This is a genomic window from Bradyrhizobium sp. AUGA SZCCT0182 (assembly GCF_018130185.1).
Lineage (GTDB): Bacteria > Pseudomonadota > Alphaproteobacteria > Rhizobiales > Xanthobacteraceae > Bradyrhizobium.
Map to the genome: position 1 here is coordinate 57,672 of NZ_JAFCLY010000031.1, position 51,584 is coordinate 109,255.

General features: G+C 58.6%; 43 protein-coding genes and 2 pseudogenes (1 of these 45 only partly in view). 19 read left to right on the forward strand and 26 right to left on the reverse strand.

All coding sequences use genetic code 11. The features are described from left to right. The 4 genes and pseudogenes from JQ611_RS28130 to JQ611_RS28145 all read right to left on the reverse strand — a co-directional run. Positions 1-503: pseudogene (locus tag JQ611_RS28130) on the reverse strand (LysE family translocator); it reaches 147 nt to the left of the window's first position. 293 nt (positions 504-796) lie between these two features. Next, on the reverse strand, positions 797-1,579 hold the full coding sequence (locus JQ611_RS28135; protein WP_249133507.1) for an SDR family NAD(P)-dependent oxidoreductase: 783 nt from the start codon (positions 1,577-1,579) through the stop codon (positions 797-799). Between the two features lie 255 nt (positions 1,580-1,834). Continuing rightward, positions 1,835-2,776 carry an NAD(P)-dependent oxidoreductase gene (locus tag JQ611_RS28140; protein WP_212467244.1) on the reverse strand — a complete coding sequence of 314 codons (942 nt, stop codon included), beginning with the start codon at positions 2,774-2,776 and terminating at the stop codon, positions 1,835-1,837. Positions 2,777-2,947: 171 nt separating this feature from the next. Then, positions 2,948-4,081, reverse strand: coding sequence for an LLM class flavin-dependent oxidoreductase (locus JQ611_RS28145; RefSeq protein ID WP_212467245.1), 1,134 nt, complete (start codon positions 4,079-4,081; stop codon positions 2,948-2,950). Positions 4,082-4,421: 340 nt separating this feature from the next. Here JQ611_RS28145 and JQ611_RS28150 point away from each other — a divergent pair, with 340 nt between their 5' ends. Genes JQ611_RS28150 through JQ611_RS28170 form a run of 5 tightly spaced genes read left to right on the forward strand, consistent with a single transcriptional unit; the run spans position 4,422 to position 11,372 of the window. Beyond that, positions 4,422-5,636: an amino acid ABC transporter substrate-binding protein gene (locus JQ611_RS28150; protein ID WP_212467246.1), complete on the forward strand. Its 1,215-nt coding sequence runs from the start codon at positions 4,422-4,424 to the stop codon at positions 5,634-5,636. A gap of 16 nt (positions 5,637-5,652) precedes the next feature. After that, positions 5,653-6,525, forward strand: a complete 873-nt coding sequence (locus JQ611_RS28155) for a branched-chain amino acid ABC transporter permease (RefSeq protein WP_212467247.1) — start codon at positions 5,653-5,655, stop codon at positions 6,523-6,525. Next, positions 6,522-8,279: an ABC transporter permease subunit gene (locus JQ611_RS28160; protein ID WP_212467248.1), complete on the forward strand. Its 1,758-nt coding sequence runs from the start codon at positions 6,522-6,524 to the stop codon at positions 8,277-8,279. The genes JQ611_RS28155 and JQ611_RS28160 overlap by 4 nt, the downstream gene beginning before the upstream one ends. Further along, on the forward strand, positions 8,272-9,024 hold the full coding sequence (locus tag JQ611_RS28165; protein WP_212467249.1) for an ABC transporter ATP-binding protein: 753 nt from the start codon (positions 8,272-8,274) through the stop codon (positions 9,022-9,024). The genes JQ611_RS28160 and JQ611_RS28165 overlap by 8 nt, the downstream gene beginning before the upstream one ends. A 23-nt stretch (positions 9,025-9,047) precedes the next feature. After that, the gene (locus JQ611_RS28170; protein WP_212467250.1) at positions 9,048-11,372 is read left to right on the forward strand and encodes a xanthine dehydrogenase family protein molybdopterin-binding subunit; all 2,325 of its coding nucleotides are present in this window, start codon (positions 9,048-9,050) and stop codon (positions 11,370-11,372) included. A gap of 23 nt (positions 11,373-11,395) precedes the next feature. On the opposite strand, the gene JQ611_RS28175 is transcribed toward JQ611_RS28170, so the two are convergent. After that, positions 11,396-12,310, reverse strand: coding sequence for a LysR substrate-binding domain-containing protein (locus JQ611_RS28175; RefSeq protein ID WP_212467251.1), 915 nt, complete (start codon positions 12,308-12,310; stop codon positions 11,396-11,398). A 483-nt stretch (positions 12,311-12,793) separates the two neighbouring features. Here JQ611_RS28175 and JQ611_RS28180 point away from each other — a divergent pair, with 483 nt between their 5' ends. After that, positions 12,794-13,582, forward strand: coding sequence for a cyclase family protein (locus tag JQ611_RS28180; protein ID WP_212467252.1), 789 nt, complete (start codon positions 12,794-12,796; stop codon positions 13,580-13,582). 261 nt (positions 13,583-13,843) lie between these two features. On the opposite strand, the gene JQ611_RS28185 is transcribed toward JQ611_RS28180, so the two are convergent. After that, positions 13,844-14,782: a LysR family transcriptional regulator gene (locus JQ611_RS28185; protein ID WP_212467253.1), complete on the reverse strand. Its 939-nt coding sequence runs from the start codon at positions 14,780-14,782 to the stop codon at positions 13,844-13,846. A gap of 134 nt (positions 14,783-14,916) precedes the next feature. Here JQ611_RS28185 and JQ611_RS28190 point away from each other — a divergent pair, with 134 nt between their 5' ends. The 7 genes from JQ611_RS28190 to JQ611_RS28220 all read left to right on the forward strand — a co-directional run bounded on the left by JQ611_RS28190 (position 14,917) and on the right by JQ611_RS28220 (position 22,363). Further along, the gene (locus tag JQ611_RS28190) at positions 14,917-15,957 is read left to right on the forward strand and encodes an LLM class flavin-dependent oxidoreductase (protein WP_212467254.1); all 1,041 of its coding nucleotides are present in this window, start codon (positions 14,917-14,919) and stop codon (positions 15,955-15,957) included. A gap of 117 nt (positions 15,958-16,074) precedes the next feature. Beyond that, positions 16,075-16,689, forward strand: a complete 615-nt coding sequence (locus tag JQ611_RS28195) for an NADPH-dependent FMN reductase (protein ID WP_249133508.1) — start codon at positions 16,075-16,077, stop codon at positions 16,687-16,689. A 43-nt stretch (positions 16,690-16,732) separates the two neighbouring features. Continuing rightward, positions 16,733-17,512 (forward strand): alpha/beta fold hydrolase, encoded by a 780-nt coding sequence (locus JQ611_RS28200; protein ID WP_212467255.1) that lies wholly within the window; start codon positions 16,733-16,735, stop codon positions 17,510-17,512. 100 nt (positions 17,513-17,612) lie between these two features. Then, positions 17,613-18,575: a tripartite tricarboxylate transporter substrate binding protein gene (locus JQ611_RS28205; RefSeq protein WP_212467256.1), complete on the forward strand. Its 963-nt coding sequence runs from the start codon at positions 17,613-17,615 to the stop codon at positions 18,573-18,575. 74 nt (positions 18,576-18,649) lie between these two features. After that, a complete protein-coding gene (locus JQ611_RS28210) occupies positions 18,650-20,308 on the forward strand; it encodes an FAD-dependent oxidoreductase (RefSeq protein ID WP_212467257.1) in 1,659 nt (552 codons plus the stop codon). 67 nt (positions 20,309-20,375) lie between these two features. After that, a complete protein-coding gene (locus JQ611_RS28215; protein WP_212467258.1) occupies positions 20,376-21,239 on the forward strand; it encodes an intradiol ring-cleavage dioxygenase in 864 nt (287 codons plus the stop codon). Between the two features lie 50 nt (positions 21,240-21,289). Continuing rightward, positions 21,290-22,363 carry a maleylacetate reductase gene (locus JQ611_RS28220; RefSeq protein ID WP_212467259.1) on the forward strand — a complete coding sequence of 358 codons (1,074 nt, stop codon included), beginning with the start codon at positions 21,290-21,292 and terminating at the stop codon, positions 22,361-22,363. 122 nt (positions 22,364-22,485) lie between these two features. Here JQ611_RS28220 and JQ611_RS28225 read toward each other — a convergent pair whose 3' ends face one another. After that, positions 22,486-23,169 carry a GntR family transcriptional regulator gene (locus tag JQ611_RS28225; RefSeq protein WP_212467286.1) on the reverse strand — a complete coding sequence of 228 codons (684 nt, stop codon included), beginning with the start codon at positions 23,167-23,169 and terminating at the stop codon, positions 22,486-22,488. A 135-nt stretch (positions 23,170-23,304) separates the two neighbouring features. Here JQ611_RS28225 and JQ611_RS28230 point away from each other — a divergent pair. From JQ611_RS28230 to JQ611_RS28245, 4 genes and pseudogenes are all read left to right on the forward strand, one after another. Continuing rightward, a pseudogene (locus tag JQ611_RS28230) lies at positions 23,305-23,577 on the forward strand (TRAP transporter large permease subunit); the annotation flags it as partial. 27 nt (positions 23,578-23,604) lie between these two features. Further along, positions 23,605-25,014: a malonyl-CoA decarboxylase gene (locus JQ611_RS28235; protein ID WP_212467287.1), complete on the forward strand. Its 1,410-nt coding sequence runs from the start codon at positions 23,605-23,607 to the stop codon at positions 25,012-25,014. Further along, complete coding sequence (locus JQ611_RS28240; protein WP_212467260.1) at positions 25,011-26,531, forward strand: malonyl-CoA synthase; 1,521 nt, start codon at positions 25,011-25,013, stop codon at positions 26,529-26,531. Before JQ611_RS28235 ends, JQ611_RS28240 begins: the two co-directional genes overlap by 4 nt. A gap of 117 nt (positions 26,532-26,648) precedes the next feature. Beyond that, entirely contained in the window at positions 26,649-26,894 is a 246-nt protein-coding gene (locus JQ611_RS28245; RefSeq protein WP_212467261.1) for a hypothetical protein, read from the forward strand. Positions 26,895-26,939: 45 nt separating this feature from the next. On the opposite strand, the gene JQ611_RS28250 is transcribed toward JQ611_RS28245, so the two are convergent. From JQ611_RS28250 to JQ611_RS28305, 12 genes are all read right to left on the reverse strand, one after another. After that, complete coding sequence (locus JQ611_RS28250) at positions 26,940-27,866, reverse strand: alpha/beta fold hydrolase (RefSeq protein ID WP_212467262.1); 927 nt, start codon at positions 27,864-27,866, stop codon at positions 26,940-26,942. Positions 27,867-29,089: 1,223 nt separating this feature from the next. Beyond that, positions 29,090-30,160 (reverse strand): carbon-nitrogen hydrolase family protein, encoded by a 1,071-nt coding sequence (locus JQ611_RS28255; protein WP_212467263.1) that lies wholly within the window; start codon positions 30,158-30,160, stop codon positions 29,090-29,092. A 91-nt stretch (positions 30,161-30,251) separates the two neighbouring features. Then, a complete protein-coding gene (locus JQ611_RS28260) occupies positions 30,252-31,235 on the reverse strand; it encodes a molybdopterin-dependent oxidoreductase (protein ID WP_212467264.1) in 984 nt (327 codons plus the stop codon). Between the two features lie 88 nt (positions 31,236-31,323). Further along, a complete protein-coding gene (locus JQ611_RS28265; RefSeq protein ID WP_212467265.1) occupies positions 31,324-32,217 on the reverse strand; it encodes a LysR family transcriptional regulator in 894 nt (297 codons plus the stop codon). Between the two features lie 194 nt (positions 32,218-32,411). Beyond that, a complete protein-coding gene (locus JQ611_RS28270; protein ID WP_212467266.1) occupies positions 32,412-33,209 on the reverse strand; it encodes an ABC transporter ATP-binding protein in 798 nt (265 codons plus the stop codon). Positions 33,210-33,213: 4 nt separating this feature from the next. Next, positions 33,214-34,056: an ABC transporter permease gene (locus JQ611_RS28275; RefSeq protein ID WP_212467267.1), complete on the reverse strand. Its 843-nt coding sequence runs from the start codon at positions 34,054-34,056 to the stop codon at positions 33,214-33,216. Between the two features lie 5 nt (positions 34,057-34,061). Continuing rightward, complete coding sequence (locus JQ611_RS28280; protein ID WP_312012195.1) at positions 34,062-35,462, reverse strand: CmpA/NrtA family ABC transporter substrate-binding protein; 1,401 nt, start codon at positions 35,460-35,462, stop codon at positions 34,062-34,064. Positions 35,463-35,996: 534 nt separating this feature from the next. Then, positions 35,997-37,469, reverse strand: coding sequence for a M20 family metallopeptidase (locus tag JQ611_RS28285; RefSeq protein ID WP_212467289.1), 1,473 nt, complete (start codon positions 37,467-37,469; stop codon positions 35,997-35,999). A 137-nt stretch (positions 37,470-37,606) separates the two neighbouring features. After that, entirely contained in the window at positions 37,607-38,734 is a 1,128-nt protein-coding gene (locus tag JQ611_RS28290) for an ABC transporter ATP-binding protein (protein WP_212467268.1), read from the reverse strand. After that, on the reverse strand, positions 38,731-39,873 hold the full coding sequence (locus JQ611_RS28295) for a Xaa-Pro peptidase family protein (protein WP_212467269.1): 1,143 nt from the start codon (positions 39,871-39,873) through the stop codon (positions 38,731-38,733). Before JQ611_RS28295 ends, JQ611_RS28290 begins: the two co-directional genes overlap by 4 nt. 179 nt (positions 39,874-40,052) lie before the next feature. Further along, positions 40,053-41,825, reverse strand: a complete 1,773-nt coding sequence (locus JQ611_RS28300) for an ABC transporter permease subunit (protein WP_212467270.1) — start codon at positions 41,823-41,825, stop codon at positions 40,053-40,055. Between the two features lie 27 nt (positions 41,826-41,852). Further along, positions 41,853-42,968: an ABC transporter substrate-binding protein gene (locus JQ611_RS28305; protein ID WP_212467271.1), complete on the reverse strand. Its 1,116-nt coding sequence runs from the start codon at positions 42,966-42,968 to the stop codon at positions 41,853-41,855. A gap of 133 nt (positions 42,969-43,101) precedes the next feature. Here JQ611_RS28305 and JQ611_RS28310 point away from each other — a divergent pair, with 133 nt between their 5' ends. Next, positions 43,102-43,584 carry an Lrp/AsnC family transcriptional regulator gene (locus JQ611_RS28310; protein WP_212467272.1) on the forward strand — a complete coding sequence of 161 codons (483 nt, stop codon included), beginning with the start codon at positions 43,102-43,104 and terminating at the stop codon, positions 43,582-43,584. Positions 43,585-43,610: 26 nt separating this feature from the next. On the opposite strand, the gene JQ611_RS28315 is transcribed toward JQ611_RS28310, so the two are convergent. Further along, positions 43,611-44,828 (reverse strand): diaminopropionate ammonia-lyase, encoded by a 1,218-nt coding sequence (locus tag JQ611_RS28315; protein WP_212467273.1) that lies wholly within the window; start codon positions 44,826-44,828, stop codon positions 43,611-43,613. A 228-nt stretch (positions 44,829-45,056) separates the two neighbouring features. On the opposite strand from JQ611_RS28315, the gene JQ611_RS28320 reads away from it, so the two are divergent. After that, positions 45,057-46,274, forward strand: coding sequence for an aminotransferase class V-fold PLP-dependent enzyme (locus JQ611_RS28320; protein ID WP_283816785.1), 1,218 nt, complete (start codon positions 45,057-45,059; stop codon positions 46,272-46,274). Between the two features lie 614 nt (positions 46,275-46,888). On the opposite strand, the gene JQ611_RS28325 is transcribed toward JQ611_RS28320, so the two are convergent. The 6 genes from JQ611_RS28325 to JQ611_RS28350 all read right to left on the reverse strand — a co-directional run. After that, complete coding sequence (locus JQ611_RS28325; protein ID WP_212467275.1) at positions 46,889-47,020, reverse strand: LysR family transcriptional regulator; 132 nt, start codon at positions 47,018-47,020, stop codon at positions 46,889-46,891. A gap of 117 nt (positions 47,021-47,137) precedes the next feature. Next, on the reverse strand, positions 47,138-47,794 hold the full coding sequence (locus JQ611_RS28330) for a TetR/AcrR family transcriptional regulator (protein ID WP_212467276.1): 657 nt from the start codon (positions 47,792-47,794) through the stop codon (positions 47,138-47,140). Between the two features lie 258 nt (positions 47,795-48,052). Continuing rightward, positions 48,053-49,063 (reverse strand): nitronate monooxygenase family protein, encoded by a 1,011-nt coding sequence (locus tag JQ611_RS28335; RefSeq protein ID WP_212467277.1) that lies wholly within the window; start codon positions 49,061-49,063, stop codon positions 48,053-48,055. A 378-nt stretch (positions 49,064-49,441) separates the two neighbouring features. Beyond that, complete coding sequence (locus tag JQ611_RS28340; protein WP_212467278.1) at positions 49,442-50,140, reverse strand: SDR family NAD(P)-dependent oxidoreductase; 699 nt, start codon at positions 50,138-50,140, stop codon at positions 49,442-49,444. Further along, positions 50,137-50,721 (reverse strand): 2-hydroxychromene-2-carboxylate isomerase, encoded by a 585-nt coding sequence (locus JQ611_RS28345; protein ID WP_212467279.1) that lies wholly within the window; start codon positions 50,719-50,721, stop codon positions 50,137-50,139. Before JQ611_RS28345 ends, JQ611_RS28340 begins: the two co-directional genes overlap by 4 nt. A 70-nt stretch (positions 50,722-50,791) precedes the next feature. After that, positions 50,792-51,584 (reverse strand): glutathione S-transferase family protein (locus JQ611_RS28350; RefSeq protein ID WP_249133510.1); only part of this gene is annotated, 793 nt, incomplete at its 5' end.

Consider the following 51,584-nt stretch of genomic DNA (forward strand, 5'->3'; position numbering starts at 1 on the left):
GGCGAGGGTGTTAAGCGCAACCGACACGAAGCCAAGCACCACGAATTGCAGCGCCACGTGACCTGCGGCCGGGTCCACGAACTGCGGAATGAAGGCAAGGAAGAATGCCGCCGTCTTCGGGTTCAGCGCCTCGACCAGCACTCCTTCACGAAACGCCCGCCTCGGCCCGATAGACGGTGCTGCGGATCCTCCATTCAAACTTGTCGACGCGTCCCGCCGGGCGGACAGGAGGGTGCGAAGGCCGAGCCAAACTAGATAGGTAGCCCCGATCAGCTTCAGTGCGGTGAACAGTTCCGCGCTTGCGAGTACGATGGCGGAAACACCCAGGCTGCCCGCAAGGACATGAACCAAGCCGCCCAATCCGGTGCCAAAGCTGGAGGCCACACCTTCCGCACGCCCCCAGCCAGGGTCCGCGCTGCAACATAGAATATGCCCGGACCAGGTGTGATGGCGAGCAATAAAGCTGCAGCGAAATAAAGCGCGAGTTGAGCAAGGTCTGGCATGACTAACCACGTATATTATCACGGGCCCTGCGCCAAGACGGATATGCGGCACTGTCGGGCGCCGGCGAGGAACTAAACAAGCAAACCTGATAAAGCGCTTGTCGTCCCCTTCTCGCTAATCGCATTGACCGGGAGGGCGATGCTGTCATATATCGCGCACGCTTCTCGCAATAGCGCCAATTCGGCGTCAGGATCGATGACCCGTCAGCCCATCGTGCTATACCCCTTTATTGGTTGTGAAGCGCGACGACGACGCAGACGGACCAAACAGGCCACCGTTGCGTCGCGTCCGCCTAGGCACAAAAAGCTCCGTCCACCATTAAGGCCGAGCCGCTCACGTAGCTGCTTGCATTCGAAGCCAGAAATACCACCGCCTGCGCCACTTCGTCGGGCTTTCCATGTCGTCCAAGCGGAATCTGATCGTCGAAGAATTGCCCGGCTTCGCGTCCAAGAAGCTGACTCATGCTGCGTTCCGCCGTTCTCATGAACTCGTTGTCGATTGGCCCTGGGTTCACCGTGTTGACCCGAATTCCGCGTGGCGCGACTTCCCTGGCAACGCATCGCATCAACCCCATGAGGCCATGTTTGGCGGCAACATAGGAGCAATTGCCCGGAACGCCTTTCACCCCGACGATGCTTGATGTCAAAATGATGCTCCCTCCATCGTTCATCTGTGGGATCACATATTTGCAGGCGAGAAAGCCACCTCTGATATGCGTTGCGATGATCGAATCGAAGAGATCTTCGGGATATTCCGTTATCGGCATCAAAGGTCCGTCATTGCCAGCATTGCTGAAAAGCACGTCGATCTTACCAAAGCGATCGACCGTTCTGGCGACGTAGTTTCGGACCTGCTCGGCTTTCGTAACGTCGGCGACGGCGAAGTCGACCGAACTTCCGGAGATATCCTCAACCGCCCGCTTTAGCTCCGCTTCCTTGCAGTCTACCAACATGACCTTCGCGCCCTCCGCGAGAAGCGCCCGTACGCTGGCCAAACCTATGCTACCTGCGCCGCCCGTGACGATACAGACCTTGCCTTCTACAGAACCCACGAAGCTCTCCTGCTTTTCATCCATTGACCCTAATGCCCAGACAACTGGCTTCAACTTTCTCGAGTTTGACCGACGTGCGCATGCCGCTTCGTTTAGGAGACCATAACGAGCGGTAACCCTCGCGCACATGCAGCGCCCACATGGTCTGATCGTGGAACACATCGAGTCTCGCGCCCCGGTGCAGGTCAGATAGAAAATGTTGTGCGTCCGTCCTCGCGCACTGTCCGATGATTCAGTCTGCAACTTGATCTGGGGCGCCGAAAATGAACTCGTCGTCGCTCACCGTGCCGCGCCATCGTCCACCTCCAGCAATGGTCCATCTCTGCTCCTATCTTGCTCGTCAGGCTCGCCCTGCAACGTGAACTCACGAAAAAAGCGCGGCAATTCGCCGAGATCGCGCGAACCCCAGCCATGCGCCACCGCAGCGGACAGAGCGCTTAGCACGCCGGCACCCCCAGGCATCGGGACTCCCGCCAGCGCTCCGGCGGCCACCGCGCACATAACATCTTTCCTAAGCGTCTGGACATCGAGCGTGATGTCTGCGCTACCACCCTTAAGCACGTTCAATTTGCTGGCCAACCACGGATTAGCCGTCGGCGCTTCCGACAGGACTTCCAACATCGTATCGATGCTGAGATCGTATCGTCGTCCGAGCGCCAATGCTTCAGCGATGGACTGCAGGTACGCCGCCATCGTGAGATTGACCGCCAATTTTAAGGCATTTCCGCTGCCGCTACCCCCGAGATGCATGATCTTTCTTGTTAAGCGGCCTAGGACCTGCCGCGACTGATCTACATGCGGCGTCGATCCGCCTACGAGCGCCAGAAGGCTTCCCTTGCGTACGGACGGCACGGACCCCAGCACTGGAGCATCTATCAAGCCGGCACGGCGTTCCACAACTGTCGCTGCGAGTTGCACGCTTGTCATCGGTCGGATCGTACTCATTTCGATGAATAGCTTTCCAGCGATATCGGTCTGCAGGAAGCCATCACTACCTAGGAACAAGGAGCGTACGCCGTCATCGTCCGAAACGATGGAAATGACGATGTCGCTGGACTCCGCGACCGTCCGGGCATTCGTCGCGATATCTATGGTACTCGACTTGACGGCTTTACACCGATCCAGATCTCGATCGAACGCAACAATCTGGCAGCCCGTCTCCACCAGGCGCTGCGCGATCGCCTCTCCCATCCGGCCGAGTCCGACTAGGCCAATCTTCATTGACGGGCCTCGCTCTTGAGTGAATTCGCAAGTGCGCACCACTGTGCCAGGTCGTTCACCGCGCAATTTCTCGAGTTCGATGGACGCTGCAGCGTCCCGCAAGAGTCGACAATGCCCCTGTCGCAGACGGGTTTTGACGCCAGCGTGTTATCGATGTGCGCGATCACGGCGTCAGCGAAGCCCCGCTTGTTTGAGTAACGGATAAGTCACATCTTTGAACTCCCGCATCTGTTCGATGTACCGCGGCCACGAAAGCAGCACACCATCGAGGCCAATGCCGGATAACGCGTTCAAACCATCCACGATCTGGTCCTTCGTTCCGATCAGCGGATACCCACTCCATCCAGCAACGAAGTGCTCCTTCATCGCTTGCATCCGTGCGGGTGGAATTGTCTTGGCGGTTACCCCCAAAGTCGCGATAACGTTCTCCGCGGCCGACCAATCACCCTTTTCATGCACATAGTAGTTGTAGAAATCACGTGCCTCTTTCTCCGTCTCGCCCTGAACGATGTAAGCAAGGCTCCAGACGCTGATCTCACGATTGTATTCATCGCGCGCAAGCTTGCGGTATGAGTCGATATGCCTCCGGCATTCATCGAAATCCTTGGATGTGAGCACGGTGTAAACGATATCGCAGTATTTTGCTGCAAAGTGGCGACCGCGCTCCGATCCACCTGCGTTCATAATCGCCGGGTGCGGCCCTTGCAGAGGCTTGGGCTGCAGATAGCCCTTTTTGATCCGGTAGTACTTTCCCTCGTGATCGAAATCATCGTGCTCCGTCCAGAGCCGCTTGACAATATGGAGCCACTCTTCAGCTACGTTGTAGCGCTCGTCATGTTCGAGGATGTCGACGCCGAACATGTCGATTTCCGGCTTGTTCCAGCCAGTGACAATATTGAGCGTGAAGCGGCCGCCAGAGACATGATCGATGACGGTTGATTGTTTGGCGGCAACAATTGGATGATTGAGCGAGCAATGTGACGTCGCCACAATCCCTGCTTTAGTTGTTGATGCCGCGATTCCGGTCGCCCAGGTATAGGTTTCGAACCCGGCGCCTTGCGGATTGTTTGCGCCGTCGAATCCACGCCAGCGCGCGACGGGCACAATGGCTTCGAACTCCATTTCGTCCGCTAGCTTCGCAAGGGTCACAGTGTTTGGCCACGTGATTTCGAGACGCCCATCGAGCGCCGACATCACGCATCCGCTGTCGAGGTTTGACTGGAATGTGCCAAGCTTGAGTTTGCGGCCGTTGAAGACGGGGTTCGAATGCCGGTTGTTGCTAGTTAGCACTCTCACCGAGGCCATCGAACCCTCCCCTGCGCGATCGTGTTTTTGCTTGTGATCGCATTTGGCCGGGCCGTCAGGCTGGTGGAGTGGGAATAATATCGATCATGCGGCCTGGATGGCATCCGGTCGACAGAATCATAAGGGCGCCGCGGCCTACGCCGATACCCTCATTTCCGATGAACGTTTGATCGTTGTGCGATGAGGACCGGCTGTGCCGCCGGCCCGTATGGTCCGATGCATCAGCACCGCGAAACAAAGGAAATTGTGTTTTCGCGGGCACCGTGCGGCCCCCAGAGAGCTACAAATGCTCCGGGCAAGGGAAAACGGCCGCCCGAGCAAAACGGAGGGGGAGGAACAGATGATAAGAGCGTTGACTGGACTGGCGGCGTTCGGATTTGCGTTGGCGCTCGCTACGTCGCCCTCGGTATCCTTGGCCCAGGACCGCACGTCGATCAAAATCGGCTGGGCAATCTCCAAAACAGGCCCCTATACGGCGGGCGCCAGTGTGACCGTTCTTCCAAACTACCAGCTCTGGGTGAAGGACGTAAACGAGTCCGGCGGGATCGCGCTGAATGGGAAAAAGCTGCCAATCGAGATCGTCGAATACGATGATCGTAGCAATTCGGAAGAGGCCGTCAGAGCCGTCGAGCGCCTGGCGACGCAGGACAAGGTCGATCTCATCCTGGCGCCGTGGGGTACGGCTCTCAATCTTGCTGTGGGTCCCACTTTCCATCGGTTGGGCTACCCGCAGGTTGCGGTGACGGTGGTTTCCGATCGAATCGTCGAACTCGCCAAGCGGTGGCCAAACGCTTCGTTCTGGAGCGGTACTTCCGCTCATGTCTCAAATTCAGGCATCGAGGTGCTCACGCAGGCTCGCAAGGACGGCAAGATCGGACCAAGGGTGGCGATGATCAGCGTTTCCGACCAGTTCGGCATCGAACTCGCCAATGCGGGCCGGGAAGCCCTGAAGAAGGCAGGCTTCGAGTTGGTCTATGACCGCGCATACCCGGCCGGAACACAGGACATGCAACCGGTCATGAACGAGGTGATCAGGACGAATCCTGACGTGTTCATCGCATATAGTTATCCCACCGATTCGTTCGGCATTACAGAACAGGCCAAGCTTCTCAGCTTCAATCCCAAGGTGTTCATGGTCGGCGTCGGCGCCGCCTTTCCTGCTTTCAAACAAAAATTCGGAGCAAATGCCGAGGGAATCATGGGCGCCGGTGGATGGAATGCCGATTCGCCTGCCTTGAAGGCATACCTGAAGCGACATCTGGAAGTTCATGGTCGAGAGCCCGACAGGTGGGCAAGCTCCATCGTCTATGCCAGTTTGCAGTCTCTGCAGCAGGCCATCGAACGGGTCGGCAAGATCGATCGTGAGGCGATCACCAAGGAACTTCAATCCGGCACCTTTGAGACGATTATCGGCAAGGTCAAGCTCAAGGACGGCATCTATTCGGACGCTTGGGGCGTCGGTCAGTGGCAGGACGGGGAATTCTACGGGATCGCACCTCTTCGGCTCTCCGGTGTGCGCGGAGTAGTGATTCCGAAGCCGGTCTGGAAGCCGTGACGTAACGCGCCGCAAAATGTTTTTCTTAGACGCGCTGCTGACCGGGCTCGTGCTCGGCGGAATCTACGCACTCATCGCATTGGGGCTGACGCTCCAATACGGTGTGGCGCGTATCATGAATCTCTCGTATGGCGAGTTCCTCATCGCTGCGGCGTTTGGCGCCTACGTCCTGTTCTCGGGATTTTCGGTGAACCCGGTCTTCGGCTTGTTAGCGGCGCTCCCCATCGCCTTCGCCATCAACTGGCTGTTGTTCCAACTGATGCTGGTTCCTCTCCTGCACAGGGCGAAGGATCAGGCTGCCCTTGAAGTGGATAGCATTCTGGTAACATTTGGACTGCTGTTTGTAGTGCAAGGAGTGTTGCTCATTGTTTTCGGCGGTCAGTACTATAGCTACACCTACCTTTCCATTCCGATTACGATCGCCGGCAGCACTGTCGCTCTGAATAAACTCGTCGCCTGCGCTTTTGCAGTGGGTATTGCCTGTATTCTCTCGCTGGTGCTGACGCGGACACGGTCAGGAACGGCCATACGCGCCGTAGCAGTCGACCCGATTGCTGCGCAACTGGTCGGTATCAATGTCGCCTTGGCAGCTGCGTTCGCCTTTGCGCTGGGCGGTGCATTGGTTGCTGCAGCAGGTATGCTGGTCAGCATGTTCATCACATTTAATGCTGTGATGGGCGTGGTCTTCACGCTGAAAGCCCTCATCATTGTCATCATGGGGGGAGTTGGCAATGTGTTTGGGGCATTGGTTGCGGGACTAATTCTGGGACTGGCAGAGGCATTTGTCACGTTATTCGATCCCGGCCTCACGCTCGCAGTCAACTTCCTTCTGTTCTTGATCGTCCTCTTGATCCGGCCGACCGGGCTGTTCGGGAGACGAACACGATGAACATTCTGCACACCAAAGTTCTGATCACTGGTCTGGCCTCTCTGCTGCTCGTCGCCGTCCCGTTTTTTGCCAGTGGATACCATCTCGCGCTTTCGATCAGCCTGCTCAGCTATGGAATACTGGCCATCGCATGGGCGATGTTTTCGGGGCCAACACGCTATGTGTCGCTCGCTACCGCGGCGTTTTTCGGTATCGGGGCGTATACCGGCGCGGTCATCGGAGAGAGCGTCGCTTGGTGGATCGTTCTCCTGACTTCCGGAATTGTCGGCGCAGTTATCGCGTTGATCGTCGGATTGTCGACACTCCGGTTGTCCGGAATATACTTCGTCATATTCACGTTCGGCCTCTCCGAGCTGATCCGCCAACTGGTCACCTGGTATGAGGTCAACATTACGAAGTCGGTTGGCCGATATCTCTTTCTCGATATCACACAAGAGCAGATTTATTGGCAACTTGTTTGCCTGTTCGGGCTGGTGATCGTGGTCGGATTGTGGATTGCACGTTCTCGTTTGGGGTTCGCTGTGCGCCTCATCGGCGAAGACGAAGTTGCAGCTCGTCATTCGGGTGTGAACACTACCCAGGTCAAATTGACCATCTTCGTCATCAGTGCGTGCTTTCTGAGTTTGACCGGTGCCGTCATGTCGGCCCGCTGGACCTACATCGATCCAACGATCGCATTCAATCCAACTATGTCCTTCATGATAATCATCATGGCCTTGTTGGGTGGCACAACTCGGGTTCTCGACCCGCTGCTTGGCGTTGTTCCATTGGTCCTTCTCTTCGACGTACTGACGGCGACCTTTCCCAATTACTTCAGCGTCGTTCTGGGCTTGACGTTCATCATCATTGTGTACTTTCTGCCTCACGGTGTATCCGGCTTCGTGGCGGGACGCCTTTCCGGCATCCTGGTGCGGGATGCTCCGGAGGCCAAACTGACGAGCGTATCACCTCCAACATCGCCGTCCACGTTCACCCCCACGTTCACCCCCTCCACGACGCCAATCGAGAAGCCAATCGACGTCCAGTGCTCTCCACTGCTGAAGATCGACGGCCTCACCCGAACATTCGGTGGATTGGTAGCGGTCGACCAACTGAACATGACCGTTCACAAGGGAAAGATCCTTGGGCTGATCGGACCCAACGGCTCAGGCAAGACAACTGCCTTGAACCTCATGTCGGGAGCTCTCAGACCAAGCGCTGGCACGATCAAGCTCGATGGACGGTCGATCGAAACCCTGCCGGCACACCAGATCGCCCGGTTGGGAATTGCGCGCACTTTTCAACTTGTTCGGGTCTTTCGTTCGATGAATTGCATGGAAAACGTCCACGCCGGCCTGGCTTTTCGCCTGGGGGACAGAAATCGCTCTGCACGACAAGAAGTAGAGGGGCTTCTTGCGCAAGTCGGCCTCGCAGATAAGCGATTGATGCGGGCCGATCAGCTCACCTATATCGATCAAAAGCGGCTCGAACTGGCGCGTGCCCTCGCGCTCAAGCCGTCCCTGCTTCTGCTGGATGAGTGGCTCGCTGGCTTGAACCCGTCGGAGCTCCATGTCGGTATCGATCTTATCGAGACATTGCGGCGCTCCGGCGTGACCATTATCATGGTCGAGCACCTGATGGATGCGGTCCGCTCACTTTGCGACCATTGTATCGTCATGAATGCTGGTCGGAAAATCGCCGACGGGCCGCCTGTTAACGTGCTGGCCGATCCCGAGGTCATCCGAGCTTATTTAGGAGACGATCTCGATGCTTAGGGTCGCCAACGTGACGGTTCGATACGACAAGCACATCGCGCTGTCCGACGTGGCAGTCGAAGTCGCCCGGGGTGAGATTGTCACGATCCTGGGCGCAAATGGAGCCGGCAAGACGACACTGCTGAAGACGATTGCCCGCCTGGTTCGTCCTGATCTGGGCGCCGTCGTTCGTTACAACGACCGCGATCTCCTGGCGATCGCGGCGCATCAGGTTGTGCGGACAGGAGTCGCGATGGTGCCCGAAGGACGCGGACTGTTTGCAGACCTCACCGTTCGGGAGAATTTGCAGCTGGGCGCCTATGCCCGCCGAGCGAAAGATACCGAGGACCAGACTCTTGCGATCGTCTTGGAATTGTTCCCGCGCCTTGGCGAGCGTCTGAGGCAGCTCGTACGAACAATGAGTGGCGGCGAGCAACAGATGGTGGCCATTGGACGGGCTCTGATGTCAGCTCCCGATATCTTGCTCTTGGACGAGCCTTCCCTTGGTCTCTCCCCGCTCATGTGCAGCGAATTGTTCCGAGCGCTCCAACGGATCCGAGGCAACGGCATCGGAATTCTGCTCGTGGAGCAAAACGCTCGGATGAGCCTCAAGATTGCGGACCGCGGCTACCTCATCGAGACCGGCCGCATTATCGGCCACGGAACCGCTGCGGACTTGCGGGATGATCCTGCGGTCTGTGCCGCGTACCTGGGCTTTCAGCCGCTGGACAAGACCCCCCACGGCGCCCCATCCCTTAAAGCATGAGTTCGACGCAGCGAGGAGCAAGCATGCGTGCATTCGGAATTGGTCAGCCGGTTCGCCGTCTGGAAGACAAGCGCTTTCTGACCGGAAGTGGCCGTTACGTTGATGACTTGAGACTACCCCGGGAATGCCAGGCCTATGTTCTGCTTTCGCCGCACGCCAATGCCCGCATTCTGCGCGTTGACACGTCTGTAGCGAAAAGCATGCCCGGCGTCATTCAGATCTTGACAGGCCACGACGCCAAAGATGCACAATTCCCCGGCATGCCGCCTCTCTTTATGCCTGAAGACATGGGCGGTCCAAAAGGATTCCGCACACAACGTCCAATCCTCGCTTACGATCGCGTCCGGTGCCTCGGCGATCGCGTAGCAGTGGTGATCGCCGAAACCTTGTCGCAAGCGCGCGACGCTGCCGAGGAGATAGCAGTCGAATACGAGCCCCTGCCTGCTGTGATCCGGATCGAGGATGCCGTTAGAATAGACGCTCCGACTGTTTGGGATGAGTGCCCAGGGAATGTGTCCTTCACGCTGGAGATTGGCGACGAACAAAAGACCGCCGCGACATTCGAACGCGCGGCACACCGGATCAGACTTCGATTGGAAAACAATCGAATAGCCGCCAACCCAATGGAGACCCGAGCAGCGATCGGCGACTACAACGCCGCCGACGACGATTATACATTGTATACGAGTTCGCAGGCTCCGCACGCGGTTCGTCAGCAAGTTTCAAATATACTAGGCGTTACCGAGTCAAGAATAAGAGTCATTTCTCCTGACGTAGGAGGTGGGTTTGGTCTGAAGTCCGACGCCTATCCTGAGGACATCCTGGTTCTCTGGGGCTCGGCAAAGTGCGGTAGGCCGGTAAGATGGACTTCCAGCAGATCGGATGCGTTGCTCAGCGATCATCATGCTCGCGATCAAGTTGTGACAGCCGAACTGGCGCTTGATGCGCAGGGAAAGATCCTCGCGATCAGAGCGCATGCATTGCATGGAGTGGGTGCCTACATCGTCGCGGCAGGTGTGGCACCACTTGTGTATTCGTTGCGCTACACTCCGGGCGCATACGATGTCCAAACTGTGCACCTGACGACGAGGGCGGTTTTTACCAACACCTCGCCCATAAATGTCTACCGGGGCGCCGGCCGTCCCGAGGGAAATTACGTCATCGAACGCCTGCTGGACCGGGCGGCTCACGAGATCGGATTGTCGCCTCTCGAGATTCGACGCCGTAATCTCATTCCAGCGCTTGCGCTTCCATATGCGACGGCAACCGGGTCGGTCTATGATTCAGGCGAATTCGAGCGCCTGATGGATAGATGCGCCGAACTCTCGGACTGGCATAGCTACGCCCAGAGACTGACGGACTCAAGACGGAGCGGTAAGTTGCGCGGACGTTCCATCGCCTATTATATTGAGCACGCAGGCATCTTCAACGAGCGAATGGACCTTCGCTTCGATCCAGGCGGCAATGTAACCATTCTCGCAGGCACGCATTCCCATGGTCAGGGACATGCGACCGTGTTTACGCAAATGGTCAGCGAATGGCTTGGGATTCCGTTTGAATCAATCCGGTTTGTGCAAGGCGATACCGACAAGGTGCCATTTGGACGCGGAACTTATGCTGCTCGATCCGCGCTCCTTGGAGGAGTCGCGCTCCGCCGTGCTGCGGATCAGATTATCGAGAAGGCCCGTCTCATGGCGGCACAAATTCTCGATGCCTCGGGTCAAGAAGTTGAGTTCAGAAGCGGCCACTTTCTGGCGCTCGGTACAAACAGAACTATATCCTTGATTGACACGGCAAAAGCCTTCTTTAGCAAGGTGGGGCTCCCGCTCGAGTTTAGCCTTGGCCTTGATGGCAGCGGGACCTCATCCGGAGATATTCCGAACTACCCCAACGGATGCCACGTATGTGAAGTCGAAATCGATCCGTCCACGGGCGAAACGAGAATCGTCCGTTATACGGTGGTTGACGATGTTGGAAATCCACTTAATCCAATGATATGCGAAGGCCAAGTGCACGGCGGTATCGCTCAAGGCATCGGTCAGGCGCTGCTCGAGCATATCGTCTACGACCCGAACGACGGCCAGCTCTTGTCAGGAAGTTTCATGGACTATGCCATGCCTCGCGCCAGCGACTTCTGCGATATCAAGAACGAGTTTTGTTGCGTTCCTAGTACGACCAATCCCCTCGGAGTCAAGGGCGTTGGAGAATCGGGAACGATTGGCTCACCACCCGCAGTAATGAACGCGATCATAGACGCTCTGCGTCCCCTTGGAATCGATCATCTCGACATGCCGGCGACGCCGCAACGGGTATGGACCGAGATTCACCGCGCATCGCTCGACCAATGATCCGGAGGAAAGTGTCGACGCAACTATCGAACCACGGACGCACCCGACCACCTGCCGCTACTCGCAGCATCGGTAAGCGTTTTTCCAATGATAGTTGCGAGACGGCGGATGGGAGTGATGTGCTGTCGTTGGCGGTGTAATACCACTGCCCAGTGGACATCCCAGTTTTCGATCGCCACAATCTGCATGCCGCTCATGTCTCTTTCGACCAGGGCAGACTCGAGCGTTACGGTCTGTCCGACAAGTCCGCGACGGACGAGTTCCAGACATAGTTCTAGATTTTCCGGTTCCAGTGGAATTTTTGCGGTGAGATTTCGTGTTCGAATTGCACGATCAACTATCGTGCGCACGATATTAGGACGACCGGGGAGAGCCAGCGGAAATTCGACGACATCCTCGATTTGGACCGGCTCTCGAGAGGGACGCAGCCCGTCGCTTCTCACCAGCACCAACGGTTCGCGGACCCGCGCCTCAGGCACAAATTCAGCGGCTGGGACCTGCTCCACGGCAATGACCGCAACGTCGAGCATCCCCTGTTTCATCATATCCCGAAGAAACGCGTTTAACCCTTCGTGCACTCTGAGTGCGGTGCCTGGTGACTGGGTACGCATCATCTGAAGTGCAGGCAGCGTAACAAGTTTACGCAATGCGGATGGCATTCCCACCACAACACGTCCAGCTGAGTCGTTTGTCAGTTCCTCGCGGATCGCCCACGCTTCGCGCAAGAGCGTGTCAGCTCGCGAGGCAAGAATTGAACCCGCCTCTGTGATCGTAATCCCTGTTCGGGACCGCACGACGAGTTGGCGTCCGATGTCATGCTCGAGCTGAGATAACGACCTGCTGAGAGCCGGCTGAGATAGGCCAAGCTCTTTGGCAGCGCCGTTAATGCTCCCCACCTCCGCGACCCTCAGAAAGTGTTGGAGTAAACGCAAGTCCATTCGCCCTCCGTTCAACGGCCTAATGACTAGGACGACAGACCCTTGTAAGATTGAGACTAGCGCCTGCCCTAGCAGGCGGGCTGACCCTAGCACTTACCCGGTCAGTTGACCAAATTTCGTTCAAGGGTTGGTCAAGTTTCGCTGAAGGCATGTCATGGCCGTCGCCGGCCGGGCGCACAGCCATTACCTTACCTGCGAAAGTAGCCTGGCATTCCGACGCGGGCGGAGGCGAATACTACCGCCACACTACTGCGTCTCCCGTCAATCTCGAGCGTCTGCCGTCGAGACGGGGCCGTCGCGCAAACGATCGAAACGGACCCCTTCCTCTCTGCCGATAAAGCAGAAGCAAATGTTGAACGGGTTTTAGCTAACGCTGCCACATCTTCATTGCTACCGCGAACGAACTTGCACGGCTAACGTCTCTGCCGCTGCAGATCATCTGCTTCGCTCCCGAAGCGGCAGGCGGACGGAGTGGATACAAGAATGAGTAGCATTAAGTCACAACGCATTATTGATCTCTCAGTGCCGCTAAAGAACGACATTCCGTCTGATCCTCCAAACATGCGTCCGCACATTCGGTACTCCAGTCACGCAGCCGGCGCGCTCGAGTTTGAGGAGCTGTTTCCGGGATTGAAAGCCGTCGAATTGCCAGAGGGGCAGGGAGCGGCGATCGAGCACGTCACCCTTACCACGCACAGCGGAACTCATCTCGACGCTCCCTGGCACTTTCATTCCACCATGAATGGCGGCGAGCGGGCGATCACTATCGATGAAGTTCCGCTCGAATGGTGCATCCAACCCGGTATCAAACTTGATTTCCGGCATCTGCCGGACGGCTATGTTTGTTCGGCTCGGGACGTGGAGCTTGCGCTTGACCGTATCGAACACAAGCTCAAGCCCTTCGAAATCGTCTTGATCAATACCAAAGCTGGAGCCGCATTTGGCGAGCCGAACTACCTTGATTGCGGGTGCGGAATGGGTCGCGAAGCAACGTTGTATCTGCTTGAGCAGGGCGTGCGGCTTACGGGTACCGACGGGTGGAGCTGGGACGCGCCATTTTCCGCGACCCGTAGGCGTTTTACAGAGAAGCGCGACCCTTCCATCATCTGGGAGGGCCACAAGGCTGGGCGTGACATCGGTTACTGTCACCTGGAAAAGTTGACCAATCTCGACAAACTACCAGCCAAGGATTTCACCGTCATCTGTTTGCCGGTGAAAATCGCAGAGGCATCCGCTGGATGGACTCGTGCGGTCGCGCTAATCGATCAGTAGCAAACACGGTCTCGATTCCAGGGACGGTCAACTCGACAACGATAGAGACAGTCGCAGCTCAACAACAGTTGTCGGCGCAAACGCTCTGGTAGAATCCGCGAATCCGAGGGAGTCGCCGATCAAAAGCCTCCAATTTGCTTTGATCTTTCAGGGAGAGTATTCCAACTAGGCCAACACAAAAGTCTTGATGCAGATCAACGGCTTGTGACGAAAGTCCAACCGCGAGCGGTCCGACCCAGGAGCGCGGGGTTCGAGCGCTGTTTAACCAACCCTCATTTGTGCAGCCGGAGTCCGGTCAACTTCGGAAGCAACGTCGGTTATTATCTCGCGCAACCATGCCAGTGCGGGATCCATGTGAAACGAGGCCGGCCATTGAAGGGCCTCCCGAAAAGCAGGGATGCGGACCGGCGCGCGCAGCAGCTTCAACGGAAAGTTTCGCGCAAAGATCGCAGCTAACCGATGATGCATCGTTGCGATACGGTCTGTGCCGATCACCATGGCCGCCATCGCGGTAAAGTTCGGGGCAATGACCTCGATACGCCGCCGATAACCCAGCTGGACGAGCGCCCGTTCATCGAAGGCTGCGCCGCCCGTAAGCCCGAGTTGGGCCGTTATATGTCCGGCTTGGAGGTAACGCCGGAGCGAGATCGAACGGCCGATCTGGCGGTTACCTCGCCAGGCGACGCAGCAGAATTCGTCGGCAAATAAATGTTGGTTGGGATGGCCGTCAATGAGATTTGACGCGGGGACCACGACAAAATCGACCTCTCCTCGTTGAAGCTGCTCATCGACCCGGTCACTGAAAGGAAGAATCTCGAGGCAAACGCCCGGCGCATCCCGATAGACGCGCTTCATCACGGCATGCATCAATACGATGCTCGCATAGTCGGAAACGACCAGCCGAAACCGCCGCTCTGAATTAGCCGGGTCGAATTTCGGAGGCGAGATCAAATTGGTCCGAATGCGTAGCAATATGTCGCGCGTCGGTTTTTCGAGCGATTGCGCCAATGGCGTTGGCACGAGCTTCCGCTTTGAAATCGTGAAAATCTCGTCGTTGAAATACTGTCGCAATCGTCCAATGGCGGCGCTCATCGCCGGCTGACTGAGATGTAGGCGCCGACTGGCCTCCATGACACTGCGTTCTTCAAGGATCGCATCAAGAGCGACCAGGAGATTGAGATCCAGGCCTTCGAACCGCATTTCAGCACATCCATAATGTAAATATCACGGATCATTATAATCGATTTTTCAAATTTCCAAAACCCGGGTAATCGAGAATGCGCCGCTCAAGGAGCCGCCAATTAAGAGACCGTCACGCCTGGGAGGAACAGACCTTGATCAAGCCATGGATTTTTGAGTTCATGCAGGCCCCGGAGCCGAGCGATGGGAAAGCCCTGCCCGGCACCGTGACCGCGGTGTTCAACGAAGGTTACGCATTCTGGCTAGAAGCCGAACGGCTCGGGTTCGAAGGAATATTCTTCAGCGAGCACCACTTCGGTCATTCGTTGAGCCCCTCGCCCAATCTCCTGATCGCAGCGATCTCTCGCCACACCAGCCGGTTGCGCCTGGGAACGATGGGAAACGTCGTGCCTCTCTATGAACCGTGGCGCATCATCGAAGAACTGACGATGCTTGACCACCTGACAAACGGACGCCTCGAGATCGGCTTTGCAGCCGGCGTACCCCAGGAACTGCAGCGGATAGGACTGGGAATGGCGGAGGCCCGTGAACGGTTCAACGAGGCTCTGGACATACTTGATGCTGCCCTGATCAACCCCGTCATCAACCATAGTGGAAAGTACTGGAAGCTCGAGAACCTCAGCCTGATGCCGGGCGTTTTCCTGCAGCCTGCACCGCCGAAATGGACAACTGTCGTAAGCACCGGGTCCGCGGAGAAATCAGCCCAAAGACAATCCAAGATTTGCACCGGCTTCGAATCCGTCTCTCGCATAACGGAAATCTTCGACGTGTATCGAAGTGAATGTGCCCGGTTGGGACGGCCGGCAGGCCCCGATCAGCTCGCAGTCCGGCGCAATATTTCCATTTCACGTGATGCCGCTGAGGCACGAGAAGAAGCCAAGGCCGCGAAGGAAGCGACTCTGAAGGTCGTGGCTGGCGATCCCCGCGTCGTCAAGCACGCGGCGTCAACGCTCGATGCGCCGAGAGCTGGAGCCGGATTTTCCTTGCATGACGACGACTATATCGCCGGGACACCGGCGCAAGTCGCCGAGCAAGTGATCGATCAGTGTCGCAAATGCGGTGCAGGCCATTTACTCGCGATGTTGGGCAGGAGCTTTTCGCCGCGTCGCCGCGAATCGCTCGCCCTGTTTGGCGAGGAGGTTATTCCCCAAATGCGCCGCGCGCAGATCGGCTGATCGGCTTGATCGGTCGAGCAGGAATCAAACGGCTGACGGGCAGCAACTACCGCATCTTCGACTGACGTAAGCAAGTTGCGAATAGCCGTCGCCACGGGACAACAACTGGAGCGAATAATGATCCAGGATAGACCTCTCATTCTCGGAATTGGCGGCACCCCGCGGCATGGGTCGTCGTCCGAACGCGCGCTTGCGATCAGTCTCAAGGCGGCCGAGGATAAAGGAGCCAGGACAATTCTTCTCTCCGGCGCAGAACTGGCTCTGCCGATGTATTTGCCCGGGCAGCAGCAATCCGGCCAGGCTTCACGTCTCCTCGCCGCACTTCGTGAATGCCATGGCATTATTATCTCGTCCCCTGCTTACCACGGATCAGTATCCGGCTTGATCAAGAACGCCCTCGACTACGCAGAAGAACTCAGGACGGACTCGCGCACTTACCTTGACGGAATTCCAGTCGGCTGCATCGCATGCGCCGGCGGGTGGCAGGCAGTTGGACAGACATTGGGCGCACTGCGGACGATCGCTCACTCGCTCAGGGGCTGGCCCACGCCCCTTGGTGCGATGTTGAACACATCCGCAGCCCTATTCGACGCTGAAGGCAATTGTATCGATATGGCAACCCAACGTCAGCTCGAGACGGTGGGGCACCAGGTGATCGACTTCGTGCGCATGCAGCGTCTTGGCAAACAGAGAGCACCATCCATCCCGACAGACGAAAGCGTCGAATCATAGTCCCGGCGCGCAAGACCAGCACGGACTCAGCAAGGAGTTTGGCGTGACATTCGAAACGATAAGGCTCGACATCGACGGCGTCGACACGGTGATAAAGGTCATCGGAAAAGGCCCGGCTGTCCTGGCGCTTCACGGCGCCGCAACCATCGAGGGGCATGAATGGGCACGGGCCTTAGCCGACAGGTTTCGGATCTATCTGCCGTTTCATCCCGGCTTCGGCGAAAGTGGGCCTGCACCGCACATCTGCGGGATGCAGGATTTGATTGTTCATAACCTGCGGCTCATCGCAGCATTGGGCCTGGATCGGCCGCACCTCGTGGGACATTCCATGGGCGGGTGGATGGCGGCGGAAATTGCCGCGGTCGCCGGTGAACGTTTTGCCCGTCTGGTGCTCAATGCACCTGCTGGGCTCAACCACCCTGATCATCGCGGCGCCGACCCCACCAAGATCGCTCCGCAAGATTTGCCGCAATACCTGGCTCATCGAACGGAAGTCGCAGCCCAATACTTTCCCGGAGGTTCGCTTGCTCCTCCGACAGAACAGTTCATTGCAGCAAGGGAACGGGAAAGCAACGCGCTGAACAATATTCGGAAGGCCCATGGCGTAGGCCATCCGAATCTCCGCCGATGGCTGAGCCGGATACCCAACGAAACTCTCATGTTGTGGGGCGACAGGGACCGGGTATCACTTGCAAGCCAGGCAGAGCTCTGGGCGAGAGAAATTTCGAAGGCACGCATCCATATTGTGCCTGGTGTCGGGCACTTCGCTATGCAGGAAGAGCCGAGCTGCATCACAACGATTGGCGATTTCCTCGCGGGTTGAGCGCAAGCTGCTCGGGCCGCTCTCATGCATGGGAGCGATCCTATCGACGGACCGAGGATCCACCACTTTCCTTCAAACGACACGATCCGGGGAGACAAACATGAGAGCCATTGCAATCGCGCTCGCTTTCGTCGTGAGCTTGACATCTACATCACTGGCGCAGACTTGGCCTGCCCATACCATTCGACTGGTCGTCAACTTTCCTCCAGGAGGGGCAGCCGACCTACTTGCACGGCTCATAGGTCAGTCCCTCAGTGAAACCTTCGGGCAGCCGGTGGTCGTCGAAAACAAGGCCGGTGCCAACGGAAATCTCGGCGGAGAAGCAGTGGCCCGATCCGCGCCCGATGGCTACACGTTGCTCATGTCGTCAGGCAGCATGGTCGCGATCAATCCTTATCTGTATGCCAAGATGCCCTTCGATCCCGCGAAGGATCTGGTTCCCGTCGCTTCCGTCGCGCGGGTCCCCTTTTATCTCGTCGTTCGGACGGAGAACCCCGCGCTGGATTTCAAGGCGTTTGTCGCCGATCTCAAGGCCAACCCTGGAAAACGCAATTTTGGATCGCCCGGGATCGGAAGCTCCCCGCATCTTGCGGCGGAAATGCTCAAGAAGATGACCGGTACGGAGGCCGTACATGTGCCTTACCGTGGCGCAGCACCAGCGCTCAACGATCTGCTTGCAGGGCAGATCGACTTCCTGTTCGACCCCGGTATCGCCATCGAGCACGTGAAAGCCGGCAAGCTGCGGGCCCTTGCAATTGGAAGCCTGCAGCGCTCACCGCAACTTCCCGAGGTGCCGACGTTGGAGGAGCTCGGTCTCACCGGCTTTGACGCGGACGCTGTTTTCGGCGTCTATGCGCCTGCCGGAACCTCAGCCGACATTATTGCACGCCTGAATTCCGAGATTAACCGGGCGCTCGCGACGGCCGCACTCACCGAGCGCATAATGGCGGTCGGCAACATCCCTGCGACAATGTCGCCCGATCAGTTTCGAGAAAAGTCTCGTGAAGATTCCAAACGGTTCGGCGCAATCATCCGGGAAAAGGGAATCACGGCCGGCAATTAGCGCCGGAAGCTCAAGCCCGCGACCCAAGAAAGCGGCGCTGCTCTGCAGATTCCGCCGCCCAGCGAGAACGGTAAATGACGACACCTCCAAGCGACTGTTCCGTGCTCATCGTCGGGGGTGGCCCGTGTGGCCTCATGCTCGCCAACGAGCTGGGGCGGCGCGGCGTGACCGCCGTTCTCGTAGATCAGAAGCCGACCACCGCTTTCAATCCACAAGCCAACGCAACGCAAGCCCGTACCATGGAGCATTTCCGGCGATTGGGGTTCGCCGGTGAAATCCGTGCCCTGGGCCTGCCGCCCGACTTTCCGACCGACATTGCTTATTTCACCCGTTACGCAAAGCACGAACTCGCGCGCTTCAAGCTGCCTTCGGCGCGCGAAGCGGTCGAGCGTGTGAAGCAGCTCTCGGGATCGTGGAGCGCCGCGGAGCTGCCCCATCGCGTGTCCCAGAAATTCGTTGAACAGGTGCTGAGGCGGCATGCCGATGCTCTGCCTGGAATCTCGGTTCACTATGGCTGGCGGCTCACCGGCTTCAGCGAGACAACTGATGGCATCGAGGCGGATATCGAACGGGTGAACGACGGCAAGGCGCATCGGATACGTTCTGCATTTCTTGTCGGCGCTGATGGTCCGCGCAGCACGGTGCGACAGGCGCTCGGTTTCCAGTACACCGGTGAGGAAGGCGCCGTGCGCGACTTCTTCGGTGGGCGTATGTTTGCGATCTACCTCCGTGCGCCGGAATTCTATCAGGCTGTACCGCATCCGCCCGCCTGGATGAACGTCACCTTCAATCATGAACGTCGGGCCTTCATGGCGGCGGTCGATGGCAAGGGCGAGTTTGCCTTCCATACCCAATTGCGTCCCCACGAAGTCGAAGGCGAGATCACACGGGAACGCGCGCTCGCGATGTTCCAGGAAGCCGTTGGCGCGCCGATCCAGGCCGAAATCCTGTCCCACGGCACCTGGATAGCTGGCTATGCGCTGGTGGCCGACCAATTCCGGCGCGGCCGCGCCTTCATAGCCGGCGATGCCGCCCATCTGTTCACCCCTGCCGGCGGACTTGGCTACAACACCGCCATCGAGGACGCGGTGAATCTTGGCTGGAAACTCGCAGCCACAATCCGCGGGAGCGGCGGTCCTGATCTGCTCTCCAGCTACGAGGCCGAGCGGCAACCGAACGCCAGACGCAACACGGCTTACGCGCGGCAGTTTGCCGACTCGCTGGGAATGTTCGTGCCAGTCCCGGAGATCGAGAACCAGACATCTGACGGTGCGGAAGCACGCCGCCTGGCCGGCAGCTATCTCGAGGCGCACGGCAAGGCCGAATTCAACATCCCCGGAATCACTTTCGGCGCGCGATACTACACCTCGCCCATCACGGTTTCGGACGGAACGGAACCGCCGCCGGATGCGGCCAACCTGTATGTTCCTTCGGCCTGTCCCGGCGGACGCGCACCTCATTTGTGGCTGTCGCCAGAGCAATCCCTCTACGACCGCTTCGGCTTTGAATGGACCCTGCTGCGGCTTTCTAACCGCGCCGACGGGCGACAGATTGCAGCGGCGGCTAGTGCGTTAGGGCTCGACATGCAAGTCGTCGATCTCCGATCGGATGAGGCGCGAGATCTCTACCTGGCCGATCTCGTCTTGATCAGGCCGGACCAGATTGTCGCATGGCGCGGCAGTAGCGATGAATCTGCAACGGACATCCTCCGGCGCGTTCTTGGCCGGGAATGATTGACACTTGAATTGCCAACAGCCGTCGTGAAACGAGCGGCGCACAGCGAAAAGGCGTGAGGAACCAATGAGGAATTTCAACGAATCTACCATCACTGACGCCGTTATCGAGCGTATCAAGGACGCCCCCGATGCGCGGGTCAAAGCGATCAGCGCTTCGCTGATCCGCCATCTCCATGATTTCGTGCGCGATGTGCGCCTGACCGAAGCGGAATGGTCTTATGCGATTGATTTCCTGACACGCACCGGCAAGACCTGTGACGGCAATCGTCAGGAATTCATCCTGCTCTCCGACACGCTCGGCGTGTCGATGCTGGTCGACGCGATCAATCACGCCTCTCCCGGCGCCACGGAAACCACCGTGCTCGGCCCATTCTATGTCGAGAATCCGCCGGAATACCCGTCAGGCGCCGATATCAGGGGGACGCTGGAAGGTGATCCTCTCTATGTTCACGGCCGGGTGACGTCTACCGGAGGTGCTCCACTCGCCAATGCCGTCGTCGACGTGTGGCACTCCGACAAGGAGGGCTATTATGATGTACAGCACCTCGAGCAGACCGAAGGTCTTGCCGGCCGAGCGCGCCTGCACACCGACGCCGACGGCGTTTACCACTTTTGGTCGATCAAGCCGGCAGCCTATCCGATCCCCTACGATGGCCCGGTCGGCGACATGCTTACGGCTCAAGCGCGCCACCCCTGGCGACCGGCGCATGTGCACTTCATGATCGACGCTCCCGATCATGAGAAGCTCACAACTCACGTCTTCGTCAATGGCGACCAGTATCTGGATTCAGATGCTGTCTTCGGGGTCAAGGACTCTTTGATCGGAGATTTCGTCCGCCATGAAGCAGGCAAAGCGCCGGATGGACGCATACTGGATGTCCCCTTCTTCACATTGGGGTATGATTTCGTGCTGCGGAAAAGAGCATGATTGCCGGATTCGACGATATGAACGCACCCTGAGACGGAGACCAGTTCGTCATGCAGTCATTTGTCTATAATGCTCTGCCGGGCCGGGTCATCTTCGGTTCCGGCACGGTCTCGTCTCTGGAATCGGAGATGCAGCGCGCCGGCTGCACGCGTGCGCTGCTGTTGAGCACACCGGAACAGGCTGCGGCGCTGAAAGACATCGCCGCTTCCATCGGAGTGCTGGCGGCAGGCACCTTCACTGATGCCACCATGCACACGCCTACCGAGGTCACCGAACGGGCACTACGAGCGGCAAGGGATTGCGATGCGGACTGCACCATCGCCTTTGGAGGAGGTTCCTCGACCGGACTCGGAAAAGCCATCGCGCTCCGCACGGATCTAACCCAGATCGTCATTCCAACCACCTATGCAGGTTCGGAAATGACTCCGATCATCGGCGAGACCGAAGGCGGCCAAAAGATCACTCAACGCACGCTGAAGGTGCTTCCGGAGATCGTCATTTATGACGTCGATTTCAGTCTCACCTTGCCGCCGCGATTGACCGTCACATCGGGCACCAACGCCATCGCGCACGCGGTTGAAGCTCTGTACGCGCAGGACCGCAATCCGGTCATCTCGATGATGGCCGAGCAAGCGATCGCCGCAATGGGGCGCGCGCTCCCTGCAATCGTCGCCAATCCCCAGGACCGGAAAGCGCGTGCGGAGGCGCTCTACGGCGCATGGCTGTGCGGAATCTGCCTTGGATCAGTCGGTATGGCGTTGCACCACAAGCTTTGTCATGTGGTGGGCGGGTCCTTCAACCTGCCGCACGCGGACACGCACACGGTCATTCTGCCTTACGCCATGGCCTACAACGCAAAGGCAGCGCCGGAGGCTGACCAGGCGGTTGCTCGTGCCCTCGGCGGCCATAGCGGGACACAGGCCCTGGTCGATCTGGCAAAGAAACTCGACAGTCCGAACAGCCTGAAATCGATTGGAATGGAGGAGCGCGATATCGAGCGGGCGGCCGATCTCGCCGTGCAGAGCCCATACTGGAATCCGCGCCCTATCGATCGGAGCGCGATTCGCGATCTCATCGGCGATGCCTGGGCAGGCGATATTGAACGCTATACGTCAGACACATGAACCGGTGGATGGCATCGGTTTTGGCGGCAAGCAGAAGCTCACTCCGTCGCGGCAAGATCGCTTGACATCGGCGCTTCGCGGAATCCCACCTCGGATGCTCAGCCCCAGGCTGAAGCAAACCTCTATTTCGACCCACTCCTGCTTCCAGCAGCAGCCGGGCGAGCGTTCCCAGCAAGACCGAGCACCATGTCGGAAAACCGCTCGCCCTGCACCATGACATGATCGCGAAGCCGAGTTGCCGCGAGTTGCTCGTCGCCGGCACGGATCGCCTCGAGAATACCGGCATGCTCCTGCAGAGATTGCAGCAGGCGGTTGCGCGCGCGAAGCTGGATGCGGCGATAGGCGCTTAACCGCTTGTGCAGCGCTAGCGCCTGATCAGCCAAAAACTCGTTGCGGCTGGCGCGGTAGATCGCCTCGTGAAACTGGCGATTCACAATATAGTACCGCTCGGTATCGCCCTCTCTCGCTGGGGTCTCGCAGCCGCGATGCGCGGCTTCAATGGCCGCCTCGTGATCGGAGGTGAGGCGGCGCGCGGCCAATCGTCCGCATGCGCTTTCGATTTCCGCCATTGTCTCGAACATTTCGAACAGGCGCGTCGGCGTGGGCACGCTCACAATCGCGCCGCGGCGCGGTCGGACGTCGATGAAGCCTTCGGCGCCAAGCTGAAGTAGCGCTTCCCGGATCGGCGTTCGCGACACTCCGAATCGATCTGCCAACGAAGCTTCGTCCAGCCGGTCGCCGGGGACAAATTCCCCTGCAATCACAGCATCTTCGATGGCCTGCTTGAGGCTAAAAGCTTGGCCCATTGCATACACTCGTTGTCGACCTTCCATACCATAAGCTTGACAAGACATACAGCATGCAGTTAGAAGCTAATTGTATACAATACGGCAGCTAAAAAATGCAATACGGCGTCTTCCTCCCGGTTTCTATCGTCCCCGATGGCTGCGCCGATCATCGTTCTGCCTTTGCGGGACGCCGACTTCGACCTGATCTGGTTTGCCGTGGTGATGACCGTCGCGATGGAGAATGGGCCTTATCCATCCCCCGGTGGGTCTCAACATCTTCGTGTTCGGAACATCGCGCCCGACATCCCCTTGCGGGTCGTGATCCGTGGGGCGCTGCCATTCGTCCTGCTGATGGCATTGGCTGTCGTGATGCTCTGTCTCGTTCCCTCAATTTCCACCTGGTTGCCCAATCTGGTGATGGGGCCGCCTGCCCATAATCAAAACGGTGATGACATGCTCAACGATATCAAGTCCGCACGCAGAGCGGCGCCCGAATTCCTGCAAGGGCTGATCGACACGCTGACGCAGCGTGGTCGGGCGGTCCTTGGCATGAAGCCGGATCGTGGTGCAGGTCAGGATCACGACCTCGAGGTTCTGGGCGAGGCGCTTCTCTCCCGACGCGGCGAAGCCTCGGGCGTAGCGATCGCGCAATCGCTGCTTGCGGCTTTCGAGCGGGCTGACGAGCCTCAACGACTGAAGTTTCTCGTCTCGCTTGCCGACCGGTTCGGACCTGACCGTCGTTCCATCGAACTTGCGATTGCCGACTATCAGCGCGAGGAAGGGGGCGACTACACCAAGCTCGAAGCACTGCACGCGGCGGCAGAACCGCGCCGGCAGGAACTCATCCGGCGCTTAAATCTGTCGCCGGGAGGGACGGCTTCTCTGGTGCGCGTCCGGGAAGTCCTGCTCTCGCTCCTGCGTGAGCATCCCGAGCTCCAGCCGGTCAACGACGACTTCGTTCATCTGTTCTCGTCCTGGTTCAACCGGGGTTTTCTCGTGCTGCGCCCCATCGACTGGAACACATCCGCCAACATCCTCGAGAAGATCATCAAGCATGAAGCGGTCCACGCCATCCAGGACTGGGACGATCTGCGTAACCGGCTCGAGCCGGCGGATCGTCGCTGCTATGCCTTCTTTCACCCGCAGCTCATCGACGAGCCGCTGATCTTCGTCGAGGTAGCGCTCACGAAGGAGATCCCCGGCGCGATCGGTCCGCTCCTGGACAAATCGCGGCAGGCAATAGTCGCCCATGAAGCCACGACCGCCGTATTCTATTCGATCTCGAACACCCAAAAGGGCCTGGCAGGCGTCACGTTCGGCAATTTTTTGATCAAGCAGGTGGTGCAGGACCTCGCCCGCGAACTGCCCAACCTCAAGACCTTCGTCACGCTCTCGCCGGTCCCAGGCTTCGCCGGCTGGGTGAAGCGTGAACTGAAGGCTGAAGCCTCGGTCGCGATCGATGAGGAGACGCGACGCGTACTGTCAGCACTCGACGACGGCGGTGACATCGAACAGGCGCGAGAGGCCATCACGTCCCTTGGCGCTTACTACTTCCTCAAGGCGAAGCTTCCATCCGGCAAGCCGCTCGATCCGGTCGCGCGCTTCCATCTCGGCAACGGTGCTCGGCTGGAACGCCTGAATTTCCTGGGCGATGGCTCCGGCAAAGGCATGAAGCAATCCTACGGCTTGATGGTCAACTATCTCTACGCGCTGGATCATATCGAGGTGAACCATGAAGCGTTTGCGGAGCACGGAACCGTCGTCGCCTCGGACAAAGTGAAGAAAGCGCTGCGAGCCGGGCTGTCGTCCCGTGATCTCGTTCCAAGCCCCAAAGCAAACCCTCAACGGAACATCTCGTCATGACCTGGAATTTGTTCGACCGCCTGCTTCCTTCGGAAACTGATCAGACCATCTGCATCGAGAAGGAGAGTGGCGCAACGCTGACCTACGGCGAACTCGCCGCCCTCAGTGGCAGGTTCGCCGGCTTCCTGGCCAACAAGGGCATTGGCCCTAATCATCGCGTTGCCGCAAAGGTCGAGAAATCCGTCGAGGCGGTTGCACTATATCTTGCAACCCTTCGCGCCGGCGCGGTCTATCTGCCGCTCAACACCGCCTATACGCCGGCAGAGACCGAGTATTTCGTCCGCGACGCGCAGCCGACCTTGATCGTTTGCGATCCGAAGGAAGAGGCCGACCTGCGTGCCATTGCAGCAAAGGCCGGCGGACACGTCGAGACGCTGGATCATCAGGGCAAGGGCTCGCTTGTCGATGCAGCGGCGGTCTATTCTGCGGATTTCAACACCGTGCCAAGAGCGAAGGATGATCTCGCAGCCATCCTCTACACGTCAGGTACCACGGGACGTTCCAAGGGAGCGATGCTGACGCACGGAAATCTGGTTTCGAACGCCCTGACGCTGGTCGCGCAGTGGCGCTACTCTCACAGGGACATCCTGATCCACGCCCTCCCGATCTATCACATCCACGGGCTCTTCGTAGCCTGCAATGTGACGTTCGCTGCGCGCGCGCGCATCCTGTTCATGCAGAAATTCGACGCGGACCGCATTCTGCCTGCAATGGCACGATCGACCGTATTGATGGGCGTGCCGACTTTCTATGTCCGGCTGCTTCAGAGCGAAAATTTGAACGACCAAACGACCGGCAATATGAGGCTGTTCGTCGCAGGATCCGCGCCGCTCTTGGCGGAGACCCACCTTGCCTGGAAACAGAGGACTGGTCACGAGATCCTCGAACGGTACGGCATGACCGAGACCGGCATGATCGCCTCCAATCCGTACGAAGGTCCGCGAATCCCCGGCTCCGTGGGCCGCGCCCTGCCCGCCGTTGAAGTTCGCATCACGGATCTCGAGACTGGCGTTGAGCTGCCCAGCGATGAAGTTGGCATGATCGAGGTAAAGGGGCCGAACGTCTTCGCGGGCTACTGGAAAATGCCCGACAAAACCGCGGCAGAATTCCGTACCGACGGTTTCTTCATCACCGGCGACCTCGGCAAGCTCGACACGCGCGGCTATCTGCACATCGTTGGCCGCGGCAAGGATCTTATCATCACAGGCGGCTTCAACGTATACCCAAAGGAAATCGAGACGGAAATCGACGCGATCCCGGGCGTGTCTGAAAGCGCAGTCGTTGGCGTTCCGCACGCAGACTTTGGCGAGGGCGTCACGGCCGCCGTTGTCCGAGCGTCCGGTTCCTCGGTGGATGAACGTGCCATTCTCGATGCACTGTCGGTAAGATTGGCAAAGTTCAAGCAGCCAAAGCGCATCATCTTCGTGGACGCATTGCCACGCAACGCCATGGGCAAGGTCCAAAAGGCGCTGCTGCGGGAGCGCTTCGGCGATCTCTATTCAGCCAAGGTTGACTAGATTAAAGGGCCATTCACTTGAACTGCCCCCGCCTCCGGCGTGATCAACAGACGCATGGTTGCCACTTCGAGCGGGCGACGAAGTCGAGGAAGCTTCGCACTTCGCGTGATATAGCCCATGTTCGACACGCTGGGCTCGACGATCGCAGGGCCGATGCCGTACACGCGCCCCTGCGCGCTCCTCGTCGCGCCGCGCCATGAGTTCGCGAGCTTGCCCTGTTCGATCACTCGCGCGATCGCGTCCTGCCAATTGACCGTATCCAGCAGCGCGCCGGTCGCGGTGAAAAAAGGGATAAGGAATTCGCATCGATCAGGGGTACGCCTGATGATGTCGAGCGACCCGAGACCGATAGCGATGCGCTAGCCGCTCCGAGGTGAAACGTTCCGCCGAAGCCGCGATTGAGACCGGTTATACCGCCAGTTCGATCAGAATTTTCGCGAGTTCGGCTGGCCTCGAGAGGAATGGGGAGTGGCTAGTGTTGATGGGCCGCACGTCGGTCTTGCTCGCTGGCAGGGCCTCATCCACCTCCCGAATGAAACGGCGTTGCAGCGCCGGAAGTACACCTTTGTCCTGCTCTGTCAGGATATAGCTTCTTGGAATACTCCCCCAACGCTGGGCGGTCGTCATGATGGGACCGTTCACGACCGGATAATCCGGCTGCAACAGGTTTATGGCGGCATCCGCTTGCTCGCCGCTGACGTCGCCAAAGAACGCTTCCTTCATCGTTACTCTATATTCAGGGTCTGTTGATCTGGGGTCGATGCGTCCTGCACGCGCCGTTTCTGAAACACCCATCACAAGGTTTCCGATCAAGCTGTCTTTCGACTCGGGACCCGTGAGATACGGCAGCAATGTTTTTCCTGGGGGCAACATCATCGCCGCCAAATATACAAGCTTACGTATTTTTTGCGGCATCGCCTCTCCAACAGCAGTGATTGGCATCCCTCCCATACTATGGCCAACCAGAACGACTGGCGGGCTGCCGCCGCTCATTAGCGAATCTAGGGCGGTTGAAACGGCCGCAACTTGATGGTCGATTGTTACGTTCGAGATAGGCGATAGTTCGTTGGCAAACGCTTCACGATCAAGCGGTCGCTTGAAATAGGATTTGGGAAACCGGGTGTTCAAACCGTAGCCGGGCAAATCGATTGCGATTGCCGTGTGACCAGCGGCGGCCAGGTAAGGGAGGACGGACGTCCAGCACCAAGCACCGTGCCACGCTCCATGGATGAACAAGAAGGCCGGTTTGTTTGTCGCCATTTGTGCGGCGGCTTTGGAAACGCCAAGACCTGCGCCTATCGTGACACCGCCGCATATTACACTCCGACGATCCATAATCCCTCCTTGGTTGGTGGCCCGATGATTGGGCGGTTCATGACGTTCCCGACCTAAGGGTCAGCGCGCTTGCAAAGGCTATTGCTTTCCAGACTCCTGCCCGGGCAGTGAAACGTGCGAGGTAAGAAAAGGCGTCGAAATCCCAAAGCAGTCCACAAGTTCGGCGCCCGGGACGCCCCCGCACCTCCAACGCGGCGCTGCCGATACGCGGCGATGACCGCCTTCCAAACACGGGGATTGGGCAAGTAGGAACGATCCGCACCTCCGCCATAGTGCTATCTCCCTGGTGCGCCGCTAAGCCGTTAGCGCAGATATTCGTGCAATGGGCTGTGGAGCCGGACATGCTTGAGCCCCTCCTCGTCATGTTGAAGGTACCAGCATGTGCGGAACTCTGTTTGACGAGGAGGGCCGAAGTGGCCAAGTGGGAGGCCAGAACGGCCACGGGTACTCCGGCCATCAAAGAACGTCGTCCGGAAAACGGAAGTTGTGGTGACTGACTAACCCAATTTATGCCTTCGGCCGAGACAGGCCTCGGAATCGGGCTCCATCGACGGCCGGACGGTCTGGGAACCCTACGTGATCGTGCGCAAACAGCCGGCTTGGGTGTGCTTGTAACTGTTAACACGACTGCTTTCGGACGCGCCTTGCGCTTTACAATACGCCAATGGCTGCGCAGACGCACACAACGTTTTACCCACGCAAATGATGGCTGACCCGGACCAATCGAGCGTCTCCACAGCAAAAAGCCCCCGCTGCGGAGGCAGCGGGGGCCACGTCGCAGGTGGTCTCGCGACAAGTCTTGGGAGAAACCATCGAAGTTGCGATAGGCCAGCGGCCAATCAGGACTTCGACGCAAGGTGCGGTACCACATCACGAGAAAAATCGCGCGGCGGTTTTGTGCAAATGGTATTGCACGAACCCTTCAGTAGCGGTCGCGCCTCCCTTTTGCTGCTGATCTCATGCAATTTGTCGACCCTCGGCGAGGGTGGCTTTACTGCTTGCGGCGATCCTATACATTCCGATTCTACACGGGAGCACGGCGGCACTCGCCCGTCAGCGACACAAGTCACATCTACTCTGGTTTGAGGTACCCGGTCGCGATTGCATTGCTGACGGCGACCGCCACCGTCGTGCGGCGACCCGGTCTGTCGCAGTCGACTCTTCAGGCGAATTTCCAAGATCTGGGAGAAAGCACTTCATCTGCAGGCCCCCTGCTGGATCAGTCAGTTCGCGACAAGACGCTCAAGCTCGAAGGCGGTTGGTTTCAGCGTCTCGCGATGCGAGGCTTGCGACGACTTGTCGGCCACTTCTTCCGCGTCCACGAAGACCGCCGGATCGCGCTGCGACCTGTCGATGGTCAGTGAGAACACGTCGAACCGGTTGTAGTAGCCCACCACGTCGTGGAATTGCTTCGGTTCGACGCAATGAGCGACATCAATGTCCGCGTAGGCGATGCCTTCGCTCTCCGAAAGGACGTCGCTGATAATCTGGCCGGTCGGATCGAGAATCATGGACACGGCGTGAGGCGTGCCTTCCATCATATCCAGCATCGCGGGATTTGCCTGGCCAAGTGCATCCCTCATCCCGACGTCGACGCAGGCCGAAGAAACAATATTGAAGCACTTGGCTTCGAACGAATGAGCGCCGGCACGGATTTCGATGGCTTTGCGAAGGTCGTACCCACCCTTTTCCTTGGATGGGCGAGTCGGCCAGATCGGCGGATAGGTTGAAATGTGCACTTGTTCGCCTTGCGCCATCAAAGAATATCGGGCGAGCGGGTTTGTGTTCTCCCCGCAAATCAGCATGCCAACGCGACCGACCGGTGTCTCGACCACCCGTAATCCTCGCGCGTCTCCGGGCGCCCAAACCAGCTTCTCATAGAAAGTCGGAACGAGCTTGCGGTGATGGTTCAAGATCGACCCATCCTCGCCGATCAATAAATTGGAATTCCAGATGCAGCCCAGACTGGCGATCGTGCCTTCCGTGAAGCCCACGGAAACCACGACGCCATGACGTTTGGCCGCCATTCTGATCTTGGTCAATTCCGGACTGTCGAGAAGCAGCGCCTGTGCGGACAACGCCCTGAAGAAATCGTGCGACATGATCGGCGCCTGCAGCGCCGTCCATACCGGAAATCCAGGGATGAATGACTCAGGAAAAGCTATCAGAGAGGCCCCGTTGCGCGCCGCCTCAGCGATTAGTTCGCAAGCCTTTTCGGCGCTCTTCGCCGCATCCAGAAAGACCGAAGACGTATGGCATGCGGCGGCTTTGAAACGCGGCAAATTGGACGGCATTTGAGATGATCCTCTTGTTTCTACCACCGTAGGCTAATCCCTGGCCGTACATCGGCGAATGTGGAAAATGTGCACGGCCGGTTGCGCGTCTTCAGAGGACAGAGATAGGCAAACGATAAAAGGCGTTGCGTCGTCCAAAGGGAGGCTGGCTGTCGCCCGATTGGGATGCCGCCCGCGAAAGAAGCCCGGTGCACCCCTCCTGCACGACCCAATCGCAGATGAATTTCTTCCAAGTTCTTCCCGATACATGCTCCAAGCGGCACTTTTGCCAGGTCTGCCCCTCATCAGCGCTTAGTTCGACGGCAGCAATTCCGCCATCACCCCAAGCCCACCCCCACACCTGCATCCGATCGCCCACTTTCAATTGGCTACTCGGTTTGGGCCAGACGATGATCGACTGGGGTGCGATTTCCCAGACCGGCCGGGTAGATCCGTCTGGTGCTGAATCGTTGTACCATTTCGTCGTGAACAACCCGGTTGCCCGCTCGGGACGAAGTTCGATCTTGCGCAGCCACTTGACGCTGTTCGTGCCGTAGAAGCCGGGGACGACAAGCCGCAGCGGATATCCGTGTTCCGGGAGAAGCGAGCAGCCATTCATCTCGTAGGCAAGCAAAACATCTTCTGCGGCCCGAGAGAGAGGCAGATCCTTGAGGTAGTGGCCACAATCGACGCCACCGAATTCCCCGGAATCCGCACCGTGCGACCAAAGGAAATTCGCTGTCCGCTTCACACCTACCAACTCAAGCAGATAGTCAACACGAACGCCCCCCCAGCGCACATTGCAAACCCGTTGCGTGGGCTGATCGGGTGCAAGCGGACTTCCTGCACATTGATGCACAGAAACGATTTCCGTCCTTGGAAAGCTCTTCAGTTGACCGACGGAGAACTCTGCAGGCCTTTCGACCAAACCGCCGATTTCCAGTTTCCAATCGTCCCCGGCCGCTACCTCCAGAACGCCTAGATGGCATAGTACGATGCAGCCTTCGGTCGGGGTAACCCGGTCCGTCAGGTGATGGGGTTCGGACGGCACCCTACCGAAGAAACCGCGAACCTTGTATGTGAAATCGTCCGGCATCGGAGTGCTCTCATGGGAGCTGGCATCCTAGTCGATCTCCGTCAAAAGCTGGGCGAAAAATCCCGCAGATAGGCTTGCGCGAATTCGATCAATCGAAGTCGTTCAAAAACGCCTGGTCCGCCCTGAATGTTTCGTGAAGGAAGCGCAGCAACGCGCGCACTCTTCCCATGTATTCGATATCGGCATGGACGGAGATGAACAACGATCGAGTGACGACGACGTCCTTCATGAGCCGCACCAGGCGGTGATCCTTTTTGGCCGAAAAGAACGGCAAAAGGCCGATCCCCCGCCCCGCGCCAATAGCGTTCTGCTGGGCGGCCATGCTTGTCGAACGGAACACCACGTTCTCCGGTACGAGCACGTCGTGCAACCATTGCACTGGCTGGATTGCCACCAGATCGTCGACATAGTCGATGAAGTCGTGAGACTTCAGCTCCTCCATCGAGGCGGGAGCGCCCCTGTCCACGATGTACTTTGGGGACGCGAAAAGTCCTAGCTTGAATTCACCTGCTTTCTTGACCGACAACTTGGGACCAGCCATCGGCACGAAACTGATGCAGACGTCCGCCTCGCGTTTTGTGAGATTGATCAGGTGCCTCTCGGTGACCAGCTCAACAACGACGCCAGGATGCTTCTCGTTAAATTGGACCAGCTTCTCAGCGAGATAGAAGGCAGCGATACCTTCCATGGTTGTGAGCCGGACCCGGCCGGTGGGTTCGGTCGGCGCAGCACTGAAATCCTCCGTAACGATCAGTGCCGCGCCTTCGATCTTCTCGGCGGTCTGATAGAGCTTGTGGCCGTCCTCGGTCAAAACGAAGCCGTCCGGCTTTCGGTCGAATATCTTAATACCGAGATCGCGTTCAAGCTCGGAGATACGGCGGCTGACTGTTGTGTGATCCACCTTCAGGCGACGAGCGGCCGGCATCAAGCGACCCTGCCTGGCAAGCTCAAGAAAAAATTTTAGGTCATTCCAATCGAACATTCGCTCCCGCGCGTCCTTTGCTGAACACTCCGAAGTTCGCATCTGTAGCGAGGAATTGCCAGTGTCGTCTCGACGTATACAAGGCCCAGACTGGCGTCTGCGGGGACAATAAAGAGCACTCAGACCGCCAGGCCCGCCGTCCTAACCATTGCAGAGCGCCCGGCCAGCAGCCAACCGCCATTCAGGCCGCGATATCAATTATTTTGGGGCTCGGGAAATGGCTGTTTTTTGTACAGAAATTCGAGGACCTCCTTTCGGTACTGGATGCTATCGAAATCTGTCGTCAACTGAAGCCGATCGCGCGGGCGGTCTGTTTCGATTTTCCAAGTTCGACCGATCCGCGCAGCCGGTCCGTTGGACAGAGCCACTATCCTGTCGCTAAGAAAAATGGCTTCGTCGATATCGTGGGTAACCATGACGACGGTGGTTCTCGTCTTTTCGACGATCCGCACCAGTTCGTCCTGGAGGCTCGACTTTGTCAGCGCGTCGAGCGCGCCGAAGGGCTCGTCCAGCAACAGCACCTTGGGTTGAACGGCGAATGCACGAGCAATGCCCACGCGTTGTTTCATCCCACCGGAAAGTTCAAAGGGATACTTGTTAATCGCGTGATCCAAGTGAACGAGCTTTAGCGCCTGCGCCGCCCGATCCATCAGCTCAGACTTGGGCGCACCTCGAAACGCTTGCTTGACGGCGAGATAAACGTTCTCGACACATGTCATCCATGGCAGCAAAGCGTGACTTTGGAAGACCATGGCTCGATCTGGTCCAGGTCCGGTAATAGTCGAACCTGCGCAGCGAATGGCGCCTTCTGTCGGCGTGAGGAGACCGGCCACGATGTTCAACAACGTGCTCTTCCCACAACCGGAATGACCGATCAAGCATACGAACTCGCTGTGTTCGATCGCGAGCGATATCCGATCTAGCGCCAAGTGCTCCTTGCCCGACCGGTCCACGAATGACATCGACACATCATTGATATCTAGATCGGCCATCGTCCTATTCCCGGAAGCTGAGGCGTTCGCCAATTTGCTTTAGAATGACGTCGAGCGCCAAGCCAATGCCGCCGATCAGGACAATAGCTACGATCATGCTGGCAATCTGAAGGTTATTCCATTCGTTCCAGATGAAATAGCCGATGCCGCTTTGCGCCCCGACCATTTCGGCTGCTACTATGACGAACCACGCAATGCCGATTGAGATGCGCATTCCCGATAGGATCATGGGCACGCTGGCGGGAAAGACGACTCGAGTGATGTGCTCAAGCCGCGGAAGTCCGAATACGCGGGATACGTTCAGCCACTCAGCGCGCACGGACGCTGTTCCAGTCGCCGTGCTGATCAACATCGGCCAAACCGCACAAATGAAAATTATGAAGATCGTCGATATCGTACTGTCTCGGAACGTGTAGAGAGCAAGGGGCATCCAGGCGAGAGGTGATACCGGCCGGAGAACTTGGATAAAGGGATCCAAGGCGCGATAGCATGCCGGCCATAATCCCAGCATGAACCCCAACGGAACTGCGACGATCAAAGCTAGTGTGAAGCCTAGAGCCACCCTGCCCATTGAATAGGTTAGGTGCCATGCAATACCTAAATTATTGGGGTTGTCACGATCCAACGCATGCGTGATCAGCTCCCAACCTCGGAGCGCGACCGCCCAGGGCGAAGGAATAGCGCTGGCCTGTTGTCCTGGCGCGCTTTGACCTGCGAGCCGAGCATATTCTGCGTCACCGCCACTCATAGACGCTGAGGGCATGGCCGTAAACCACGCCCAGACACAAACGAACGCGACGAAGATCGCTACCGACCCCACCCAAGGCTGCTGCAGTTGGCGCAACATCGGCGTCAGCCAGATTTCTTGATCGACGCTAAATACTCCTCCGGCTTGCTGGAATCAAAGTCCTTGCCGAGGATTGTTTCAGTTCCGAATTCGACCGTGGGCGGCGTCGCGCCTTGCTCGCGCATGATGCGTCCTGCGTCGGTCGCGAGCATGACCTTCTTGGCCAGCACCTTATAGTCGACGTCTTCCTTCAGCATGTTCCAGCGCCTGAGCTGGGTCATTAGCCAAACCGCTGCCGAATATTGCGGAAATGGCTGAAAGTCGATCCGGCGCGCATCCTTTTTTATCGCGCCCAGGCCATCTGCGTAGGTGCCGCTCAGAACTTGCTCCAGCACGATTTCAGGAGCGTTGAGGTACTGCGGCCCGGACAGCACCTTCGCCATACCGGCTCGGTTTTCCGGCTTCGAGACATGCAGACTAGCCGCGATAATGGCGCGGTAGAACGCCATGAAAGTGTTCGGATTCTGCTGGATCCAACTTTCAGGGGCCGTCACCGAGCAGCACGGATGGCCGTCCCATATCTCCTTCGAGATTAGATGGATAAATCCCGCCCCCTCGTAAACAGCCCGCTGACCGCCGGGCTCGCCACCGAAGAACCCGTCGATGCTCCCGACGCGGAGGCTCGCCACGTACTCGGTGGGGGGAACGATACGGTACTGGACGTCCTGGTCCGGATCGAGACCGGCAGTAGCCAAATAGTTGCGAAGCTGCAGGGTCTGGTGGCTTTGCTCGAATGGGACGGCGAAAACAAATCCCTTCCAGTTCTTGGGATTTCGGTTGTCCTTGTGCTTGTTGGCGAGAACGAGAGAGTTGCCATTCTGATTGAGGATAGTGAGAACCTTGATCGATTGCACGTTACCGCCAAGGCCCGCGCTCATTGTCAGCGCCACCGGCATGACCTGTTGCGATACGTCCAACTCCCCGTTCAACATCTTGTCGCGGATCAAAGCGATGCCGGCAATTTTCTGAAGGCTGACCTCCAGACCTTCTTTGCTATAGCTGCCAAGCTTCTCGCCATAGATCAGCGGAACGGCGCAAGTGATCGGTAAGAATCCGACAGCGAGCTTGGTCTTCTCGAGCGGCTTGCGCTCCTGGGCAATCGCTTTGAGGGCATCAAGCGGGAGAATACTAGAAAGCGCGCCAATGATCGCGCTCGCCCCAACCGCCCGAAGCAGCTCCCGCCGCAGCATGGGCTCAGGAAAAAGGCCGTGCAACAAGCCTTGCTCCACACCGTCCGCTACCGCGGCTTCAATGCTGACATTCGTCGGCCGAGGCTGACCGCAGCTACAATGGTTGCCTGTGAAACGATGATGATGGTCTGCATCATGCATCTGCTTTCCCTCCCTCAGATGTTCGGCACAAATCGTAACATCGGTTCGCAACTCGCCTACGGCAAAATTCTGCACCAATGCCTGCAATATTCCGCAGCCAGTCCCTCGCAGAGCATATTATATGCAATCAGAGATTGGTTTTGTGCTAGGCGCACATCTTCGATAGATCAAAACCCGGTGGTGTGGGCGCCACCAATTCAACTGCCAGAATATCTTCGATGCCGACGTGAACGCCGTTCGGTCCTCGCGGCGCGGTGGATCGGCTCGAAGGCTGGCTTTGTGCGCGCAAGATGAGCGCGAAAGAGAAACCTGTCATCCAGATCCAAGTTCCGAGGGCGTTCGTACATGATCTTTCACTTCAAGCGCGCGACCCGATTGTGGATGAGGAGCATACTGAACGCAGCAACGACCTTTCCGGCATCCGGCTATTACGACCTGCTCGACCAACCGCCTGCGCTGTGGCTGAAATGACAAGGAATTGGCCGTGGCGTCGCTAATGATGGCTCGCATATGGAGCTGCGGCCTTTCGCATATCTAACTCGTGCCTTCTGCGTTCGGGGCGGATAGTTGCACATTCTCCTGGTCGAAGGCCCTGTGACTACCTTGTGCTCACCAGTCAACGTCCCGACAGATGGACCGCAATTCGTAGCCGTGCGTCGGTTCGACCGCCGTTTCGCCCGCGGGTAAAAAGTCGCGAGGCGCTGGCGGCAAGGTCTTCTTCTCGCCGAAGTCCCAATACAATCCAGCCATGATCCCTAAAGCTTCTCGCGCCAGTGCGATGGGCAAATGTTCGTCTGTCGCGTGTTGCCGGCATCCCGGGTGCGCGTGAGGCACCCAAAGCGTTCGTAATTTCAGAATGTTGGCGAAGATATCGTTGGGAAGCGATCCGCCGAGATTGGGCAGGATAGCTGGGATCTTTTGTGTTGTCCTAGCAATCGACGCTTCTGCCCATCGAACCCAGGGATCGTCAGGATCAAGCCGGGTAGCAAGAAACAGGCCGTCGTCGGGGCTCGGCGTCACGGTAACCATATCGAAGCCATGCCGGGACAGATGGTGCCGAAGCGCCGGAAGAATATCGTCAGGATCAACGCCAACAACGAAGCGAAGCTGGCAGCGCGCCCATGCGCTCGGCGGAATAGCATTAACCGGAGCCTCGGGGTTTCCGCATTTCATTGCGAGAACATCAAACGAGCTCCAGCCGTAGACCTGCTCCGCAGGACTCAGCTGTGGCTCGCCCCACTCCGGATCGATCGTGGGTCCATCGGGCCCGCCGTCGACATCACAATCCGAAAGCACACGCCGCACGGACTCCGGTAACTCGGTTGGCACCCATGCTGGAATCAGAATGCGGCCGGTCGACGAGACGATCGTCGCCAATACATGTGCGAGCTGCACCGCAGGATCGGAAAGAAGACCGCCCCAATTGCCTGAATGGTGGGCCCCTTCGCGCGCGGTGATTGAAATGTCAAACGTGATGCATCCGCGAGAACCCAAAAATATAGTAGGCCGATGTTCAGATAGCCGCGGTCCGTCGGATGCGACGAAAAGGTCGGCACGGAAGAGGTCTCCGTGCATAGTACATAATTCCCGCAGTCCCGGAGAGTCGATTTCCTCGCCCATTTCGATAAGAAATTTCGCATTAAATCCGAGTCGCCCCCTTGTCTCGAGAACGGCGCGCAGGCTCGTGATATTGATGGCATGCTGTCCCTTATTGTCCGCCGTACCACGCCCGTACCAACGGCCATCAGCCTCGGCGAGAATCCAAGGCGACATTCCCCCGGTCCAGCAACCGTCCAGTCCCCGAACCACGTCGCCGTGGCCATATCCAAGCACCGTCAATAATTCCCGACTTTCTATGCGCTCGGCGTAGAGGAAGCGAGCATCTGCAGCGGTCAATAGCCGGCACTCGAAGCCGAGTTCTTCAAGCATGCGCTGAAGACAGTCGAGATAGTCAGCGTTTTGCTCCTTGCATTCGGCATTCTGACTCTCAGATTGGATCGCCACCAGCCGCGAGAGCAAGGCCCGAAATACTCCAGAATCCAGGTAGTTTGTCGCACGATCTATCGCGGCCCGTCGGCTCATTTTCAGATTATTCCGTTGGACGACAAATTCGACAACGCCATCGTTCCGTCCGCTGCCCTCCGGAACGATATGGCCAATCGCTATGCTGCTTCCGATTGCGTGGTGCGAAGCGGCCGCCAATTCCGATACGCCCGGAGCTAAGGTGCAGCCGGAAACACCCGGGTATGCTCGGCATCGATCGCGATGCGAACTCGCTGGCCGGATTGGAACAGTGGCCGGCCCGGATCAACTGCGGTCCGCGCGGTGAGCCTGATATCGCCCACCTGCACCAACACGCTTTGGTTCATGCCGGTATAAGCCGACTCCAATACTGTCGCTGTGGCATCGTCGTCGAGATCCAAACGGATGTATTCCGGCCGCACCGCAAGCAGACCGCGATCATCCTCTGAGATCACCTGGTTCTTTTGCAAAATAATCTGCGTTCCAAGAGGGATAATAGTTGCCCCAACATCCCCGCTCGATCTTCGCAACTCAACTGGCAGGAAATTCATCTCGCCGATAAAGCCGGCGACAAAGGCTGTAGCGGGATCTTCGTAAAGTTGCCGGGGTGATCCGAACTGCTGCAATTGGCCACGCTCAAGCACTGCCACACGATCGGCCATGGACAGCGCTTCTTCCTGGTCGTGAGTGACGAAGATGATGGTGCTACCCACCTCTTTATGGATTAGCTTGATCTCCATCTGGAGCTGCTGGCGAAGTTTCCGGTCCAGCGCGCCGAGCGGCTCGTCCATCAACAGCAGCGGCGGACGGAACACCAAGGCGCGAGCCAGCGCGACGCGTTGCTGTTGACCCCCGGAGAGTTGGCTCGGAAGGCGAGTGCCGTAGCCGTCAAGCGCCACCAGCTTCAACGCTTTCGTCACCTCACGCTCAATATCGCGGCCGCCCATACCCCGTCTGCGCAGCGGATATGCAATGTTTTCCGCAACGTTCATATGCGGGAACAGAGAGTAGTTTTGAAACACCATTCCGAAGCCGCGGCGATGTCCGGGAACGTCGTTCATCCGGACGCCATCCAGCTTGATGTCGCCGGAAGTGGGAGCCTCGAATCCGGCTATCATCATGAGGAGCGTGGACTTGCCCGATCCACTGGATCCAAGCAACGCTACAAACTCGCCAGGTTGTACGGACAAGGAGACGCCGTCGACGGCCTTTACCGATCCAAATGCCTTAGTGATCGCGTCCACCGACACTGCGCCGCGTTGATTCTTCGTAGTCAGAGGCATTGCGGCGGATTGGTCGGCGGTTATCCCTGCAGTGATCGTCATTTCGCACCCGTTTCGAAAATCTGACGTGGTGTTGTAGTCAAACGTTCGCCACCGTTTTTGGTCACTAGCACGGACTCACTTATCGCCAGGCCTGCGGCCGAGGTATACATGTGGAAGACCATACCTTCCTCGATCTCCCAAATCGCGCGCGGCGTAAAGCACCGGTACAAATCGCTGGTATGCTGAGATACGAGCGGCGTCACCCCGAGCGTATAGCCGGTGATGTTGTCGTAGCTGGTTCGAAGACCGGCGGCGACTACCCCCTCCCGCACGATGCGATCGACGTCAGCAGCGACTGCCCCTGGACGCAGCGCAGCGATCTGGCTGTCCTGCAGGGAGATCAGCGTCTTGGCCGCTGCCCTCTGCTCATCGGTCGCCGCTCCCACGATGACGGAACGCATGATGCGCACGGTATAAAAGCGCAAGCGAGGCAAGAGCTCGATATGGACGATATCGCCGTCGATCAGCGGCCGTTCCTCCAAAAATCCGTGGAGAGAATCCCAACCTGATCCGACGTTCAGCGGGCCAACAAAGCCATCGTCGAACCCGAGGCGATAATACGCGCTTGCGGCTGCGGCCGCGACGTCACGTTGGCTCTTTCCTCGCCCTACCTCATTCACCGCTGCCTCGAGGGCGCTGTCCAAGAGTGCGCCCGCGCGCTTGAAATGAGAAATCTCTTCGGAGGACTTGCAACGCCTGAGGTCCCATGCCGAGCGTTCAAGGTCGCAAAACGCCGCCTCCGGCAGAAGCTTGCAAAGAGCCTGGTAGCGCTGAACGGTAAACGAATTCGACTGGAAGTCGACGCCGACACGCTTGGCGTCAATCTTTCTGTCGCGCAGGGCGCCGACCAAAACCACCAATGGATCGTCCCAATCTCCGAAGCCGACGATATCCTCCATCCAGCTGCGTTGACGAGCGGGAGGCACGTCAAGCTTGCGGACGAGGAGCAATGGTTCGCCTGATGCCGGCACCACGCATGCGCGCCAGAGATTTTCGGAGACAGCGTAACCCGAAAGCCACGCCATCATCTCCGGCTCGTCGAGAATAGCGCAATCGAGGCCGCGATCGGCCATCAGCCTTTGCACCGCGACCAGTCGGCGCCTGTACTCTGCGAGGGAAAACGTGAGATCGCGGCTCATGGACGGTGCCCCGTCGAAAGCGTTGGCGAATGGACGCGCCCGACACGTCCAACGTCAAATCGCGGGACTCGACAGTTGTCGGATGTATTTATCACGGAACGCCTCATAGGTTCCCTCAACTTAATGGCCTCGCGGTAGAAAACAGAGCACTACAAATCGGACGGACCACGCGCTCAACATTAGGTTTTGGCTTGCGATCGACGTCCTTCGATTGCCGCGCCAACGAAGAGGCGGAGAAGGCCGAGAATGGCGAGCACAGCCAAGAACATTACTGCGACGACGGCAATCTGCGGGCTGATCTCCAGGCGGATATTGTCCCACATCCTCATGGGTAACGGTGTGGCATTCGGCCCGCTCAGAAAGAGGCCAAAAACCACGTCGTCGAATCCCACGATGAAAGCGAAAATCGCAGCGCTGGCGAGCGTGGGGAGCAAAAGCGGAAGAGTAACCGTCCGGAGGATCGTGATTTGGTTCGCACCAAGACTTGTCGCTGCTCGTTCGAGCGTGCGGTCGAACCGCTTCAAGCCCGCTATCGTCACGACGACCGCGTATGGCGCTCCAATGATCGCGTAGCCGAGGGCGAAAGCTAACGGAGAGCCGATCAGCGACGTACCAGCCAGCGCGAAGAAGAGCGACACGGCCATGACTACGTGCGGAACGATTAGGGGAGAGATCAGGAGAAGATAGATTGCGAGCCGTCCTGGAAAGCGATGACGAACCAGTGCAAACGCGGCCGGCACTCCCACGGCGACGCTTAGAAGCGCAGAGAGCCCTGCCCAGCGAAGGCTGAAACTCAGCGCGTCTAGCCATTGAGTGTTGCTAAACAAGCGAGAAAACCACCGGAGCGAATAGCCAGGCGGAGGGAATGTCAGATAGGGCGCATCGCTGAAAGCCAGAGGAATGACCACCGCGAAGGGCAGGGTAAGCAGCAGAAGCGCCAAGCCCGCGAAGAAACGCAACAGAGGCCGACGAACGCTCGTGAGCGCCTCATGAATGCGCAGACCGACATGGTGCGACAGCAACGACGCTCGTTCCACAATCGGGCGGCGCGCAGCGAGCCCACTGGCGGTCGCCCCCAACGGTGAAATGTCATCAAAGCGCGAACTATCGTCGAGCTCTTCTGCGATCCGGCGTCGAAAAACCAGAAAAATCATGATTACGGCGAGTAAAAGCAGGGAAGATTGTGCTGCAGCGTCGCTGAAATTGCCGAGAATCAGTACTCTGAGGCTAATGCCTTGTGCGATGAGGTAATCATCCGGGCCGCCAAGAAGCTCGGGCGTGATGTAGAAGCCCAGACAAGAAAGAAAGACGAGAGTGCAGCCACTGACCAGCCCCGGCATTGACGCTGGAAGCGTCACGCGAAGAAACGCATCGGTGGGCGGGCTCCCCAAGCTCTGCGCGGCTTTGGTCAAGCTTGGATTGACGCGTGCCAATGCCGCATACAGCGGAAACACCATCAGCGGCAGTTGAACCTGAACCATGCCGATGTAGACGCCGGCAGCGTTGAACACCATCTGGAGCGGTTCGGATATTACACCGAGTTGGAGGAGCGTCTTGTTAATTGGACCGCTGGGGCCGAGCAGCACAATCCAACCGTAGGTACGTATCAGGACACTCGTAAGGTACGGCAACGTCACGACGAGGAGCATCAGCGATGCCACCCTCGGGGAGCATCGCGCTATCATGTAGGCCAGCGGATATGCGACAAGCAGACAGATGAGCGTCACGGTCGCAGCGAGCGTGAGCGTCCTCAGAACGATCCAGAAGAATGTGGGCGAGTGCGCGATCTCCAGATAGCTCTTAAGAGACCAACTACCCTCCGACTGGAGGCTTTTGAGGACGAGCTGCGAAAGCGGCAAGACGTAGCCGACCGCGAACAGCGCCACGATCGGAAGGAGCAACCAGACGGGAATGAGCCCTCGCCCGATCAGTCCATTCCTCACCCGTGACATCGGCATGCTCGTACTAGACATTGGCGGTTACCTTGCGCCGGAGATCCATCTTTCCCATTGAGCGACGGCGATTTCATTATTCGCGCGACCGCCGGCGCCCGCCGCAGTCCAGAACTCATAGTCCTGCACGAACTGTTGCTTGCGCGCTTCTGTTGACGTGGGCAGAAGCTTGGCGCGTTCAGGCGGCACGAACTCGTAGGCGCGCGAATTCGGTGGCGCGTACAGAATATGCTGGACGAACTTCGCCTGATTTTCGGCGCGTGCCGAGAAGGCGAGGAACTTGAAGGCATTGTCGACGTTTTTCGCGCCTTTCAAAACGACCCAGCAATCATATTGCAACATGCCTTGATTCCACGTGTAGCCTATCTTCGCGCCCTGCTCGTTGGCGGCGGAAACCCGACCATTCCAGGCGCTGCCAGCTGTAATCAGCTTGTCGATGATGAGCTGAGGCGCTTCGGCACCCGTATTCCACCATTTCACGATATTGGGTTTGATGCGCGCCAGGCTCTTGAACGCGCGATTCCAATCCAAGGGGTAGAGCTTCGACGGCTCAACGCCATCCGCCAACAGCGCTGCCTCGAACGTGCCGCCGTCCGAGGCCCATATTCCGGCCATCAATGAACGTCGTCCCGTAAATTTCTGGACGTCCCATACGTCCGCCCAAGAAGTTGGCGCGCTGGACGTGAATTTGGACGAGTCGTAAGCGATAAGCAGCGAATAGATGATTGCCGGCACCGTGAACTTGCCGACCTTGATTGGATTAAATGAATCAAGGTCGGTCTTGTCGAAATAGCCGTAATCGATGGGAAGTAGCAGATTGTCTCGCTCGAAAGTCGGCGCCTTGCCGCCCGGCAGGATCATGACGTCGTAGCGAGGCGCCCCGGCGAGAACGCTCGCCCGCGCGGCTCCCGTATCAGTGCGCGGTTGCGCGATCACCTTGATGCCGGTCTCGCGCTCGAAGGGCTCAAAGTAGGCGATCCGTTTGGCCTCGCCCCATGATCCGCCACCGTCGTAAACGACGATTTCGCCGGTGCTCTTGGGAATTTGAGCGACCGCGGGAGCGGGAAACAGCGAGCGTGTCGCCGCAAGGCCTCCGACCAACGCGGTGCCCTGAAGAAGTCTGCGTCTTACGATGTCCACCATGGCTGCCTCCCTGCCGATTTTACAAATGCTTGCTCAGGCCCTCTTCGTGCATATAATGTGACATGCCAGCGACGGAATTCGTCGTTTTCGTGCTCTCGGACGCCGGATAACTGCAATCTTAAGGAACTTTTAAGTGGCCAGCACGCGGATAGATCTCGACCGCCTTGATCTCAAGTTGCTTATGCTGCTTCAGGAGAACAATCAGCAGACCTCCGAAGAGCTCGCGGAACGTGTGGGCCTCTCGCCGACGTCGTGCCTGCGCCGACTGCGACGGTTGCGCGAGAATGGCGCTATCCTGTCCGACGTCTCGATCATCTCGCCGTCGGTCGCGGGAACGCGGGTGACGTCGATCGTGCTGGTTGCGCTTGAACAAGAGCAACTCGACCTTCTCGATACGTTCAAGAAACGAATGAGCGCCTATCCAGAGGTCACGCAATGCTATTACGTAACCGGCTCGGCCGACTTCATACTAGTCGTTAATACAGGCTCGATGGAGGAGTATGGAGCATTCACCGAGAGAGCATTCTTCCCCGACAAGAACATCAAGTCGTTCAGCACCTTCGTGGCAATGCAGACGGTTAAGTTCACTACCCGTATCAATCTCGACGTCTCATAGCGGGGATGTGCACGCTTCTGCGCTTGCTAACGGCTTCCGCTCCAAACAGAGAGATCGGTGGGGCCTTCTGTCGCGAAGAGCAGGACTTTCGAGGACCGGTCGAGCGCAAGCCTTGCTCGGTCCTCATTTTCCGCCGCTCGGATGAGGCCCGCCAAGCCCGCCGCGCCTGACTCGCCCACCCGAAGACGTGCGTCGCCTGACGCTCCCCGGTCGAGTAGACGCACGGCCTCGCCGGCTTCCTCGTCACTGACCGTTAAAAAGCCCGTGGCCATGGAATTGATGAGCGGCCAAACCATCAGTGACGGACTTTGGCACTCGAGCATTGACATGTTTGTAGGCGGTCCTGGGGGAAGACGCACCGGCGTGTCGGCACGAGCGCTCTCGTAAAGGCAAGCAGACCGTTCCGGCTCAACGATCCACAGATGGGTATCGGGTCCAAACAGTTCACGCGCCCGACCATGACCGAACACGCTCGCCGCGAGACCTCCGACACCAGCCTGAACCAGGACATGCGTGAAGGGGAACCGTTGCCCCGCGATCGCTGCAACGATCTCGTCAATCAAGACGGCATATCCCTGAACCACAAAAGTACAAGCGGTGTCATCCTCGCCGGGACCAACTGTGTCCGGAACAGCGATCCAACCGTCCTGAGAAGCGGCTTTGGCGGCAGCCTCGACCGAGTCGTGATAGTCCCCAGCAACACGCACGATTGTAGCGCCGAGCCGCGTGATATGAGCGGCTCGCTCGTCAGTCACCCCTTCGTGGAGGAACACCACTGCTCGCGCTCCGATAAGCCTCGCACCAGCCGAAACGGAGCGCCCATGATTGCCGTCTGACGCGCAAGAGAATGTGAGCTCCGAGAACAATGAACGCATGCCGGGCTCCAGCAACTCTGCCGGCAAGATCGCGCGCCCCTTGCGTTTCCCGACGTACGTCAGGGCAAGCTTCAGCACAGCATAAGCGCCGCCGAGCCCCTTGAAACTACCGATTCCAAGGCGCTGCGTTTCGTCTTTGATCCAGACCTCGCCGAGACCTAGCCGCTCGGCCAGACCAGGCAAGGAAATCAGGGGGGTCGGAGCGTAGCGCGGACAAGTTTGAAGCAGGCGGAGAGGTTCATCACCAGCGTTTCGTTCGCACCACCAGGGAAGTTGCGTCGGGGCGGATGTCTGACTGCGCAGCAACACCGGCCGATGGCTGGACGACTCCCCCGACGCAGTCCCCATAAGCTTGATAGGTGCTCCCAAAATCACTCTCCTTGCGGGCAAGTCCGATTGGCATTGAGTGGTACTTTGCCAAGGCACAGGGCCGATTCGCGCAATTTTTGCAGCCAATCGCGAACGTTTTTTGCATAGATGGCTTCAAAATGCCGAGTTTGGTCAACGGCCGACTGATATCGTCCGAGACATGTATGATCGAACGCAGGTAGCCATCTGCTAGGATTGAGGTGGGACCGGAACGAGCAGGAGCGACAACTGAGGCAGTCAACGAGCAATCCGGACTTCGAGGACTTCGCGGACGTTGATGTCGAGCGTTTGCGAGGTGATACACCCGGCGCAGCAAATCGAATCCACCTCAATAATGCGGGCGCCGCGCTTATGCCCAAGCCCGTTGTTGAGGGCATGATTGAATACATTCAGCGTGAAGCGGCAATCGGCGGTTACGAGGCAAGCGCTGAAAATGCTGAGCGCCTTGAACGCGTATATGACAGCATCGCGATGCTAATCGGTTCCAAGCGGGAAGAGATTTCGCTGGCGGAGAACGCCACGCTCGCATGGCAGCGAGCCTTCTACTCGTTGCGCTTCGGCCCGGGTGACCGCATTCTCACGACGACTACGGAATTTGCGGCCAACTATATCGCCTTCTTGCAGATGGCAAGCCGAACCGGCGCGCAGGTAGATATCATACCGGACGATGCTAACGGCGTCCTTGACCCCGATGCACTCGATCGCATGATTGATGCGCGGGTACGACTGATCGCCATTACGTGGGTGCCCACAAATGGCGGTCTCGTGAATCCGGCAGAGGCCGTTGGCCGGATCGCACGTGCACACGGCATTCCGTACCTGTTAGACGCCTGCCAAGCGGCAGGACAAATGCCGATCGACGTCTCTGCGCTCGGCTGCGATATGCTCACTGCAACGGGACGCAAGTTCCTGCGCGGTCCTCGAGGTACGGGCTTTTTGTATGTCCGACAGGACTTCCTCAAAGGTCTGGAACCCGCCACGATCGACCTGTTTGGAGCGTCCCTGAAAGGGCAATATCACTACGAGCTCAGGCCTGACGCCCGAAGATTTGAAACCTGGGAAGCAAACTACGCCGCTCGGCTTGGGCTTGGGATTGCCGTCGATTACGCACTTGAACTCGGACTCGGCAAGATCGAACGACGTTGCCGCTCATTGTCTGACGAATTACGCGGCGAACTATCAGAAATCCCCGGAGTGGCAGTTCATGACCTTGGGGACCGTCCCGCTTCCATCGTTTCCTTCACAATTCGTGATATGAGCGCGCGCGACGTTATGCGCTATCTCGTATCTAAGCGGATCAACGTATCTGTATCACCACCGACGAGCACGCCGCTCGATGCGACACGGAGAAAACTTCCAGACATCGTCCGCGCCTCGCCTCACTATTACAATACGACCGCTGAGATACGATATCTGGTAGAAGTGCTCCGTCAGATGCCGGTATGACATTCCGAATACCGTCGGCAAATTGCTCCGTTACGGATCAACTATTGGAGCGCATTCAACGGTTGGATCTCATGGGCGAGTGCGAGCTACGCGGTGAGCAAGCGAACACCCGCTTAAAGAAACCGCGGCACTTACAAGTACACCGCCGTGTCTCTTCGGCGATCCGAAGCCGGGCGCGCATCAATTACTGGCTGTTGTGCGCAAGGCATTCTACGGCTATTTGTTTGTTCATTATGGAACACAAGGGCATCGAGTTTACCGTCGTCCAGGCCGCCAATCCTCTCGGATGGATTTGGACCGTCCATCTTCCCGGTAATTTAGAGAAGACCGGCAGGTCACGAAACCGGCCGCTCGCGGTAGCGCGTGCTCAGGCGGTAATTGATGATGCCGTCGCCAACGCAGTGGCGGCAGAGGCGCGAGGAAATAGGAACGCACGATCTCCGGCGTGATTAACGCGGCGTGCTGGGTCGCCCCGGCGCACATCCAGTGCTCTGAGATGGTCTCAGTTCGCCGCCGCGCTGGGGCGTCTTCATACCCTAACCCGCGAGACTCGCTGCTCCGGAGCTTGCCAACCAAGCTTCGGTAATGCCGGGAACCGAACATAGTGGATGGCGTTAGTCTTCCATGCCGAGGTTCGGCGCCGAGTTCGCGCTCGATGCCCGAATTTGCTGCGTGAGTGCCGGCGGCGCGATGCCGAGACTCTCGGCGGCCGTTCCGAAGTGCACTTCCGTCGGACGCAATTCCATTCTCAGCCTCCATGGCCGCTTCGACGCACGGAAGGCGTCGACCCCGACCATGCCTGTTCGAATTGTCTGAGAAGGCTCGGTGCTCGTTTCCGCTAGACAGAAGGAAATTGCCAATGGTCACGCTGGGAGCCTTGATTTCCGGCCCCGAGAAGCAGAACTCTTTCGCCGTCGAGTTCTGTTGGCCGCGGAAGGCCTGATGCGCTCCTTTTGCAAGGCAGCATGGCGACCTGCGTTTAAGATCTCGTCTGATAGATGAGGTGTATGGCCGGTCGCTCGGGCGAGCACCAGTGCACCAACCATGACGGATAGGGTCGCTATCGCATCCCTGCGCTGCTCCTGCTTCGATCCGCACATCTGTCCGGCCAGGATGCCAATCATCTCCTCAATCCCTGCCACAAATGCGCTCCTGATCGCCGGGGTCGAACGCGGCACCTCAGTGGTCAGCGCAGGCAGCGCACAACCGTTTCCGACGTCTAGACGATGACGCTCCGCGAGGTAGAACTCGACAATGCTTGCCAGGCATTGACCGCCATCTGCCCGATCGGAAATTCGCCGCCATACTTCGACAGAGCGTTCCATCGCTTTCGCGAACGCCTGATCGATCAGGTCATCGCGGGATTCGAAATGCAAATAGAAGCCGCCGTGGGTAAGCCCGGCCATCTTCATAAGAGTGGCGACAGTTATGCTTTCGAGTCCTTGTTCTCGAATGCGCACCGACGCGTGATCCAGGATCCGCGCAGCAGTTTCGTCCCGGTGACCCTTGCTGTAGCGCATCGTGTATTGTTCCGTTATGTCCCAGACGCTCTCAACGGCCCGCATACTCCGTGACCAACGATGCCTGCGGCACCAGTCACTAAGATCGGAGATCCCATTGCAACCTCCTCGCGCCGCATTGGCTGAGCGTGGTACGGCAGGTTCGACCCCTTCAAAGTGTTAATCGTTAGCTGGTCGATTGCTGACCAGGACGGCCGGAGAAAGCGATGAGTCACCGCCGATCTCGCAATCTGACCGGCCAGTCGTAAACGTTTTTCGTCAAGCAACAGCGCGGGCAGTCGCATTCGCGACCTCGCTGTCAAGGAAGCCGGTCAGCCGCTTCCGGATGATTTGCTCGGCTTCCGTCATGATGCGATCGATCAGCTCCTTTACCGTCGGGATATCGTGGATCAGCCCGACCACCATGCCGCAGCTCCAGGCTCCGGCCTCCATATCGCCATCGACCATCACTTTGGGATAGACACCCGCGACCTGCTCGTGAATGTCCTCGATCTTGAGGCTCGCCCCCTTCTCGCGCTCAATCTCGAGCAGTTGATCGACAGCCTTGTTCTTCAACACGCGCTCGGTGTTGCGCAGCGCACGCATCACCAGCGCCGTGTCAAGTTCGGTGGCGTCGACCAAGGCCTGCTTTACATTGGCATGGACGGGAGCTTCCTTGGTCGCGATGAAGCGGGTGCCCATGTTCATGCCTGCGGCGCCCATCGACAGCGCGGCAACGAGGCTCCGCGCATCCGCCATGCCGCCGGAGGCCACGAACGGAATCTTCAGTTCATCCGCCGCACGCGGCAGCAGGATCATGTTCGGGATATCATCCTCGCCGGGATGGCCGCCGCATTCGAAACCGTCGACACTGACGGCGTCGCAGCCAATCTTCTCGGCTTTCAGTGAATGCCGCACCGAAGTGCATTTATGGATCACCTTGATTCCGGCCGCCTTCAGCGCGGGCATGTACTGCTCGGGGCTGCGGCCGGCGGTCTCCACCGCCTTGACGCCACCTTCCTTGATAGCGGCGATGTATTCCGGATAGGGGGGCGCGGTGAAGCTGGGCAGGAAGGTAAGGTTCACACCGAACGGCTTGTCGGTCATGTCGCGGCATCGCGCGATTTCCTTCGCCAGCAATTCCGGCGTCCTCTGGGTGAGGCCGGTGATGATGCCGAGACCGCCAGCGTTCGACACCGCTGCGGCCATCTCGGCGAAGCCAACATAATGCATGCCGCCCTGGATGATCGGATGCTGGATGCCGAACAGTTCAGTGATTGCTGTCTTCACGTGTGATTCTCCGCTTTCCGATCAGTTGACGATTTCAAACAGGCCCGCCACGCCTATGCCGCCATCGAAACCATGTTGTTCACCACGCCGTACTTCGCCCCGCCTCCCCGCGATCAGGATGTGACCGTCATCCGGGCATCGGTCATGCCATAGGCCGATCGCGATCGGACCGCCATTGACGTTCAGCTTGTTCGGGTCAATGCCGAGCTTGTCGCGGCAGTAGGCACTTGGAGAGCATAGGCTTCATTCAGCTCCTAGAGATCGATGTCATCGATATTCAGGCCGTACCGCTTCAGAAGACGCGGGATCGCAGGAGCGGTAGTGCCTGCACGTGGCGGTCTGGTTCCCGTCGGCCGCAATTGAGCTGAACGCCTCCGATCACCAGGACTCGCGGAAGGGCCGCACTTCGGTCAGGAAGGACCAGGCCGAACGCGGCTGGTGGGTGACGTGCCAGACCTCTTCGGCGATGTCGGATGGCTTGATGAAAAAGTCATCTGGTTTGTCCTTGAACCGCGCGCGGGCCCAATGAACGTCGATGACGGCGTCAATCATCATGAAGGACGCGTGCACGCCCCGCGGCCCCATTTCGCGGGCAATGGCCTCGGTCAGGATTCGCTGCGCCGCCTTGGTTGGCGCGAAGCCAGCAAAGCCGGCCTTGCCGCGGAAGGCCGAGGTGTTGCCCGTGACCAGCAAGGCGCCGCCCCCTGCGGCCTCCATCCGCGGCGCCGCCCACCGGGCCAGGTGCAGCAGGGCCATGACATTGATCAGGAAATTCCGCTGGAGAACTTCCGGCTCGATGTCGAGGAAGTTGCCAAAGGCCCCGCCCACCGCGTTGTGGATCACCACCTTGGGTGCGCCGGCGCGTTGCTCGATGCCTTCGAGGGCGGCCGCGAGCGCCACAGGGTCGGCCACATCGCAGGGGACCGCAAAAGCGTTCGGAAGCTCGCTCTCGAGATCGGCCAAGCGCTCGGCCGTACGCGCCAGCATGGCGACCTTGTAGCCGCCGTCGTGGAACCGCCGGGCCATGGCTGAGCCGGTGCCCGGCCCGACGCCGGTGATGATGGCGAGCGGCATCATGCGGCGCGCGCCAGGCGATCTCGCACGAAGTCCAAGCGGTCATTGCCGAAGAACATCTCGTCCCCCACGAACATGGTCGGCGAGCCGAACACGCCGCGCGCGGCCGCCTCTGCAGTCGCCTCCTCCAAAAGAACGTGCGCAGCCGGGTCGTCCATCCGACTTTCAAGCGCCTTGGCGTCGAGACCCTCGGCGCCAAGCAGGGCCGCGACCTCGGTCGCCGTCGCCAACGGCGCCGGGGTCGACCAGAACGCCTTGAAGATGGCCTTCACCGCCGCGGGCATGGCGCCCAGCTGCCCGGCCACGAGCGTGGCGCGCAACAGCCGGCTGACGTCAAGCTCCGACGCCTGAGGGTGCCGATTGAGCGGAACCCCATAATGGATCGACCATCGCTGCTGGTCCGACTGCACATACCGACCCTTGGATGCGCATGTGATGCTGGTCGGCACGTTCCCGACCAGCTTCATCAAGGCCCGGATCTCGAACGGACGGAATACGATCTCGACGTGCATCTGCCGGAGCTGGGACAGCGCCAGGAAGGTGTAGGGGCTGCGATAGTCGAAATAGAAATCGAGCGTTCTCATTTGGAGCTCCTTTGACGCAAGCGTCGTTCTGCATGATGTTGATCATCTGGCGGCCATCGGCGGATGCGCGCTATGCTGCGAGCTTCGCGAGATAGGGCCCAAACTCTGGCGCGAACGCCGGATTAGCCGCAAGGCGGTCGAAGTGCGCCATGGCGCGGGGAAACCGCTCCCGGGCGTTGTCTAGGAACGGGGCCTTGCCGAGTGTCCTCAGGGCTTCGCGACGGTCCAGTTCATTGTGGAACAGGGCCAGTTCGCAGGCGAAGCAGATGTCGGCCAGGCTCATCCCCTCGCCCACCAGGGCCTGGCGCGCCGGCTGCAAGGCCCGGTCGATCCCGGCCATGTAGGTCGTGAAAGCTTCGTCGGCGCGAGCGTGGACATCCGCGGCAAGTTCGGAGCCTTGCATGGCGAGCAGGTAGATCTGTGCGTCGCGGCCGAACACCAGACTGACATCCAGAAAGCTGTCGATCCGCGAGGCCTCGAATGGATCGCGGCCATATAGACCGCTCCGCTCCGCCTGGCGGGCGACCGCGCGCATGATGCTGTTGGACTCGAAAATGCCGACCTGTCCGTCCCCACTGAAACCCGCGGGGACCGTCCCGAACGGCTGGGCCGCAAGGAAGGCATCGGTCTTGTAGAGCTTGCGGCCCTTGAACCCGATGCGGCCCACCCGCTCCGCGGCTGAGCGTTCTTCGGCGGACACTTCGCTCAGCGGGCGAGCGTCGAAATCCCAAAGCCAGTCCACAAGTTCGGCGCCCGCGGCACCCCGCACCTCCAACGCGACGCCGGCGATGCGCGCGGCGATGACCGCCTTCCAAACACGAGGATTGGGCAAGTAGGAAAAGATCCGCACCTCGGCCATAGTG

What these genes read in the sequence shown, in the direction of transcription:
- JQ611_RS28135 (WP_249133507.1), bottom strand. Translation starts at nt 1,579, where the DNA reads ATGGATGAAAAGCAGGAGAGCTTCGTGGGTTCTGTAGAAGGCAAGGTC.
- JQ611_RS28140 (WP_212467244.1), bottom strand. Translation starts at nt 2,776, where the DNA reads ATGAAGATTGGCCTAGTCGGACTCGGCCGGATGGGAGAGGCGATCGCG.
- JQ611_RS28145 (WP_212467245.1), bottom strand. Translation starts at nt 4,081, where the DNA reads ATGGCCTCGGTGAGAGTGCTAACTAGCAACAACCGGCATTCGAACCCC.
- JQ611_RS28150 (WP_212467246.1), top strand. Translation starts at nt 4,422, where the DNA reads ATGATAAGAGCGTTGACTGGACTGGCGGCGTTCGGATTTGCGTTGGCG.
- JQ611_RS28155 (WP_212467247.1), top strand. Translation starts at nt 5,653, where the DNA reads ATGTTTTTCTTAGACGCGCTGCTGACCGGGCTCGTGCTCGGCGGAATC.
- JQ611_RS28160 (WP_212467248.1), top strand. Translation starts at nt 6,522, where the DNA reads ATGAACATTCTGCACACCAAAGTTCTGATCACTGGTCTGGCCTCTCTG.
- JQ611_RS28165 (WP_212467249.1), top strand. Translation starts at nt 8,272, where the DNA reads ATGCTTAGGGTCGCCAACGTGACGGTTCGATACGACAAGCACATCGCG.
- JQ611_RS28170 (WP_212467250.1), top strand. Translation starts at nt 9,048, where the DNA reads ATGCGTGCATTCGGAATTGGTCAGCCGGTTCGCCGTCTGGAAGACAAG.
- JQ611_RS28175 (WP_212467251.1), bottom strand. Translation starts at nt 12,310, where the DNA reads ATGGACTTGCGTTTACTCCAACACTTTCTGAGGGTCGCGGAGGTGGGG.
- JQ611_RS28180 (WP_212467252.1), top strand. Translation starts at nt 12,794, where the DNA reads ATGAGTAGCATTAAGTCACAACGCATTATTGATCTCTCAGTGCCGCTA.
- JQ611_RS28185 (WP_212467253.1), bottom strand. Translation starts at nt 14,782, where the DNA reads ATGCGGTTCGAAGGCCTGGATCTCAATCTCCTGGTCGCTCTTGATGCG.
- JQ611_RS28195 (WP_249133508.1), top strand. Translation starts at nt 16,075, where the DNA reads ATGATCCAGGATAGACCTCTCATTCTCGGAATTGGCGGCACCCCGCGG.
- JQ611_RS28205 (WP_212467256.1), top strand. Translation starts at nt 17,613, where the DNA reads ATGAGAGCCATTGCAATCGCGCTCGCTTTCGTCGTGAGCTTGACATCT.
- JQ611_RS28210 (WP_212467257.1), top strand. Translation starts at nt 18,650, where the DNA reads ATGACGACACCTCCAAGCGACTGTTCCGTGCTCATCGTCGGGGGTGGC.
- JQ611_RS28215 (WP_212467258.1), top strand. Translation starts at nt 20,376, where the DNA reads ATGAGGAATTTCAACGAATCTACCATCACTGACGCCGTTATCGAGCGT.
- JQ611_RS28220 (WP_212467259.1), top strand. Translation starts at nt 21,290, where the DNA reads ATGCAGTCATTTGTCTATAATGCTCTGCCGGGCCGGGTCATCTTCGGT.
- JQ611_RS28225 (WP_212467286.1), bottom strand. Translation starts at nt 23,169, where the DNA reads ATGGGCCAAGCTTTTAGCCTCAAGCAGGCCATCGAAGATGCTGTGATT.
- JQ611_RS28235 (WP_212467287.1), top strand. Translation starts at nt 23,605, where the DNA reads ATGCTCAACGATATCAAGTCCGCACGCAGAGCGGCGCCCGAATTCCTG.
- JQ611_RS28240 (WP_212467260.1), top strand. Translation starts at nt 25,011, where the DNA reads ATGACCTGGAATTTGTTCGACCGCCTGCTTCCTTCGGAAACTGATCAG.
- JQ611_RS28245 (WP_212467261.1), top strand. Translation starts at nt 26,649, where the DNA reads ATGTTCGACACGCTGGGCTCGACGATCGCAGGGCCGATGCCGTACACG.
- JQ611_RS28250 (WP_212467262.1), bottom strand. Translation starts at nt 27,866, where the DNA reads ATGGATCGTCGGAGTGTAATATGCGGCGGTGTCACGATAGGCGCAGGT.
- JQ611_RS28255 (WP_212467263.1), bottom strand. Translation starts at nt 30,160, where the DNA reads ATGCCGTCCAATTTGCCGCGTTTCAAAGCCGCCGCATGCCATACGTCT.
- JQ611_RS28260 (WP_212467264.1), bottom strand. Translation starts at nt 31,235, where the DNA reads ATGCCGGACGATTTCACATACAAGGTTCGCGGTTTCTTCGGTAGGGTG.
- JQ611_RS28265 (WP_212467265.1), bottom strand. Translation starts at nt 32,217, where the DNA reads ATGTTCGATTGGAATGACCTAAAATTTTTTCTTGAGCTTGCCAGGCAG.
- JQ611_RS28270 (WP_212467266.1), bottom strand. Translation starts at nt 33,209, where the DNA reads ATGGCCGATCTAGATATCAATGATGTGTCGATGTCATTCGTGGACCGG.
- JQ611_RS28275 (WP_212467267.1), bottom strand. Translation starts at nt 34,056, where the DNA reads ATGTTGCGCCAACTGCAGCAGCCTTGGGTGGGGTCGGTAGCGATCTTC.
- JQ611_RS28285 (WP_212467289.1), bottom strand. Translation starts at nt 37,469, where the DNA reads ATGAGCCGACGGGCCGCGATAGATCGTGCGACAAACTACCTGGATTCT.
- JQ611_RS28290 (WP_212467268.1), bottom strand. Translation starts at nt 38,734, where the DNA reads ATGACGATCACTGCAGGGATAACCGCCGACCAATCCGCCGCAATGCCT.
- JQ611_RS28295 (WP_212467269.1), bottom strand. Translation starts at nt 39,873, where the DNA reads ATGAGCCGCGATCTCACGTTTTCCCTCGCAGAGTACAGGCGCCGACTG.
- JQ611_RS28300 (WP_212467270.1), bottom strand. Translation starts at nt 41,825, where the DNA reads ATGTCACGGGTGAGGAATGGACTGATCGGGCGAGGGCTCATTCCCGTC.
- JQ611_RS28305 (WP_212467271.1), bottom strand. Translation starts at nt 42,968, where the DNA reads ATGGTGGACATCGTAAGACGCAGACTTCTTCAGGGCACCGCGTTGGTC.
- JQ611_RS28325 (WP_212467275.1), bottom strand. Translation starts at nt 47,020, where the DNA reads ATGGAATTGCGTCCGACGGAAGTGCACTTCGGAACGGCCGCCGAGAGT.
- JQ611_RS28330 (WP_212467276.1), bottom strand. Translation starts at nt 47,794, where the DNA reads ATGCGCTACAGCAAGGGTCACCGGGACGAAACTGCTGCGCGGATCCTG.
- JQ611_RS28340 (WP_212467278.1), bottom strand. Translation starts at nt 50,140, where the DNA reads ATGATGCCGCTCGCCATCATCACCGGCGTCGGGCCGGGCACCGGCTCA.
- JQ611_RS28345 (WP_212467279.1), bottom strand. Translation starts at nt 50,721, where the DNA reads ATGAGAACGCTCGATTTCTATTTCGACTATCGCAGCCCCTACACCTTC.